53 protein-coding genes, 1 other RNA gene and 1 other annotated feature (2 of these 55 cut by a window edge) are annotated in these 57336 nt (G+C 56.3%); of the genes, 21 read left to right on the top strand and 33 right to left on the bottom strand.

The window, feature by feature from the left end; translation table 11 throughout:
* The 3 genes from copA to ybaK form a co-directional block, all read left to right on the top strand.
* Positions 1–1640, top strand: the 3' portion of a protein-coding gene (gene copA / locus RY075_RS05780) for a copper-exporting P-type ATPase CopA (protein ID WP_109948436.1). The gene continues 859 nt to the left of window position 1, outside the view; only the last 1640 of its 2499 coding nucleotides appear in the window; its start codon lies off the left edge, out of view; its stop codon occupies positions 1638–1640.
* A gap of 50 nt (positions 1641–1690) precedes the next feature.
* Positions 1691–2485, top strand: coding sequence for a TraB/GumN family protein (locus RY075_RS05775; RefSeq protein ID WP_003858948.1), 795 nt, complete (start codon positions 1691–1693; stop codon positions 2483–2485).
* 198 nt (positions 2486–2683) lie between these two features.
* Positions 2684–3163 (top strand): Cys-tRNA(Pro)/Cys-tRNA(Cys) deacylase YbaK, encoded by a 480-nt coding sequence (gene ybaK, locus RY075_RS05770; RefSeq protein ID WP_003858950.1) that lies wholly within the window; start codon positions 2684–2686, stop codon positions 3161–3163.
* 120 nt (positions 3164–3283) lie between these two features.
* On the opposite strand, the gene ushA is transcribed toward ybaK, so the two are convergent.
* Positions 3284–4936 (bottom strand): bifunctional UDP-sugar hydrolase/5'-nucleotidase UshA, encoded by a 1653-nt coding sequence (gene ushA / locus RY075_RS05765; RefSeq protein WP_022650509.1) that lies wholly within the window; start codon positions 4934–4936, stop codon positions 3284–3286.
* 164 nt (positions 4937–5100) lie between these two features.
* On the opposite strand from ushA, the gene RY075_RS05760 reads away from it, so the two are divergent.
* Both RY075_RS05760 and ybaL read left to right on the top strand, forming a co-directional pair.
* Positions 5101–6321: an MFS transporter gene (locus RY075_RS05760; RefSeq protein WP_015571242.1), complete on the top strand. Its 1221-nt coding sequence runs from the start codon at positions 5101–5103 to the stop codon at positions 6319–6321.
* A gap of 232 nt (positions 6322–6553) precedes the next feature.
* The gene (gene ybaL / locus RY075_RS05755) at positions 6554–8230 is read left to right on the top strand and encodes a YbaL family putative K(+) efflux transporter (RefSeq protein WP_338628285.1); all 1677 of its coding nucleotides are present in this window, start codon (positions 6554–6556) and stop codon (positions 8228–8230) included.
* A gap of 93 nt (positions 8231–8323) precedes the next feature.
* Here ybaL and RY075_RS05750 read toward each other — a convergent pair whose 3' ends face one another.
* The 9 genes from RY075_RS05750 to RY075_RS05710 form a co-directional block, all read right to left on the bottom strand.
* Positions 8324–9628 carry an inosine/guanosine kinase gene (locus tag RY075_RS05750; protein WP_338628283.1) on the bottom strand — a complete coding sequence of 435 codons (1305 nt, stop codon included), beginning with the start codon at positions 9626–9628 and terminating at the stop codon, positions 8324–8326.
* Between the two features lie 62 nt (positions 9629–9690).
* Positions 9691–10653 carry a ferrochelatase gene (gene hemH, locus RY075_RS05745; RefSeq protein ID WP_003858963.1) on the bottom strand — a complete coding sequence of 321 codons (963 nt, stop codon included), beginning with the start codon at positions 10651–10653 and terminating at the stop codon, positions 9691–9693.
* A 124-nt stretch (positions 10654–10777) separates the two neighbouring features.
* Positions 10778–11422, bottom strand: a complete 645-nt coding sequence (gene adk / locus RY075_RS05740) for an adenylate kinase (RefSeq protein WP_006809841.1) — start codon at positions 11420–11422, stop codon at positions 10778–10780.
* 195 nt (positions 11423–11617) lie between these two features.
* Positions 11618–13492, bottom strand: a complete 1875-nt coding sequence (htpG, locus tag RY075_RS05735; protein WP_045343199.1) for a molecular chaperone HtpG — start codon at positions 13490–13492, stop codon at positions 11618–11620.
* Positions 13493–13602: 110 nt separating this feature from the next.
* On the bottom strand, positions 13603–14208 hold the full coding sequence (gene recR / locus RY075_RS05730; RefSeq protein WP_006809843.1) for a recombination mediator RecR: 606 nt from the start codon (positions 14206–14208) through the stop codon (positions 13603–13605).
* Positions 14208–14540: a YbaB/EbfC family nucleoid-associated protein gene (locus RY075_RS05725; protein WP_003858972.1), complete on the bottom strand. Its 333-nt coding sequence runs from the start codon at positions 14538–14540 to the stop codon at positions 14208–14210. Before RY075_RS05725 ends, recR begins: the two co-directional genes overlap by 1 nt.
* Positions 14541–14593: 53 nt before the next feature.
* Complete coding sequence (dnaX, locus tag RY075_RS05720; protein WP_109948435.1) at positions 14594–16519, bottom strand: DNA polymerase III subunit gamma/tau; 1926 nt, start codon at positions 16517–16519, stop codon at positions 14594–14596.
* Positions 15200–15264, bottom strand: a sequence feature (DnaX frameshifting element). It overlaps the preceding gene by 65 nt.
* A gap of 88 nt (positions 16520–16607) precedes the next feature.
* Positions 16608–17159, bottom strand: a complete 552-nt coding sequence (apt, locus tag RY075_RS05715; RefSeq protein ID WP_000127359.1) for an adenine phosphoribosyltransferase — start codon at positions 17157–17159, stop codon at positions 16608–16610.
* A 151-nt stretch (positions 17160–17310) separates the two neighbouring features.
* Positions 17311–17688: a DUF454 family protein gene (locus RY075_RS05710; protein ID WP_045346375.1), complete on the bottom strand. Its 378-nt coding sequence runs from the start codon at positions 17686–17688 to the stop codon at positions 17311–17313.
* A 50-nt stretch (positions 17689–17738) separates the two neighbouring features.
* Between RY075_RS05710 and priC the strand changes: the two genes are divergently transcribed.
* Both priC and rsmS read left to right on the top strand, forming a co-directional pair.
* The gene (gene priC, locus RY075_RS05705; RefSeq protein WP_109948434.1) at positions 17739–18266 is read left to right on the top strand and encodes a primosomal replication protein N''; all 528 of its coding nucleotides are present in this window, start codon (positions 17739–17741) and stop codon (positions 18264–18266) included.
* 12 nt (positions 18267–18278) lie between these two features.
* Positions 18279–18455 (top strand): pleiotropic regulatory protein RsmS, encoded by a 177-nt coding sequence (gene rsmS, locus RY075_RS05700; protein WP_045896222.1) that lies wholly within the window; start codon positions 18279–18281, stop codon positions 18453–18455.
* Position 18456: 1 nt separating this feature from the next.
* Here the strand turns inward: rsmS and mscK are convergent, their stop codons facing one another.
* Positions 18457–21804, bottom strand: coding sequence for a mechanosensitive channel MscK (mscK, locus tag RY075_RS05695; protein WP_023324246.1), 3348 nt, complete (start codon positions 21802–21804; stop codon positions 18457–18459).
* Positions 21805–21917: 113 nt separating this feature from the next.
* Positions 21918–22571 (bottom strand): multidrug efflux transporter transcriptional repressor AcrR, encoded by a 654-nt coding sequence (gene acrR, locus RY075_RS05690; protein WP_338628282.1) that lies wholly within the window; start codon positions 22569–22571, stop codon positions 21918–21920.
* Between the two features lie 141 nt (positions 22572–22712).
* On the opposite strand from acrR, the gene acrA reads away from it, so the two are divergent.
* From acrA to RY075_RS05660, 6 genes are all read left to right on the top strand, one after another.
* Positions 22713–23906 (top strand): multidrug efflux RND transporter periplasmic adaptor subunit AcrA, encoded by a 1194-nt coding sequence (acrA, locus tag RY075_RS05685; RefSeq protein ID WP_022650498.1) that lies wholly within the window; start codon positions 22713–22715, stop codon positions 23904–23906.
* Between the two features lie 22 nt (positions 23907–23928).
* Positions 23929–27075 (top strand): multidrug efflux RND transporter permease subunit AcrB, encoded by a 3147-nt coding sequence (acrB, locus tag RY075_RS05680; RefSeq protein ID WP_022650497.1) that lies wholly within the window; start codon positions 23929–23931, stop codon positions 27073–27075.
* Between the two features lie 510 nt (positions 27076–27585).
* Positions 27586–27960, top strand: a complete 375-nt coding sequence (gene tomB, locus RY075_RS05675) for an Hha toxicity modulator TomB (protein WP_006809850.1) — start codon at positions 27586–27588, stop codon at positions 27958–27960.
* 27 nt (positions 27961–27987) lie between these two features.
* Positions 27988–28206, top strand: coding sequence for an HHA domain-containing protein (locus tag RY075_RS05670; protein WP_015571250.1), 219 nt, complete (start codon positions 27988–27990; stop codon positions 28204–28206).
* Between the two features lie 208 nt (positions 28207–28414).
* A complete protein-coding gene (maa, locus tag RY075_RS05665) occupies positions 28415–28966 on the top strand; it encodes a maltose O-acetyltransferase (RefSeq protein WP_022650496.1) in 552 nt (183 codons plus the stop codon).
* A 116-nt stretch (positions 28967–29082) separates the two neighbouring features.
* Entirely contained in the window at positions 29083–29550 is a 468-nt protein-coding gene (locus RY075_RS05660) for a YlaC family protein (protein ID WP_022650495.1), read from the top strand.
* Here RY075_RS05660 and RY075_RS05655 read toward each other — a convergent pair.
* Positions 29522–30982: a PLP-dependent aminotransferase family protein gene (locus RY075_RS05655; protein WP_032608667.1), complete on the bottom strand. Its 1461-nt coding sequence runs from the start codon at positions 30980–30982 to the stop codon at positions 29522–29524. The genes RY075_RS05660 and RY075_RS05655 overlap by 29 nt on opposite strands.
* A 101-nt stretch (positions 30983–31083) precedes the next feature.
* Here RY075_RS05655 and RY075_RS05650 point away from each other — a divergent pair, with 101 nt between their 5' ends.
* On the top strand, positions 31084–31794 hold the full coding sequence (locus RY075_RS05650) for a GNAT family protein (RefSeq protein WP_045337215.1): 711 nt from the start codon (positions 31084–31086) through the stop codon (positions 31792–31794).
* On the opposite strand, the gene ykgO is transcribed toward RY075_RS05650, so the two are convergent.
* Together ykgO and RY075_RS05640 are read right to left on the bottom strand one after the other, a co-directional pair.
* Complete coding sequence (gene ykgO, locus RY075_RS05645) at positions 31791–31931, bottom strand: type B 50S ribosomal protein L36 (RefSeq protein ID WP_003859006.1); 141 nt, start codon at positions 31929–31931, stop codon at positions 31791–31793. The genes RY075_RS05650 and ykgO overlap by 4 nt on opposite strands.
* A gap of 2 nt (positions 31932–31933) precedes the next feature.
* Entirely contained in the window at positions 31934–32194 is a 261-nt protein-coding gene (locus RY075_RS05640) for a type B 50S ribosomal protein L31 (protein WP_015571255.1), read from the bottom strand.
* Between the two features lie 216 nt (positions 32195–32410).
* Between RY075_RS05640 and RY075_RS05635 the strand changes: the two genes are divergently transcribed.
* Entirely contained in the window at positions 32411–33970 is a 1560-nt protein-coding gene (locus RY075_RS05635; RefSeq protein ID WP_109948433.1) for an EAL domain-containing protein, read from the top strand.
* Positions 33971–34021: 51 nt separating this feature from the next.
* Here the strand turns inward: RY075_RS05635 and RY075_RS05630 are convergent, their stop codons facing one another.
* The 3 genes from RY075_RS05630 to RY075_RS05620 all read right to left on the bottom strand — a co-directional run bounded on the left by RY075_RS05630 (position 34022) and on the right by RY075_RS05620 (position 38974).
* Complete coding sequence (locus RY075_RS05630; RefSeq protein ID WP_109948432.1) at positions 34022–37111, bottom strand: beta-galactosidase; 3090 nt, start codon at positions 37109–37111, stop codon at positions 34022–34024.
* 103 nt (positions 37112–37214) lie between these two features.
* Positions 37215–38285, bottom strand: a complete 1071-nt coding sequence (locus RY075_RS05625; protein WP_109948431.1) for a LacI family DNA-binding transcriptional regulator — start codon at positions 38283–38285, stop codon at positions 37215–37217.
* A 77-nt stretch (positions 38286–38362) separates the two neighbouring features.
* Positions 38363–38974, bottom strand: coding sequence for a membrane protein (locus RY075_RS05620; RefSeq protein WP_022650489.1), 612 nt, complete (start codon positions 38972–38974; stop codon positions 38363–38365).
* An 84-nt stretch (positions 38975–39058) separates the two neighbouring features.
* On the opposite strand from RY075_RS05620, the gene RY075_RS05615 reads away from it, so the two are divergent.
* Positions 39059–40480, top strand: coding sequence for a PLP-dependent aminotransferase family protein (locus RY075_RS05615; protein ID WP_338628279.1), 1422 nt, complete (start codon positions 39059–39061; stop codon positions 40478–40480).
* 70 nt (positions 40481–40550) lie between these two features.
* Here RY075_RS05615 and RY075_RS05610 read toward each other — a convergent pair whose 3' ends face one another.
* From RY075_RS05610 to ffs, 3 genes are all read right to left on the bottom strand, one after another.
* Positions 40551–40766 carry a hypothetical protein gene (locus RY075_RS05610; RefSeq protein ID WP_015571263.1) on the bottom strand — a complete coding sequence of 72 codons (216 nt, stop codon included), beginning with the start codon at positions 40764–40766 and terminating at the stop codon, positions 40551–40553.
* The gene (locus RY075_RS05605; RefSeq protein WP_006809862.1) at positions 40763–41014 is read right to left on the bottom strand and encodes a hypothetical protein; all 252 of its coding nucleotides are present in this window, start codon (positions 41012–41014) and stop codon (positions 40763–40765) included. Before RY075_RS05605 ends, RY075_RS05610 begins: the two co-directional genes overlap by 4 nt.
* Before the next feature lie 246 nt (positions 41015–41260).
* Positions 41261–41357, bottom strand: an RNA gene (gene ffs / locus RY075_RS05600) — signal recognition particle sRNA small type.
* Positions 41358–41527: 170 nt separating this feature from the next.
* On the opposite strand from ffs, the gene RY075_RS05595 reads away from it, so the two are divergent.
* Positions 41528–41839, top strand: a complete 312-nt coding sequence (locus tag RY075_RS05595; RefSeq protein WP_003859016.1) for an MGMT family protein — start codon at positions 41528–41530, stop codon at positions 41837–41839.
* Positions 41840–41876: 37 nt separating this feature from the next.
* Here RY075_RS05595 and RY075_RS05590 read toward each other — a convergent pair whose 3' ends face one another.
* Positions 41877–42404: a YbaY family lipoprotein gene (locus tag RY075_RS05590; RefSeq protein ID WP_003859018.1), complete on the bottom strand. Its 528-nt coding sequence runs from the start codon at positions 42402–42404 to the stop codon at positions 41877–41879.
* 203 nt (positions 42405–42607) lie between these two features.
* On the opposite strand from RY075_RS05590, the gene tesB reads away from it, so the two are divergent.
* Positions 42608–43468 carry an acyl-CoA thioesterase II gene (gene tesB / locus RY075_RS05585; RefSeq protein ID WP_032657403.1) on the top strand — a complete coding sequence of 287 codons (861 nt, stop codon included), beginning with the start codon at positions 42608–42610 and terminating at the stop codon, positions 43466–43468.
* 93 nt (positions 43469–43561) lie between these two features.
* Here the strand turns inward: tesB and amtB are convergent, their stop codons facing one another.
* The 5 genes from amtB to RY075_RS05560 all read right to left on the bottom strand — a co-directional run bounded on the left by amtB (position 43562) and on the right by RY075_RS05560 (position 49452).
* On the bottom strand, positions 43562–44848 hold the full coding sequence (gene amtB / locus RY075_RS05580) for an ammonium transporter AmtB (RefSeq protein WP_022650485.1): 1287 nt from the start codon (positions 44846–44848) through the stop codon (positions 43562–43564).
* 35 nt (positions 44849–44883) lie between these two features.
* On the bottom strand, positions 44884–45222 hold the full coding sequence (glnK, locus tag RY075_RS05575; protein ID WP_006809867.1) for a P-II family nitrogen regulator: 339 nt from the start codon (positions 45220–45222) through the stop codon (positions 44884–44886).
* A gap of 212 nt (positions 45223–45434) precedes the next feature.
* Positions 45435–47216 (bottom strand): SmdB family multidrug efflux ABC transporter permease/ATP-binding protein, encoded by a 1782-nt coding sequence (locus tag RY075_RS05570; protein WP_022650484.1) that lies wholly within the window; start codon positions 47214–47216, stop codon positions 45435–45437.
* Positions 47209–48963, bottom strand: coding sequence for a SmdA family multidrug ABC transporter permease/ATP-binding protein (locus tag RY075_RS05565; protein ID WP_023315528.1), 1755 nt, complete (start codon positions 48961–48963; stop codon positions 47209–47211). Before RY075_RS05565 ends, RY075_RS05570 begins: the two co-directional genes overlap by 8 nt.
* A 30-nt stretch (positions 48964–48993) precedes the next feature.
* Entirely contained in the window at positions 48994–49452 is a 459-nt protein-coding gene (locus tag RY075_RS05560) for an Lrp/AsnC family transcriptional regulator (RefSeq protein WP_015571267.1), read from the bottom strand.
* Between the two features lie 115 nt (positions 49453–49567).
* Here RY075_RS05560 and RY075_RS05555 point away from each other — a divergent pair, with 115 nt between their 5' ends.
* A complete protein-coding gene (locus RY075_RS05555; RefSeq protein ID WP_003859036.1) occupies positions 49568–50614 on the top strand; it encodes a PLP-dependent cysteine synthase family protein in 1047 nt (348 codons plus the stop codon).
* Between the two features lie 39 nt (positions 50615–50653).
* Here RY075_RS05555 and cof read toward each other — a convergent pair whose 3' ends face one another.
* A complete protein-coding gene (gene cof, locus RY075_RS05550; RefSeq protein ID WP_003859037.1) occupies positions 50654–51472 on the bottom strand; it encodes an HMP-PP phosphatase in 819 nt (272 codons plus the stop codon).
* Positions 51473–51573: 101 nt separating this feature from the next.
* On the opposite strand from cof, the gene RY075_RS05545 reads away from it, so the two are divergent.
* Both RY075_RS05545 and queC read left to right on the top strand, forming a co-directional pair.
* Complete coding sequence (locus RY075_RS05545) at positions 51574–53274, top strand: SgrR family transcriptional regulator (protein WP_109948427.1); 1701 nt, start codon at positions 51574–51576, stop codon at positions 53272–53274.
* Between the two features lie 66 nt (positions 53275–53340).
* Positions 53341–54036, top strand: a complete 696-nt coding sequence (gene queC, locus RY075_RS05540) for a 7-cyano-7-deazaguanine synthase QueC (RefSeq protein ID WP_032657394.1) — start codon at positions 53341–53343, stop codon at positions 54034–54036.
* A 3-nt stretch (positions 54037–54039) separates the two neighbouring features.
* Here the strand turns inward: queC and RY075_RS05535 are convergent, their stop codons facing one another.
* The 5 genes from RY075_RS05535 to ppiD all read right to left on the bottom strand — a co-directional run.
* Positions 54040–54369, bottom strand: a complete 330-nt coding sequence (locus RY075_RS05535) for an addiction module antidote protein (RefSeq protein WP_022650480.1) — start codon at positions 54367–54369, stop codon at positions 54040–54042.
* On the bottom strand, positions 54356–54706 hold the full coding sequence (locus RY075_RS05530) for a type II toxin-antitoxin system RelE/ParE family toxin (RefSeq protein ID WP_022650479.1): 351 nt from the start codon (positions 54704–54706) through the stop codon (positions 54356–54358). The genes RY075_RS05535 and RY075_RS05530 overlap by 14 nt, the downstream gene beginning before the upstream one ends.
* Positions 54707–54753: 47 nt before the next feature.
* Positions 54754–55152 carry a YbgC/FadM family acyl-CoA thioesterase gene (locus RY075_RS05525; protein WP_023315524.1) on the bottom strand — a complete coding sequence of 133 codons (399 nt, stop codon included), beginning with the start codon at positions 55150–55152 and terminating at the stop codon, positions 54754–54756.
* A gap of 97 nt (positions 55153–55249) precedes the next feature.
* Positions 55250–55630, bottom strand: a complete 381-nt coding sequence (locus RY075_RS05520; RefSeq protein ID WP_003859045.1) for a helix-hairpin-helix domain-containing protein — start codon at positions 55628–55630, stop codon at positions 55250–55252.
* Between the two features lie 148 nt (positions 55631–55778).
* On the bottom strand, positions 55779–57336 hold the 3' portion of the coding sequence (gene ppiD, locus RY075_RS05515) for a peptidylprolyl isomerase (RefSeq protein ID WP_338628274.1). The gene runs 314 nt beyond the window's last position; only the last 1558 of its 1872 coding nucleotides appear in the window; the start codon falls outside the window, past its right edge; its stop codon occupies positions 55779–55781.

The raw sequence follows: 57336 nt of genomic DNA, 5'->3' as shown, positions 1-57336 counted from the left end.
CGAGTGCGATGATTATCGGTCTGATTAACTTAGGCCATATGCTCGAAGCCCGCGCGCGTCAGCGCTCGTCGAAAGCGCTGGAAAGATTACTCGATTTAACCCCGCCGACGGCCCGCGTGGTCACGGACGAGGGGGAAAAAAGCGTACCATTGGCCGAGGTTCAGCCCGGCATGACGCTGCGTCTGACCACGGGAGACCGTGTTCCCGTTGACGGTAAGATAAGCCAGGGCGAAGCCTGGCTGGATGAAGCGATGCTGACCGGGGAGCCTATTCCCCAGCACAAATCCGATGGCGACGCCGTGCATGCCGGTACGGTCGTGCAGGACGGCAGCGTGCTGTTCCGCGCCAGCGCGGTCGGGAGCCATACCACGCTGTCACGCATCATTCGCATGGTCCGCCAGGCGCAGAGCAGTAAGCCGGAGATTGGTCAGCTTGCCGATAAAATCTCCGCCATTTTTGTGCCGGTAGTCGTCGGTATTGCCCTGTTGAGCGCGGCAATCTGGTATTTCTTCGGCCCGGCGCCGCAGATTGTCTACACCCTGGTGATCGCCACCACGGTACTGATCATCGCCTGCCCTTGTGCCCTTGGCCTGGCCACGCCGATGTCGATTATCTCTGGCGTCGGACGCGCCGCCGAATTTGGCGTACTGGTCCGTGATGCTGACGCCCTGCAACGGGCAAGCACGCTGGACACCCTTGTCTTTGATAAAACCGGCACGCTCACCGAGGGCAAACCGCAGGTGGTGGCCGTCAGTACCGTTGGCTGTACGGAGACGGATGCCCTGCGCCTGGCCGCCGCGCTGGAACAAGGCTCCAGCCACCCGCTGGCGCGCGCCATCCTGGAGAAAGCCGGTGATGCCCGTCTGCCGCAGGTAAGTAACTTCCGCACCCTGCGCGGTTTAGGGGTCAGCGGTGAAGCCGAAGGCCATACGCTGCTGCTGGGAAACCAGGCACTGCTGACTGAACACGGCGTTGATACGTCCGCGCTGGACGCAGAGCTGAACGCGCAGGCCTCTCAGGGCGCGACGCCGGTTCTGCTGGCGAGGGATGGTCAGGTGGCGGCGCTGCTGGCCGTGCGCGATCCGTTACGCCAGGACAGCGTAGATGCCTTACAGCGCCTGCACCGCGCGGGCTATCGTCTGGTGATGCTGACCGGGGACAATCCGACCACCGCCAACGCCATCGCCAAAGAAGCCGGTATTGATGAGGTGATCGCGGGCGTGCTGCCGGACGGCAAAGCGGACGCCATCAAGAACCTGCAAAGTCAGGGTCGCCAGGTGGCGATGGTGGGCGACGGCATCAACGACGCCCCGGCGCTGGCGCAGGCTGACGTAGGTATTGCGATGGGCGGCGGGAGCGATGTCGCCATTGAAACCGCGGCGATCACCCTGATGCGCCACAGCCTGATGGGCGTGGCGGACGCGCTGGCGATTTCGAAAGCCACGTTGCGCAACATGAAGCAGAACCTGCTGGGGGCGTTCGTCTATAACTCGCTCGGCATTCCGATTGCCGCCGGGATTTTGTGGCCGCTGACCGGTACCCTGCTGAACCCGGTTGTTGCGGGTGCGGCGATGGCGCTCTCGTCAATTACCGTGGTGAGCAACGCTAACCGTCTGCTGCGGTTTAAACCGAAAGATTGAACCTTGTACCCGTACGCGCTAGCATGAACCTTTCCGTTTATGGAGCGCGTATGGGTCTGTTTAATCGTATAAAAACATCGTTTCGCGCCCTTTTTCCCCGCCGTTATGCCTGGCCCGGTATGGATATTTCGCTTCCGGGCGGGCAGCATCTGCACCTGGTGGGAAGCATTCATATGGGCACGCAGGATATGTCCCCCCTGCCCTCCGGCCTGATTAAACTACTGAAGCGCGCCGACGCGCTGATCGTCGAAGCCGACATCTCCGGCCATGAATCGCCGTTTGCCGGGCTGGAAAGCGGCCGCCCCCTGGCGGAACGTCTTAACGAGACGCAGTTGGCTGAGCTTACTCGTCTTGCGGATGAGACCGGCGTCTCGCTCTCAATGCTCGACACCCTGCCCCTGTGGCAAATTGCCATGGTGCTACAGGCAACCCAGGCGCAGCGCCTGGGGCTGCGCGGCGATTACGGTATCGATTATCAACTGCTGAATGCGGCAAGGGCGCGCAACCTGTCCGTTATTGAACTGGAAGGCACGGACAGCCAGATTGCGCTCCTTCGCCAGCTTCCCGATGACGGCAAGATGCTACTGGATGATACCCTGACCCACTGGCACACCAACGCGCGTCTGCTGCAAACGATGATTGGCTGGTGGCTGGATGCGCCGCCCGCAGACGGTAAGCTGGCGTTACCGTCGACGTTCAGTGAATCGTTGTATGATGTGCTGATGAACGCGCGCAACCAGGCGTGGCGGGAGACGCTATATGCCCTGCCTGCCGGTCGTTATGTTGTCGCGGTTGGCGCGTTGCATTTGTACGGAGAAGGGAATTTGCCGTCGCTGCTGAAATAAAAAAATGGCCAATATTTCTATTGGCCCGTCAAAGAGGAATTTCATCGTTTTTATTATACCGAAGTGACCTTCGGCTACGCCGATTGTCGCTCAAAGTAACCATCACTGCCAATACTATTGCGCAAGATGGTGCTATTTTTTAGACAAACGTCAGGCGTATGCTGCTGGCATGAATCGTCTGTCGTAAGAAGGATAGCCATGACTCCCGCCGTTAAATTACTCGAAAAAAACAAAATTTCTTTCCGGATCCACACCTACGATCACGATCCGAACGAAACCAACTTTGGTGATGAAGTGGTGCGCAAGCTGGGGCTGAACGCGGACCAGGTCTACAAAACGCTGCTGGTCGCGGTGAACGGCGATATGAAGCACCTCGCCGTAGCAGTAACGCCCGTCGCCGGACAGCTTGATCTGAAGAAAGTGGCCAAAGCGCTGGGAGCGAAAAAGGTCGATATGGCAGACCCGATGGTTGCGCAACGCACAACGGGTTATCTGGTCGGCGGGATCAGCCCGCTCGGTCAGAAAAAGCGTCTGCCCACGCTGATCGATGCGCCTTCGCAAGAATTTGAAACGATCTATATTTCTGGCGGCAAACGCGGGCTGGATATCGAACTGTCCGCAGGCGATCTGGCGAAAATGCTGGACGCGAAATTTGCGGATATTGCGCGCCGGGATTGAGAAAATTGCCCGGTGGCGCTGCGAGGTAAAAGCAAAACGGTAACAGGCGTTACCGTTTTTTGTGTTCGCGCCCTCTCCCGGTGGGAGAGGGTTGGGGTGAGGGCATCAGGCAGCACAACACTACTGCCAGCTCACCTCACCTTTCGGCTCATACGCGTTCACGTCAATCGGTGAATTTTGCTGGATAAACTGCTTCAACACTTCCGCATCAATAAACCCGGTATTTACATAGCCCGGTTTGTTATCGATATGCGGATAGCCGTCGCCGCCGGTGGCGTTAAAGCTTAACGTTGCCAGGCGGTAGGTTTTCGCCGTATCAACCGGTTCGCCTTTGATTTTGAGATCGTTGAGCTTACCGTCCTTCGCGACGAAGCTGACGTTAGCAAACTGCGGATACGCCCCGGAATCTGGCTTCATCTGCGCCACGGCGGTCAGGTAGTCAATCACCTCCTTCCCGCTCATGTCCGCATAGACCACCACGTTGCCAAACGGCTGCACTTTGAGCACGTCTTTATAGGTGATGTCTCCGCCTTCGATGGAGTCACGAATACCGCCGCCGCTCATCACGGCGAAATCCGCATTCGTGCGCGCCATCTGCGCGGCCAGCACCAGACGCCCCATGTTGGTCTGCACGAAGCGGACTTTGCTGCGGTCCCCTTCCAGTCGTCCGTTAAGCGTGCCAATCTTCACGTCCAGCTGCGCTTTCCCTTTGCTCTGGAACGGCGTCAGCAGAGAGAGCATCTGCTGGTTTTCAGCGATCTCTGGCGTGTAGAGTACCCGCTCGCTTTTGCCGTCCGGGTAGGTCACTTTCTTCTTCAGGTTGACCGGGATGAGCTGATAGTGCACCAGCTTCATCTCGCCGTTACGGAATTCGAAATCCGCGCGGCCAACGTATTTACCCCACTCGTGGGCCTGTACAATCCAGATCCCGTTCTGACGATCCGGCGCGCACGGCGTGCCGGGCACATAATCTACCTGCTTTTTATTCTCAGAAGCCATGCAGACCGGATCCTGCGAATGACCGCCCACAATCATCGCCAGCGAGCCCGCTGGAAGGCTGCGCGCCATCTCCACGTCGCCCGGCGCGTTAGAGCCGTGCTGACCGTTATCGTAATGCCCCATGTGGGTGGTCGCGATAATCACATCCGGTTTTTCATTCTGCTGCAACTCCTGGATCACCAGCTTCGCTTCGTCCGCCGGTTTACGGAATTCGATGTCGGTGAAAAATTCAGGGTTGCCAATTTTGGCCGTATCGTCGGTGGTTAAGCCGATGACCGCGATCTTCAGATCCTGACGCTTGAACAGCGCCCACGGTTTAAACAAGCGCTCGCCGGTGCTTTTCTGATAAATATTGGCGGAAAGGAACGGGAATTTGGACCACTTCTCCTGCTGGCGCAACACGCTCAGCGGATTATCAAACTCGTGGTTTCCGACCGCCATCGCGTCGTAACCAATTAAATTCATGCCGCGGAAATCAGGCTCGGCATCCTGCAAATCAGATTCCGGTACGCCGGTATTAATATCCCCGCCCGACAGCAACAGCACGCTGCCGCCCTGGGCCGCGACCTCTTTACGAATGCCGTCCACCAGCGTTTTTTGCGCCGCCAGGCCATATTCACCGTATTCGCTGCGCCAGAAATGGCCGTGATGATCGTTAGTATGCAGAATGGTAATTTTATAGGTTTTATCTTTTTCATACGCCTGCGCGGGCAGGCTTGTTAGCCCCCATGCGGCGATGAGCGCCAGCGCGACGCCACGCTTCATTAACTTCATCTTCTCTCTCCCTGACCCATAGACAAACGCAAAAATTACAGTGACTCACAAGAATAGACAAATAAGTTTTCAGAATTGCGACTTTCTTCAAATGTCACGGACGGGTATGTTAGTCGGATAATAATTACTCCCTGCATCTCTAATAACAAATCGACGTGGTATTTATGGCAATCAGTGAATCAACCCAGCCCGTCCAGGGCGCTCCGGCGTCGCCGCCGAAATCGCGCACTTCCTTTAAAGTATTAGGCGCAATCAGTCTCTCTCATCTGCTCAACGACATGATCCAGTCGCTGATTCTGGCGATCTACCCGCTGTTGCAGTCTGAGTTCTCATTAACCTTCGTGCAGATCGGGATGATCACCCTGACCTTCCAGCTGGCCTCTTCGCTGCTACAGCCGGTGGTGGGCTATTGGACGGACAAATACCCGATGCCATGGTCGCTGCCCATTGGGATGTGCTTCACCCTGAGCGGGCTGGTGCTGCTGGCCATGGCGGGCAGCTTTGAGGCGGTACTGGTTGCCGCGGCGCTGGTGGGAACCGGTTCATCGGTGTTCCATCCGGAATCGTCCCGCGTGGCGCGTATGGCCTCCGGCGGACGCCACGGGCTGGCGCAGTCTCTGTTCCAGGTGGGGGGGAACTTTGGTAGCTCCCTCGGTCCTCTGCTGGCGGCGGTGATTATCGCGCCCTACGGTAAAGGCAACGTGGCGTGGTTTGTGCTGGCCGCGCTGCTGGCGATTGTCGTCCTGGCGCAAATCAGCCGCTGGTATGCCGCGCAGCATCGCGTAAATAAGGGAAAACCTGCCGCGAAGATAACCAACCCCCTTCCGCGCAATAAGGTGATCCTTGCCGTCAGCGTGCTGCTGGTGCTGATTTTCTCGAAATATTTTTATATGGCGAGCATCAGCAGCTATTACACCTTCTATCTGATGCAAAAATTCGGATTATCGGTACAAAACGCCCAGTTCCACCTCTTTGCCTTCCTGTTTGCGGTGGCGGCAGGTACGGTGATTGGCGGCCCTGTGGGGGATAAAATCGGACGTAAGTATGTGATTTGGGGCTCTATCCTCGGCGTTGCACCGTTTACGCTTGTTTTACCCTACGCAACGCTGGAATGGACCGGAATATTGACGGTGATTATTGGTTTTATTCTCGCGTCGGCGTTTTCAGCCATTCTGGTCTATGCGCAGGAACTGCTGCCGGGACGTATCGGTATGGTTTCCGGCCTCTTTTTCGGTTTTGCCTTTGGCATGGGCGGCCTTGGCGCAGCCGTGTTAGGGATGGTTGCAGACCACACCAGCATCTTCCTGGTCTATAAAATCTGCGCTTTCCTGCCACTTCTGGGGATGTTGACCATATTCCTGCCTGACAACCGTCATAAAGCGTAACTTCACGGCTGCCAAAGTTAAACTTTGGCAGCCGGATAACCTGATGTCATAAGGCTTTCCTCTCCCTCCCCTCAGCAAATTTATCAAAATCTGCCTTTTTTCATGCTTATTGCCTTTTTATTGTGTTTTCAATAATTATTCATAAACATAAGCGTAAAAATTGTCATAAACTATTAATCGGCTTTTTGGTATTTGCACCAAAAATGGATCACCCACCGCAAAAGGAGACGGAATGCACCACGCCACACCGCTTATCACCACCATTGTTGGTGGACTTGTGCTCGCTTTTATTCTCGGCATGATTGCCAATAAACTGCGTATTTCGCCCCTGGTAGGCTATTTGCTGGCGGGCGTGCTGGCAGGGCCCTTTACGCCGGGTTTTGTCGCAGATACCAAACTGGCGCCTGAGCTGGCGGAATTAGGCGTGATCCTGCTGATGTTTGGCGTCGGGCTGCATTTTTCCCTGAAGGATCTGATGGCGGTAAAGTCGATCGCCATACCGGGAGCGATCGCCCAGATAGGGGTGGCGACGCTGCTGGGCATGGCGCTTTCGGCGGTGCTGGGCTGGTCAATCATGACCGGTATCGTATTTGGGCTGTGTCTTTCAACCGCCAGTACCGTGGTGCTGCTGCGCGCGCTTGAAGAGAGGCAGCTGATAGACAGCCAGCGCGGGCAAATCGCGATAGGCTGGCTGATTGTTGAAGATCTGGTAATGGTGTTGACGCTGGTTCTGCTGCCCGCCGTCGCCGGGATGATGGAAAAAGAGAATATCGGCTTCGCCTCGCTGGCACTAGATATGAGCATTACCATCGGTAAGGTTGTGGCGTTTATCGCCATCATGATGCTGGTGGGCCGCCGTCTGGTGCCGTGGATCATGTCCCGCAGCGCCGCCACGGGCTCGCGTGAACTGTTCACGCTTTCAGTCCTTGCGCTGGCGCTGGGCATTGCCTTTGGCGCCGTCGAGCTGTTTGACGTCTCCTTTGCGCTGGGCGCGTTCTTCGCCGGGATGGTGCTGAACGAGTCCGAGCTGAGCCACCGCGCCGCGCACGATACCCTGCCGCTACGTGATGCATTCGCGGTGCTGTTCTTCGTCTCCGTCGGGATGCTGTTCGACCCGTTGATCCTCATCCAGCAGCCGCTGGCCGTGCTGGGTACGCTGGCAATCATCATCTTTGGTAAGTCCGTTGCCGCCTTCTTCCTGGTGCGGATGTTCGGTCACTCGCCGCGCACGGCGCTGACCATCGCCGCCAGCCTGGCGCAGATTGGCGAGTTCGCCTTTATTCTTGCCGGTCTGGGGATGGCCCTGAACCTGCTGCCACAGGCTGGGCAAAATCTGGTGCTGGCGGGGGCGATCCTCTCCATCATGTTGAACCCGGTATTGTTTGCCCTGCTGGAGAAATATCTCGAGAAGACCGAAACCCTCGACGAGCTGACGCTGGAAGAGGCGACAGAAGAAGAGAAACAGATCCCGGTGGATATCTGCAACCACGCGCTGCTGGTCGGTTTTGGCCGCGTCGGCAGCCTGCTGGGTGAAAAACTGATGGCTCAGGGCATTCCACTTGTAGTGATTGAAACGTCACGCACCCGCGTCGACGAACTTCGCGAGCGCGGCATCCGCGCGGTGCTGGGCAACGCGGCTAACGAAGAGATTATGAATCTGGCGCATCTGGACTGCGCTCGCTGGCTGCTGCTCACTATCCCGAACGGTTACGAGGCTGGCGAGATTGTCGCCACAGCCCGTGAAAAATGCCCGCATATCGAAATCATTGCCCGCGCCCATTATGATGACGAAGTGGAGTACATCACCGAGCGCGGCGCGAATCAGGTGGTGATGGGTGAGCGTGAGATTGCGAATACGATGCTGACAATGCTGACGAAACCGCCGGTTGAAGAGGCAGTAACGGGGTAAGTTTTGTGCTGCCTGATGCCCTCACCCTGACCCTCTCCCGCAGGGAGAGGGAACAAACACTAAAAACGGCAACCACAGGTTGCCGTTTTACTTTTACCTGTCCCAATAAGCCTCTTCGAGGCTGTCTTCCCGTTCCGGCAGCCCCCGCGTTAAGCGCGGAGAATGCTGGTTCAGCACCTGATAACTCACGCGGTTCGCGTACTTACACACCTGCGCCAGCGAGGAATAGGTCAGCCAGTCGAAGGTATGTTTGCTGGAATTCGGCACGTTGGTTTTGTGGTAGGCGTTGGCGGTAATGTCGTGCAGCAGCGCGGCCAGCGCGCCGTCGCCCGCGCCGTTAGTGTTCATGATCTTCTCAGGGCCACCCATATACGGTGCGATGTGAGAGAAGATACGCAGCGGGTTGATGCAGTCTTTATGACGCATAGCGCGGCTGAACTCATACTGGTTAAATTCGGCGATTGCACCCGGCAGCAGCGGGTGCTGGGTTTTACGCTTGCTCTCTTCTTCCGTGAAGCCCGCCATGTACAGCCCGACCGGCCCGGCGGTGCAGAGCACCAGGTCCACCCAGTCCAGCGCCTTATCAGACGCTAGCAGCGGATCGCTTTCGCCGGTCAGCGCTTCGGCTTCTTCTTCATTCATCGCCAGAATCGAGACGTGTTCTTTCAGGAAGGCCTGCCACCACTCCGGGTTGTCGGCAATGACGAATTTGGTGCCCAGCGTCAGAACCACAGGCACGTTGTATTTCTTCGCGTACTCAATTGCCTTCATGGTTGCGTCCGGCATTGGTTCGCCCGGCTTGCAGCGCACCAGATAGGAGGTCAGTGCCAGCGCAGACGCGCCCGCGATCACCTCTTCCGGGATACTTTCAGCGCGCAGCTTATTCATATGGCCGGGGCTGATGGCAAAGGTACGCTCGCCGGAATCGCTTATCAGCGTAAAGCAGCGGCCAATCGGCCCGTCAACGCCCTGTAAATAGTTCAGATCGGTGCGGCTGGAGGTATTGCACAGGTAGCGGTAGGCGTAGCCACCGATTTCGATATTGCTGCACATCACGCCAAGCAGCACCGAGCGGTCGTCTGCCAGTACGGAGTAGTTGTGCATGGTGTTGCCGATAGTGCCGCCGGCAAACTGGTGGGTGATAAGATTTTCGCGCACCAGCTCCTGATACAGCGCTTCAGCAACGTCATCCTCAATCACCAGCGAGTGCCCGGCGCTCAGACCGTAACGTGCGACAAACGCATCATCCACTTTGGCTTCAATGTCCACCAGCGTCTGATCGATACCGACCACCCAGGCAGCGCTGGTTTCGCTTTCCTGCTGAATTTGCTGTAACAGCGGATCGCGGGCATCGACAGGGAAATAGTGTTTGGACTTACGTTTACCGGGAAATTTCATGGTCTGAACTGTGCAAAGAATACGGGCCGGGAATGGTAGCACAAACCCGGCCCGTAACGCGATCAGCGGCGGGTGGTGACCAGTGACACCATCATGTCGATGTGTTCAGGGGAGTCGTTAAGCGCAGGAATATATTCGTATTTCGTTCCGCCCGCCTCCATAAAGAACTCTTTGTTCTGGACGGCAATTTCTTCCAGCGTCTCCAGACAGTCTGCCGAGAAGCCCGGCGACATCACCTGAATGTGCTTCACGCCCTTCTCGCCCAGCATTTTTAGCGTTTCATCAGTATACGGGGTCAGCCAAGGTTCACGGCCGAAGCGCGACTGGAAGGTCATCATCACCTTCTCAGGCGGCAGGCCGAGGGCGGAGACCAGCTCGCGGGTGGTATCGCGGCAACGCTGGGGGTAATCGTCCCCTTCGTTCGCGAAACGCTGCGGAATACCGTGATAGGAGAGCAGCAGCAGATCCGGCTCGCCGTGTTTTTCAAACGACGCGCGCACGCTGCTGGCAAGCGCCTGAATGTACAGCTCGTTATCGGCGTAGTCGCGGATAAAGGTGATACCCGGTATACGGCGGCGGGTCGCCAGAATGCGCCCCAGTTCGTCCCAGACGGCAGCTACCGTGGAGCACGAATACTGCGGATATAGAGCCAGCACCACAATGTGTTCAACGCCCTGCGCCAGCAGAGAGTCAACGGCGCTTTCCAGGGACGGCTTACCGTAGCTCATGCCGAGCGCAACGGGCATGTCCGGCAGGCGGGCGGCCAGCGCCTTCTCCTGACGACGGCTGTACACCATCAGCGGCGAGCCCTCTTCCATCCACACGGACTGATAGAGCTTTGCCACACGCGGGGAACGAATCGGCAGAATGACGCCACGCAGCAGTGGCCACCACAGCAGTCTTGGGGTATCCACGACGCGCGTGTCGCTTAAAAATTGTCGCAGGTAGCGTTTTACCGCCGCTGGAGTAGGTGCTTCTGGGGTGCCCAGATTGGCAAGCAGGATGCCGGTTTTCGCCTGACTCATTCACGCCTCTTAACCATTTGATAGGCTGTCAATTGTAGCGGAAATGCGTTTAAACGAAACCCATTGCTGCAATAGGTGAGATGAGAATTTTTCTCACCCGGGGCTCCGGGTGAGAGAGGTGCGCTTAGCCGAGAATTTTTTCCAGCTCTGCACGTACGTCAGCCACGGCTTTGGTGCCGTCCACTTTCGCGTATTTGGTGTTACCCGCCTGCGCTTCTTTGGTGTAGTAGCCGATCAGCGGTGCGGTCATCTGATGGTATTCCACCAGGCGTTTACGCACGGTTTCTTCCTGATCGTCTTTACGGGTGGTCAGCTCTTCGCCGGTCACGTCGTCTTTGCCTTCAACCTTAGGTGGGTTGAATTTAATGTGGTAAACGCGGCCAGAAGCAGCGTGTACGCGACGGCCAACGATACGGTCAACGATCAGCTCGTCCGGTACGTCGAACTCCAGCACGTAATCCACGTTGATGCCCGCTTCTTTCATGGCGTCAGCCTGAGGAATGGTGCGCGGGAAGCCGTCCAGCAGGAAACCATTGCGGCAGTCTTCCTGAGCAATGCGCTCTTTTACCAGCGCGATAACCAGTTCGTCGGTCACCAGCTTGCCTGCGTCCATGATGTCTTTAGCTTGTTTGCCCAGCTCGGAGCCAGATTTAACAGCGGCACGCAGCATGTCACCAGTAGAGATTTGCGGAATACCGTATTTCTCCATGATGAACTGAGCCTGAGTTCCCTTACCCGCGCCCGGAGCGCCAAGCAGAATAATACGCATTGCGAAAATCCCCTCAAATGTCGATTCAATTTTTCAAAAGCGCTAAACAATACCACCAGAACGGGTATCGCTCAAGGAAGGCGGGGAGGCTGAAACGGTTAATGAGGGGAGATAATTTGGGAGAGTGCGGTCTGGTGCCCTCATCCCGGCCCTCTCCCACGGGGAGAGGGAGAAGACCAGGGGAGACGTGGTCAGTTACGCCAGTAGCAGCGCATTCACACGTTTAATGAACAGGTTAGGATCTTCCAGCGTACCGCGCTCGGCCAGCAGGGACTGATCCAGCAGCAGTTCAACCCACTCCGCAAAGCGGGCGTCGTCCTGGGTATCCGCCGCGCGTTTCACCAGCGGATGATCAGGATTAAGCTCAAAGATATATTTCACTTCCGGCACGGCCTGGCCCGCCGCAGCGAACAGTTTCGCCATCTGGGTGCTCATTTCGTCCGCATCGGTGGTGACAATGGCTGGCGTATCGGTCAGACGGTGCGTGAAGCGCACCTCTTTCACGCGGTCACCCAGCAGGGTTTTCACGCGCTCAATGAACGGCTCCAGCGCCTTCTCGGCTTCTTTCGCGCTTTCGTCCACTTCATCCGCCAGCTTATCGATAGACTCGTCAGCTTTGGCAACGGACTGGAACGCCTTACCGTCGAACTCGGTCAGGTAGTTCATCATCCATTCGTCGATGCGGTCTGACAGCAGCAGCACTTCGATGCCTTTCTTACGCAGCAGCTCCAGGTGCGGGCTGCTGTTCGCTGCCGCATAGCTGTCGGCGGTGATGTAGTAGATCTTCTCCTGCCCTTCTTTCATGCGGGAGACGTACTCTTCCAGCGACACGGTCTGGGCGGAGGAGTCGTTGTGCGTAGAGGCGAAGCGCAGCAGTTTAGCGATAGCTTCCACGTTCGCGGTGTCTTCCGCCGGACCTTCTTTCAGCACCAGGCCAAACTGTTTCCAGAAGGTCTGGTATTTTTCCGCATCGTCCTTCGCCAGTTTTTCCAGCATCTGCAACGCACGTTTGGTCAGGGCGTTACGCAGGTTACGGGTGACGGTGCTGTCCTGAAGGATTTCACGCGAGACGTTCAGCGGCAGGTCGTTGGAATCAATCAGGCCGCGCACAAAGCGCAGATAGTTCGGCATGAACTGCTCGGCGTCGTCCATGATGAACACGCGCTGCACGTACAGCTTCAGGCCATGCTTGTGATCGCGGTTCCACATGTCCCAGGGCGCCTGTGCCGGGATGTACAGCAGGCTGGTGTACTCCTGCTTACCTTCCACACGGTTGTGGCTCCAGGTCAGCGGGTCGGTAAAGTCGTGGGCGATGTGCTTGTAGAATTCGTTGTACTCGTCGTCTTTAATTTCAGCTTTGTTACGCGTCCACAGCGCCTGCGCCTTGTTGATTTTCTCCCAGGAAACCACGGTTTCGCCGTCTTTCTCTTCCTGTTTTTCAATCTCAACCGGCAGCGCGATGTGGTCGGAATACTTGCTGATGATGGAGCGTACGCGCCAGTCGTTCAGGAAATCGTCTTCGCCTTCACGCAGGTGCAGGGTGATTTCGGTGCCGCGATCCGCTTTGGTGATGTCATCAACGGTGTACTCGCCTTCCCCTTTGGATTCCCACAGCACGCCGTTCTCGGCGCTGTCGCCCGCGGCGCGGGTGCGCACGGTGACTTTGTCCGCCACGATGAACGCCGAGTAGAAGCCTACGCCGAACTGACCAATCAGCTGGCTGTCTTTCGCCTGGTCAGAGCCCATGGACTCAAGGAACGCTTTGGTACCGGATTTGGCGATGGTCCCGAGGTGGTCGATCACCTCGTCGCGGTTCATCCCGATGCCGTTATCGGCAATCGTCAGGGTGCGGTTCTCTTTATTGAACGAGACGCGCACGCGCAGTTCGCCGTCGCCTTCATACAGATCCGGGTTAGACAGCGCGCGGAAGCGCAGCTTGTCCGCCGCATCGGAGGCGTTGGAAATCAGCTCACGCAGGAAAATTTCTTTGTTGGAATACAGGGAATGGATCATCAGGTGCAGAAGCTGTTTTACTTCTGACTGGAAACCACGGGTTTCTTGTCCTTTCATCTAAGTCGACCTCAACAATGCCATTTAATGGGGTTGTAAAACGTTGAGTGAGAGATGGGGATAAGGGGGGAAATTTTCAAGCGGAGGCCGCGCGCGCAGCCTCCGTTTGGTCAGAAAATAATCTTGTGACGTCCGGCCAGCGAGTGCGACAGCGTGGTGCCGTCGACCATCTCCAGCTCACCGCCGACCGGCACGCCGTGGGCGATGCGGCTGGCGTCAACGCCGTACTGCGCGCACAGTTCGGCGATGTAGTTGGCGGTTGCCTCCCCTTCCACCGTGGGGTTGGTGGCGAGGATCACCTCTTTGATGGTTTCCGACTCCAGGCGCTGCTCCAGACGATCGAGACCGATATCGTCCGGGCCGATGCCGTCCAGCGGGGAGAGATGCCCCATCAGCACAAAATAGCGGCCGGAAAACTGCCCGGTTTGTTCGATGGCGTAGATGTCCGCCGGACTCTCCACCACGCAAATCTGACCGTTTTCCTGACGACGCGGGTTCGTGCAGATGTTGCATACGTCCTGCTCGGTAAAGGTACGGCAATCCGCACAGTGACCAATTTCTGACATGGCGCGGGTCAGAGCCTGCGCCAGGCGCATCCCGCCGCTGCGGTCGCGCTGCAATAGCGTAAACGCCATACGCTGCGCCGACTTCGGGCCAACGCCCGGCAGGCAGCGCAGTGCTTCCATTAACTGCGTGAGCAGCGGACTGGTTTGCATCAGAATGGCATCTTAAAGCCCGGCGGCAGTTGCATACCGCTGGAAACAGAGGCCATTTTCTCTTTCTGGGTTTCGTCGATACGGCGAGCGGCATCGTTAAACGCGGCTGCAACCAGATCTTCCAGCATCTCTTTGTCGTCTTCGAGCAGGCTCGGGTCGATTTCCACGCGACGGCAGTTATGCGCACCGTTGATGGTCACCTTGACCAGACCGGCACCGGATTCACCCGTGACTTCCAGTTGAGCGATCTCTTCCTGCATCTTCTGCATTTTTTCCTGCATCTGCTGAGCCTGCTTCATCAGGCCACCCAGACCGCCTTTTCCACCAAACATAGGCTTCTCTCTTCTTTCACGTTAAGGATTACAACCGTAAGTCAGACTCACGATCAAATGGGGCGAATACTCTCTTCATCCAGATCGGCGTCGAAGAACCGGCGCAGGGTCTGGATGTTGTTATCCGCGATAATCGACTCGCGCGCCTGCGCGAGCTTCTCTTCATAAATCGCCTGTCGCCACTCGAGCGGCGTTTTCACCGCCGGATTATCATCTTCAATGATAGTCAATTCAACCGGCACACCCTGTAATGCGGTAAGCGCCTCGGCCAGCGCCTTTTGCGCGCCTGGGGAGTTGAGGTGCCGCTGGCCAGGGCGCAGGTGCAGACGCACCTGATTACCGTCCTGCTCTTTCCAGGCGTTCAGCGCGACCTGCTCAACCAGCTTCGGCAGCTGAAGTTTGCTGACCTCAGCGGCCCAGGCGTCGCGCTCGATGGACTCTTCCGCGAGCTTCGCGGACAGCTCCGGCGTTTTTTCATGCTCCAGCGCCTTTTTCAGCGCTTTTGGCGTGGCGACCACTTCCTTGACCGTTTCAACAACGGTAGTCGCCTTCCAGCGGTATGCCTCTTCTTTCGCCGGGGCTTTTTGCTCGAGCGCGGACGGTGCCGGACGCGACTGCACGCGCTCCGTTACCGAGGCCAGTCGTTCAAGCGCGGCGTTGTTCACCGGCCGCGCTCTTGCAGGCGCTGCCGGTTCACTCTTTTTTGGTTTGGTTGCTCCCTGCGCACGTTGCAACTGGCTTCGTGCGGCAAGCACCGAACTGGTGGCATCCGACAGCGGCACGTTTTGCGGCGGCGATGCCGGTTGCGGTGGCACCTGCTGCGGTGACATTACCGCGGTCGGCGCAACCGGCGCAAAGGACTGCCGGGGCGTTTCCGGCTCCGGCAATGGCTTGCGCGGATGGAAGGCCAGTGCGCGCAGCATCGTCATTTCAACGCCCATCCGGCGATCCGGTGCAAACGGCAGCTCTTTGCGGCCGATCAGCAGCGTCTGATAATAAAGCTGAACGTCAGCCGGCGGCACGGTGCGCGCAAGTTCACGCATCCGCTGTTCAATGGTCGCCATGTCCGCGCCAATGGCCGACGGAGACAGTTGCAGCATCGCCACGCGGTGCAGCAGGCTGAGCATCTCGACCAGCAGCGCTTCCCACTCAATGCCACGGGCGGCGGCATCGTTGACGAGGGTCATTACCCGCTCACCGTTGGCGGCAATCATCGCTTCAATAAGCGACAGCGCCTGATCGTCATCCAGCGTGCCGAGCATGGTGCTGACCGCGTCGGTGGAGAGTTTACCGTCACCGCTGGCAATCGCCTGGTCGGTCAGGCTCAGCGCATCGCGCAGGCTGCCGTCCGCGGCACGGGCCAGCAGTTGCAGCGCGCGCGGTTCATGGACAATGTTCTCTTCATCGAGGATATGCTCAAGCTGAGCGCGGATCTGCTCAACGTCGAGCGCCTTCAGATGGAATTGCAGGCAGCGTGAGAGGATCGTGACCGGCAGCTTTTGCGGATCGGTGGTCGCCAGCAGGAATTTGACATGCGCAGGCGGCTCTTCCAGCGTTTTCAGCAGGGCGTTGAAGCTGTGGCGCGACAGCATGTGCACTTCATCGATCAGATAGACCTTGAAGCGGCCGCGCGCCGGGGCGTACTGCACGTTGTCGAGCAGATCGCGGGTGTCTTCCACTTTGGTGCGCGAGGCGGCGTCGATCTCAATCAGATCGACAAAACGCCCCTGCTCGATCTCACGACAGTTGTCGCACACGCCGCACGGGGTGGCGGTGATCCCGGTTTCGCAGTTCAGACCTTTTGCCAGCAGACGGGCAATAGAGGTTTTACCGACGCCGCGGGTGCCGGAAAAAAGATAGGCGTGATGGATGCGACCTAGCGACAAGCCGTTCGCCAGGGCCGTCAGCACATGTTCCTGACCGACAACGTCAGCAAAGGTTTGTGGTCGCCATTTACGGGCTAACACCTGATAACTCATGGGCAGGCTCTGCAACGCTGGAAGGTGAATTAATGGAGGGGAATGCTATCACAACCTCACCCATTGAGCGAGGTTGTGAGATATGGGATTAATGTCCCGGGAATGGCACCAAGCTGTAGCTGGTAATACCCTGTTTTTCCAGACGCTGCTCGCCGCCGAGATCGAACAGGTTGATGATGAATGCCGCGTCGGTCACTTCCCCGCCCAGACGACGGATCAGCTTCACAGTCGCTTCGATGGTGCCGCCGGTTGCCAGCAGATCGTCCACCACCAGCACTTTGTCGCCTGGCTTGATGGCATCAACGTGAATTTCCAGCTGATCGGTGCCGTATTCCAGCTCATAGCTCTCAGCAATGGTTTCACGCGGCAGTTTGCGCGGCTTACGCACCGGCACAAAACCCACGCCCATCGCCAGCGCAACCGGTGCGCCAAACAGGAAGCCACGGGCTTCAGTACCTACTACTTTGGTGATCCCGGCGTTTTTATAACGCTCAACCAGCAGTTCAATGCTGAGGGCGTACGCTTTCGGGTCTTCCAGCAAGCTGGTGACATCGCGGAAAAGAATGCCAGGTTTTGGATAGTCCTGGATACTTTTGATGCTATTTTTCAGATATTCAAGCTGCTGTGCAGTTGCGGTCATCGGTTTGTGCCTAAATGAAACAGTGTTACTCACGGCGCGCGACGAGTCGGTCAAAGTAACAGTTGTTTAACCTTTGACCAGGCGCACCTGTGCTCGAAAACGGTCGAATTTACTGGCTGTGCGCCATAATTGCAACCGCCATGATGAGGCTTCAGTGCTTTTGTTGCTTTTCATCAACCACGGGGATCCGCCACATAAAGAGCAGCAGGCTAACCAGGATCGCCAGCAGCAGAATGCGCACCCACATCATTTTCACCAGCCATAACGAGACGGCGAAGGTGATCAGGATGAAGGCAATGGCGCGCGGCTTGGCCCCGGGCGGCATAGCCCGGTGTTTTTGCCAGTGCCGCAGGTAGCCGCCGAACCACGAGCGGTACAGAAGCCAGTGGTGAAAACGCGGCGACGAGCGGGCGAAGCACCAGGCGGCCAACAGGATAAACGGGGTGGTCGGCAGCAAGGGCAAAACCACACCCAGCGTACCCAGCACTACCGCGAGCCAGCCAATGATGATTAAAATAGTACGCTGCATAATGCGAATCGTTATCAAACTGAACGGCTACTTTACCACTGGAGAGCGCCTTGAAAACAGCACTGCTTCTTGAGAGGCTGCAAAATCAGCTGATCGCGCTGCGGGCGCAGGCCACACCGCTGATGGGCCACGCCACGCTGAAACCGCGCTTTGACTGGCAGCTCTTCCGCACCCGCAGCACCGTCATTCAGGATTACCTTGCTGAAGCGCAGACCAACCTCGACGAGCTTCGCCACGCGGTTGAGAGTGAACAGCAGGAACAGGTCGCGTGGCTTGCGGAGCATCTTACCGAGCAGATCACCGCCCTGCACCGGGAAATTGCCGCCTGGCCGCTACGGGCGTGGGACAGCGCCTCGCCGGGACTGGGAAAATGGCAGCGCAAGCGGCTGGAGAACCAGGAGTTTGAGCGCCGTCTGTTTGAGATGAAGCGTGAGCGCGAAGCCCGCCTGAACACCAGCGAAACGCTGGAAGAGCAGCAGTTATTAATGCGTGAAATCAGCGCGCTGGAAGGCCGCATCGTCCGCTGCCGTCAGGCGCTGGATGAGATTGAACGCGTCATTGAACGCCTGACCCGTTAACAGGAGCCGCGGATGTCACTGGAAAAAGCCCCCGATGAGGTCAAACTGGCCGTCGATTTAATTATGCTGCTGGAGAATCATGCGATCCCGGCTGAGACGGTGCTGAAAGCGCTGGAGATTGTGCGGCGGGATTTTGAGGGGAAACTTCCCCCTCACCCTGCCCTCTCCCCAGAGGGGAGAAGGAAATAATTCAGGCAGGAGTCGGGTCGTCCCCCTTAATTTCGCGCTTCACTTCCGTATGCTCGTCACCTTTCTCGTTACGCAGGTGCACTTCAAGCTGGTTGAAGGCGATATTAATGTTGTTTTCACGACACAGACGGTCAATGGTGCGGTTCAGCTCATCGACGGTGTAGCTGCGATCGCGCAGTTCACGTACGTACAGGCGCAGCTCATGATCCAGCGTGCTTGGCCCGAAGGTGGTGAAGAACACGTCAGGCGCAGGATCGTGCATCACTTTAGGATGTGATTTCGCGGCTTCCAGCAGGACCTCTTTCACTTTATCCAGATCTGAACCGTAGGCCACCCCGAGTCGGATCACCACGCGGGTGGTGGTATCCGAGAGCGACCAGTTGATCAGGCGCTCGGTCACAAAGGCTTTGTTCGGGATGATCACCTCTTTACGATCGAAGTCGGTAATGGTGGTCGCACGGATGCGGATCTTGCTGACGGTCCCGGAGAAGGTGCCGATGGTGACGGTATCGCCGATACGCACCGGACGTTCGAACAGGATAATCAGGCCAGAGACAAAGTTACCAAAGATCTCCTGCAAGCCGAAGCCGAGACCCACCGACAACGCTGCCGCCAGCCACTGGAGTTTATCCCACGAGACGCCCAGCGAACCGAATACCGTCATCGCCCCAACAATAATAATGACGTAGTTCAGGATGGTAGTAATGGCGTACGACGCCCCCTGACGCAGGTTCAGTCTTGAGAGCACCAGCACTTCCAGCAGACCCGGCAGGTTGCGGATCAACGCCCAGGCAACCACTGACGACACCAGCGCAAAGAGCAGGCTGCCCATGGTGACGCTTTTCATTACCGCAGCGCCCGCTTCGGTACCGTTGTATTGCCAGAGCGTGATACTGTCGAGGTAGGCGAAGACGGTAATTAAATCAGACCAGATGGCCCAGAACATCACCGCAAACAGGGCGATCATCACCAGCATGGTAATACGCATCGTTTGCTGGTTGACCTGCTCCAGGGCGATAGTCGGCTCTTCCTGCGGCTCTGCCCCTTCAGCCCCCTCTTTCACCTGATGCTGCCGACGGGCAACAGCACGACGATACGCGATGCGGCGCGCCGCTACGCTCAAACCACGCAGCACGGTCTGGAACAGCAGGTTCCACAAAATCACCAGATAAACCGTTTCGATCCAGCGGCCTGACAGACGCAGCGTGGTATAGAAGTAACCCGTCGCCGTCAGCACCATCAGCGCCAGCGGAATGATCGCCAGCACCGTTACGGTAACCAGACGAAGATTATGGGACTCTTTATCCCGCCAGCTGTCGCGGCACATCGGCCACATAAGGACGGCAATCAGCAGCAGGTTCAGCATAATCACCAGTTGCCCCAGTACGTCATCCATCAGATGCAGCGGCGAAAGCTCGGCCACAACTGACCAGAAGTGCAGCGGCAGCAGCGCGAGGCTGATGCGTACAATCTGGCGACGCCAGTGGCTGGTGAGTTTTTCCGGCATGTTGAAGTGGCGGACGGCGACGCCATCTTTTTCCAGCACTTTCCAGCACAGGCCAAACACCAGCCAGAACAGCGCCAGCTTCTTGCTGAACGCCCACAGCAGATCGCTGATATTCAACTGCATGGTCAGCAGGATCAGGCCCACGGCGAGTATCAACAGGCAGACCGGCAGAGCACGGATCAGATCGATCAGGATCGCTTTCGGGGTGTGCAGCTGGCTGTCGTTACGCAGTTGCCCCACTTCCGAGGCCAGCTTCGCCTGGTACTGTTTCAGCCATTTCAAACGCCAGCGTATTACGCCAGCGATGAGCAGCAAAGGCAGTCCCGCCAGGAAGGCAATCATTACCGCAGGCCAGGCTTTCTCCCAGTTCACGGTAATTTTCATGCTTTTTATCTGGGATTTCAGCGTTTCCGGGAAAGATTTAAACCAGTCCCAGTCCATGGGTTTATTGCTGTTCACCCAGAAAATCTGCTGGGTCAGGATCTCCTGGAGGCTTTTAGAAACGCTCACCAGCTGCTGCTGGTTGATTTGCAGGTTAATCGCCATCATCAACTGGTTGCCCAGCTGCTTGTTGAGCTGATCGAGCAGTTCGCGGCGCATGTCCACCACCTGCAACAGCGCGTCGTGAACTTCAGCGTTCACTTCACCTGAATGGCCCTCTTCCACTTTGGCAACGAAGGTATCGCTCTGGAATAGCGCATCGCGCTGCTGGTTGACGTCAAACTGTTCAAGACGCAAATCCGCAATGCGATTGGTCATGTCTTCCAGCTCGTCGGCGGACGGCAGCGTCTGCTGTTGCTGGTAGAGAATGCGCGACAGCAGCAGGCTGCCCTTCAGGACGGCAATCTGCTCCTTGACGTTACGCTCGGCCTGCAACGCGCGATCCAGCCAGTTTTTGACCTTGATATTCTGCTGTACCAGCGCGCTGCCGTTTTCAGTCGCCTGGATCAGACGTTCGCTCAGCTGGTGGTTAATCTCCAGCTCCTGCTTCACCAGCGGGTTGGCCTGAATACGCGCCGTCTCGTCTGGCGAGACCGCTTCCTGGGCCGTTTTTTCAGTCAGGGTCAGGCGCTTGCTGTTTACCGCTTCCTGCAACAGCTGAAGTTGATGCTCAAGCCGGTTGATATTCGCGGTCACGTAGTCACGCTGTTTTTGCAGCGCATCCTGTAGCACCGTGTTGCCTTCCAGGCTCTTACGCTGCTGTTCAATCTCCGCGTTTAGCAGCGTCTGCTGGATATTCAGCAGCGTTTGCTGGGTGGGGCGAAGCGCCCCTTCCCCAACGGTGACGCCATTCAGACGGTTACGTATCTGCTGTAGCTGTTGCGATGCGGAGTACATGGCGTTCTGCACGCGCTCAGGCTGGGTTTGCAGCGAAACCAGCTGGCTGTTATAGGTTGAGAGATCGGACTGCGCCGTTTGCAGATCGTCCAGCAGCTGCGCCACGCGCGACTCAAGCTGGCGCAACGACAGCGTGGCAAGCGTTTTTCGGGTTTCATCGTCGTTGTCGACGTCGCTGAGCGCATTCAGCGCCTCCGTAGCCTTACGCATGTTTTCCGGCGCCTGAGCGACCTTCTGCCTCAGCTGGGCCGTTTCGGCTTTGATGCGCTCTATCTTGTCCAGCGTTTCCAGGGTTTCCGTCAGGTCCTGCTGAACAAGTTTTTCCAGGGCGGACAGATCTTTCTGCTTATTCAGGGTGTCGAGTTGCGCCTGAACATCAGCACGCGTGGGAATGTCACTGCCGTTGTCTGCACGGGCCCAGGAAAGCGGCGCGGCTGCAAAGTAAAACAGCAGGATCAAAAACAGGGCCAGAACAGGATGTTGCGAGCGATTGGTGTGCAGCATAGTTGTGAATGTGATGTGAGAAATGACCGGAAATAGTCGGGCATGAAGAATATCACGCCCGGCTGAAGCAGAATAGTACGACGGAAAGGGTCTACGATTTTTCCCGTACCCGATCAGGCAGAACGGGGGTGATGCTTACTTTGAAGGGTCGGACAGAGCAGGCACATCTCAAGAAAAATGTCGACATAGCTGCGCGCCTCTGATCTGAGATCGAACGACTCCGGAGCAAAAAGCCAGTTTTCCATCAGGCCGGAAATATAGCTGCGCATCAGGATCGCCGCCCGGCGGGTGAGTAAGGTGGCAGGAAGCATTTTGGCCTGCATGCACTCCGTGAGGACCTGTTCGATGCGATCGTAGCTTTCCAGACACAGGTCGCGTTGCGCCTGCTGAACCACCGCCATTTCGCCAACGAACTCACATTTATGGAAGATGATTTCCATCATCAGACGGCGGCGCTCTTCAACAACTGTCGCTTCAAGGATATATACTAGAATTTCTCTTAACACAGAGAGTGGATCGTGAGGGAATTTTGCCCGATACTCACTCTCAAGATCGCTAATGCTGGACTCTGAAAGCTCCCAGATTTCACCAAACAGATCGGACTTGTCTTTGAAATGCCAGTAAATCGCTCCCCGCGTGACGCCCGCGGCCTGAGCAATCTGTGCCAGCGAGGTTGCCGAAACACCCTGCTGTGAGAACAAACGCATTGCCACATCCAGAATGTGTTGTCGGGTTTCCAGCGCTTGTTGTTTGGTTTTTCGTGCCATACGTTGATGAATTTACAGGAGTCAGATTTACATACATTTATGAATGTATGTACCATAGCATGACGATAATATAAACGCAGCAATGGGTTTTTAGACTCAGGCCCCTTGATCAATTTGAAATCGGACACTCGAGGTTTACATATGAACAAAAACAGAGGGTTAACGCCTCTGGCGGTCGTTCTGATGCTCTCAGGCAGCTTAGCGCTTACAGGATGTGACGACAAAGAGGCTCAACAAGGAGCTCAGCAGGTGCCAGAAGTTGGCGTCGTGACGCTCAAATCCGAACCTCTCCAGATGACAACAGAACTACCGGGCCGCACCAGCGCCTATCGCATTGCGGAAGTGCGTCCGCAGGTAAGCGGTATCATCCTGAAACGTAACTTCACCGAAGGCGGTGATGTCAAGGCAGGTGAGTCTCTGTATCAGATTGATCCAGCAACCTACCAGGCGTCTTATGAGAGCGCTAAAGGCGATCTGGCGAAAGCAGAAGCGGCAGCCAAAATTTCGCAGCTGACGTTGAATCGTTACAAGAAGCTGCTCGGCACGCAGTACATCAGCCAACAGGATTATGATTCAGCCCTGGCCGATGCGCAGCAAGCCAACGCGGCCGTTGTGGCGGCGAAAGCGGCGGTAGAAACCGCGCGTATTAACCTGGCCTACACCAAAGTGACCTCCCCTATCAGCGGTCGCATTGGTAAATCTGCCGTCACCGAAGGTGCACTGGTGCAAAACGGTCAGACCAACGCACTGGCCACCGTGCAGCAGCTTGACCCGATCTATGTTGACGTTACCCAGTCCAGCAACGATTTCCTGCGTCTCAAACAGGAGCTGGCAAGCGGTCAACTGAAACAGGAAAACGGTAAAGCCAAGGTTGAACTGGTTACCAACGACGGTATCGAGTTCTCGCAGACCGGTACACTCGAATTTTCTGATGTGACCGTCGATCAGACCACCGGCTCAATCACCATCCGGGCCATTTTCCCTAATCCGGATAAAACCCTGCTGCCGGGTATGTTCGTACGCGCCCGTCTTGAGGAAGGGACTAACCCAAGCGCCATTCTGGTTCCTCAGCAGGGTGTGACCCGTACGCCACGCGGCGATGCGAGCGCGCTGGTTGTGGGTGCCGATAACAAAGTCGAAATGCGCAATATCACTGCAACGCAGGCGATTGGCGATAAGTGGCTGGTGACGGAAGGTCTTAAAGATGGCGATCGCGTGATTATTACTGGTTTGCAAAAAGTTCGTCCTGGCGCACAGGTCAAAGCGCAGGAAGTGAAATCTGACGACAAACAACAAGCGTCGGCCGCTGGCCAGTCAGAACAAACCAAGTCTTAACTTAAACAGGAGCCGTTAAGACATGCCTAATTTCTTTATCGATCGCCCCATATTTGCGTGGGTGATCGCCATTATCATCATGCTGGCCGGGGGACTTGCGATCCTGAAGCTGCCTGTTGCGCAATATCCAACGATTGCGCCACCGGCAGTAACGATCTCCGCAACCTACCCGGGCGCTGATGCGAAAACGGTGCAGGATACCGTTACGCAGGTTATCGAACAGAACATGAACGGTATCGATAACCTGATGTACATGTCCTCAAACAGTGACTCAACCGGTACGGTTCAGATCACCCTGACCTTTGAATCCGGTACGGATGCGGACATTGCGCAGGTTCAGGTGCAGAACAAATTGCAGCTGGCGATGCCTCTGCTGCCGCAGGAAGTACAACAGCAGGGCGTGAGCGTCGAGAAATCGTCCAGTAGCTTCCTGATGGTTGTCGGCGTGATCAACACCAACGGCACCATGACGCAGGAGGATATTTCCGACTACGTGGGCGCCAACATGAAGGACGCCATCAGCCGTACGTCAGGTGTGGGTGACGTTCAGCTGTTTGGTTCCCAGTACGCCATGCGTATCTGGATGGATCCGAATAAACTGAACAACTTCCAGCTGACGCCGGTTGACGTGATTAACGCCATTAAAGCGCAGAACGCCCAGGTGGCAGCCGGTCAGTTAGGCGGTACGCCGCCGGTCAAGGGCCAGCAGCTTAACGCCTCGATCATCGCGCAAACCCGTCTGACCTCCGCGGATGAGTTCAGCAAAATTCTGCTGAAAGTGAATCAGGACGGTTCGCAGGTTCGCCTGCGTGACGTAGCGAAAGTGGAGCTGGGCGGCGAGAACTACGACGTTATCGCGAAGTTCAACGGCAAGCCGGCATCTGGTCTGGGTATCAAACTGGCGACCGGCGCTAACGCCCTGGACACCGCGACGGCTATTCGTGCAGAGCTGAAGAAGATGGAACCGTTCTTCCCGTCAGGTCTGAAAATCGTTTATCCGTATGACACTACGCCGTTCGTAAAAATTTCGATTCACGAAGTGGTAAAAACCCTGGTTGAGGCGATCATCCTCGTCTTCCTGGTAATGTACCTGTTCCTGCAAAACTTCCGCGCGACGCTGATCCCAACCATCGCCGTACCGGTTGTATTGCTTGGGACCTTCGCGGTTCTGGCGATATTTGGCTACTCGATAAACACCCTGACGATGTTCGGGATGGTGCTCGCCATCGGCCTGCTGGTGGATGACGCCATCGTGGTGGTCGAAAACGTCGAGCGTGTGATGGCGGAAGAAGGCCTGCCGCCGAAGGAAGCAACCCGTAAATCTATGGGCCAGATCCAGGGCGCGCTGGTCGGTATCGCGATGGTACTGTCCGCGGTGTTTATCCCGATGGCCTTCTTTGGCGGCTCTACCGGTGCGATTTACCGTCAGTTCTCCATCACCATCGTTTCGGCGATGGCGCTGTCGGTACTGGTTGCGCTGATCCTGACGCCAGCCCTGTGCGCGACGATGCTGAAGCCGATTCAGAAAGGCGGACACGGCGAGCATAAAGGGTTCTTCGGCTGGTTCAACCGCATGTTTGATAAGAGCACGCACCACTACACCGACAGCGTGGGTAACATCCTGCGCAGCACCGGTCGTTACCTGCTGCTCTATATCATCATCGTGGTGGGGATGGCTTTCCTGTTTGTTCGTCTGCCAAGCTCGTTCCTGCCAGATGAAGACCAGGGCGTGTTCCTGAGTATGGCGCAGCTTCCGGCCGGTGCGACGCAAGAGCGTACGCAGAAAGTGCTGGATGAGATGACCGACTACTTCCTGACCAAAGAGAAAGACAACGTCGAATCCGTGTTTGCGGTTAACGGCTTTGGCTTCGCGGGTCGTGGTCAGAACACCGGTATCGCCTTCGTTTCTCTGAAAGACTGGTCTGAACGTCCAGGTGCAGAGAACAAGGTAGAAGCCATTACCGGCCGCGCGATGGGCACCTTCTCACAGATTAAAGATGCGATGGTCTTTGCCTTTAACCTGCCAGCGATTGTTGAACTGGGTACGGCGACCGGCTTCGACTTCCAGCTGATTGACCAGGGCGGTCTGGGCCACGAAAAACTGACGCAGGCGCGTAACCAGCTGTTTGGCGAGGTGGCAAAACACCCTGACCTGCTGGTGGGCGTACGTCCTAACGGTCTGGAAGATACGCCGCAGTACAAGATCGATATCGACCAGGAAAAAGCGCAGGCGCTGGGTGTTTCCATCAGTGACATTAATACCACGCTGGGCGCCGCCTGGGGCGGTAGCTACGTTAACGACTTCATCGACCGTGGTCGCGTGAAGAAAGTGTACGTCATGTCCGAAGCGCAGTACCGCATGCTGCCGAACGATATCAACAACTGGTACGTTCGCGGTAGCGATGGCCAGATGGTGCCGTTCTCCGCCTTCTCAACCTCGCGCTGGGAATACGGTTCGCCGCGTCTGGAGCGTTATAACGGCTTGCCATCGATGGAAATCCTCGGTCAGGCAGCGCCAGGCCGAAGCACCGGTGAAGCCATGAACCTGATGGAAGAACTGGCCAGCAAACTACCTGCGGGTATCGGCTACGACTGGACCGGCATGTCCTATCAGGAACGTCTGTCCGGTAACCAGGCCCCTGCCCTGTACGCCATTTCACTGATTGTGGTGTTCCTGTGTCTGGCGGCATTGTATGAGAGCTGGTCGATTCCGTTCTCCGTTATGCTGGTGGTTCCGCTGGGGGTTATCGGTGCACTGCTTGCCGCAACCTTCCGTGGGCTGACCAACGACGTTTACTTCCAGGTGGGCCTGCTGACAACCATTGGCTTGTCGGCGAAGAACGCGATACTCATCGTCGAATTCGCCAAAGATCTGATGGAGAAAGAAGGAAAAGGCCTGATTGAAGCCACGCTGGAAGCCGTTCGTATGCGTTTGCGTCCAATCCTGATGACGTCCCTGGCGTTTATCCTCGGCGTTATGCCGCTGGTTATCAGCTCCGGCGCGGGCTCCGGCGCACAGAACGCGGTAGGTACGGGTGTAATGGGTGGTATGGTCACGGCGACCGTTCTCGCCATCTTCTTCGTACCGGTGTTCTTCGTGGTGGTTCGTCGCCGCTTCAGCCGCAAAAATGAAGATGTTGAGCACAATCATTCGGTAGAACATCACTGATACCGGTTTCACATGATAAAAAGGCCGCATTTGCGGCCTTTTTCATTTTCAGAAAAAATCATAAAATAGACCTATTGCTTTTCTATTTATTTTCTTCTTTTTAAATGAGGCCTGGCATAATAGGCCGATAACTTACACCAGGGACTCAGCCTTCTTTTGTTATCATTTTGCGGCGTAAATTATTCGGACTATTCCTAAGTAACGGAAATTATCTGAAGATATCTGGTTTCGGACTTCACATGAAACTTTGCGCTAACTCAATGAATTTTAAGGAACCGATAAAAAACGGTTTTTTATTTGATTAACGTGGTTGCTGCAAAAGGTACATTTGCGTAAAGGCTCGCACAGTAACGATTTAATTGTAATTTTTCGTAATAGCGCGGTGAAATCTTGATCAGAGTGGCTTATAGTTAGAGTTATCAGGAACACAGCTCCCATGTGGCTAAGCAAGTTGTATCCATCCCGACATGATGTTCGGTGAGTAAAAAATCACTCAGAAGGGGATGCGCTATGGACGAGTACTCGCCAAAAAGGCATGATATCGCGCAGTTGAAATTTCTCTGCGAATCCTTGTACCATGACTGCCTTGCCAATCTTGAAGAAAGTAACCATGGCTGGGTGAACGATCCAACGTCTGCTATCAATTTACAGCTTAACGAGCTGATCGAGCATATCGCCACCTTCGCACTTAATTATAAAATTAAGTACAATGAAGATAATAAGTTGATAGAGCAAATTGATGAATACCTGGACGACACCTTTATGTTGTTCAGCAGCTACGGCATTAACGCACAGGATTTGCAGAAATGGCGTAAATCAGGAAACCGTCTATTTCGCTGCTTCACTAATGTCAGCAGAGCTAATCCGGTTAGTCTTTCCTGTTAAAATTATTACAATTACTAAGGTGAATTTATGTCTGATAAACCATTAACAAAAGTCGATTATTTGATGCGCCTGCGACGCTGCCAGTCAATTGACACCCTCGAACGTGTTATTGAGAAAAATAAATACGAGCTGTCTGATAATGAACTGGCGGTATTTTATTCAGCTGCCGACCATCGTCTGGCTGAACTAACCATGAATAAACTGTATGACAAGATCCCCTCTTCGGTATGGAAATTTGTTCGTTAATCGTTGAAGAGAGACTGTAAAGGCATTACGCCCGTTGTTAAGCTGAATTTACCTTTCGAATTACGCTTCAAGTGCAAACGCCAGGTTCCCGTATAAAACGTATTTATGCGCATAAATGTTGTGACTCCCGTCACAGCCGCTTTTAGGGAACGTTCCCTTTCTGGTTAATCCTCTTTACGCTGCGTAAAACGATTCCAGAGAGGTTCCCATGAGTGAAGAAAAACAGAAGATGATTGCAGGTGAATATTACCGCCCTGGCGATGACACGCTGAGGGCTGACCGTTTACGCGCGCGTCATCTTGTTCACCGCTATAACCATACCGCACCCGATGAGAAGGCCGAACGTCGCGCCTTATTAGCTGACCTGCTGGGTCAAAGCGAAGGCGCCTATATAGAACCGAGCTTCCGCTGCGACTACGGGTATAACATCTATCTGGGCAAAAATTTTTATGCCAACTTTGACTGCGTCATGCTGGATGTCTGCCCTGTCCGCATTGGCGATAACTGTATGCTTGCGCCGGGGGTGCACATTTATACGGCCACGCATCCTCTGGATGCGACCGAACGTAACAGTGGGCTGGAGTACGGTAAACCGGTCACCATTGGTGATAACGTCTGGATCGGCGGACGTGCGATCATTAACCCGGGCGTAACCATTGGCGATAATGCGGTTATCGCTTCCGGCGCGGTAGTGACCAAAGACGTGCCGGCCAATGCTGTCGTGGGCGGCAATCCGGCGAAAATCATTAAAATGCTCTAAGCGCATCCTGAGTAACTGTTATGCTTTTTCCTGGCATAACTGTTACTTTCATCGCGTAAACCCCTCTCATAAAATAAGCAGATCACCTGTATTTTCAACAATCATAAAGGCAAAAAATGACAGAGATACAGCGCCTGCTTACCGCTACCATCGACGATCTCAATACTCGTGAAAAGCGCGACAATCGCCCGCGCTTTAGCATCAGCTTTATTCGCAAACACCCCGGGTTGTTCGTCGCCATGTACGCCGCCTGGCTGGCAACGCTTATCGTCATGCTGAAATCTGAAACGCTGGTCGATTCCGTCTGGCTGCTGGTAGTGCTGTTCGTGGTGTTTAACGCGTTTTTCTTTTTCGACGTCAATCCGCGTTACCGGTATGAAGATATCGACGTACTCGATTTCCGCGTGTGCTACAACGGGGAGTGGTACAACACGCGTTACGTGCCGAAGGAGCTGATCGACAGCATCCTGCACTCGCCGGCTGTCGAAGCCGGGCAAAAAGAGAAGTTGCAGAAAATGGTCACCACCAAGGGCCAGCTCTCTTTTTATGATGTCTTTACCCTTTCCCGCCCCACTGCTGCGTAATTAACGCCTGAAGACGTCGGATACCCGGCGCAAACTGCGAAGCAGAGGTATTGCCGTAACCTAAAACCAGACCGGTTTGCCCCTGCTTCGTCTCAAGGTAATATCCGCTCAGCGCAGCGGGTGCCAGCTGAAACGCTCTTGCCTGCTCCACCAGCCGCTGGTCGTCGATACCGTCAATCGCCAGCGCCAGGTGCATCCCTCCTTCTCCGGCAAGAACACGGTGCGGCGTATGAAGCTCTGCGCTTAGCACCTCTCGCAGTTGGCGGTATCGCTTACGATAAAGTCGGCGCATGGCGGCAAGATGTCGCGCATAGTGGCCTTCCTCAATAAACAGCGCCAGGGTGCGCTGTTCAGCGCGATGCCCGCCGCGCAGCAGCGAGCCGATGGCGGGACGTGCCGCCTTCGCCAGCGCTGGCGGTAACACCATGAACCCCATTCGGAGCGACGGAAACAGCGTTTTGCTGAACGTCCCCAGATACACAACGGGCGCGTTGTTGACCATACCCAGCATCGCCGGGACGGGCTCACCGGTATAACGGAATTCGCTGTCGTAATCGTCCTCAATGATCCACGCGTTGTGCTGCCGGGCCAGTTCCAGCAGCGCCAGACGCCGCCGCGCGCTGAGTACGCTTCCGTAAGGGAACTGATGCGATGGCGAGGTAAAAATCAGCGTGGGTGAAGGCGCACACAGCCCTTCCCAGCACATCCCCTCGTCATCCACCGGTATGCCGGTCATCGCCAGGCCGGTTTTGACAAAAGCGCTTTTGGCGCCGCTATAGCCGGGATTTTCCACCCAGGCGACATCCCCCGGCTCGCTTAACAGCATTGTGCACAGATTGACGCCCTCCAGCGCCCCTTCGGTTATCACTATCTGGCTGGCGTCACAGTCAATGCCGCGGGAGAGCGCAAGATGGCGGGCAATGGCGGCCCGTAGCGACGGCTCGCCGGCAGGGTCGCCATACCCTAACAGGGCGCTTCCCTCCTCGCGCAGGACGCGATCGTACAACCGCCGCCACAGCGGCAAGGGGAAATAGTTGATGGCAGGCGTTCCCGGCGTAAACGCCATCACCGGAGTGTCACGCGGCACAGGCGCGGGCAGCCGGGCGACACGTTTTGTCAGCCTGACGTCCGGGTCCGGTAATGTCCGGGCAATCGTACGAGGAGCGAATTGCCCCACCCGCGTGCCCTGGCGGCTACGCAGCAAATAACCTTCGAGCGTGAGCTGGTCCAGCGCCGCGTTGACGGTATTTCGGGACACCGAGATCTGATGCGCCAGCGTTCGTGAGCCGGGCAAATGGCTGCCGGAACGAAGCCTTCCGCACAGTATGGCCTCCCGCAAAGCAAGATAGAGCGCGCGCTGGAGCGTCTCTGTCCCACGTTTTTTCAGCGCAGCATGGAGCAAGGTGTATAGCTCATCACCCGGTATATTCATCATTCCTCCTTGTGGTACCAGAAAAACATAACCTGGTGGTTCTTTTTAAGGAACCAGCAATTCATTAATCTGGAGATCTTCTTAACATCATGGAAATAAAGATGAATACATTCAATGAGTTTGGTCAACCTGTAGGGGAAAGTCTTATCGACTGGCAGCCTCGGCCGCGCCCGTCCCGGGTGGTACTTCAGGGTCGCTATTGTCGGCTTGAGCCGCTGCGCATGGAGCATGCCCACGCGTTGTTCTCTGCGTATTCCGTGGCCGGAGATACCCGAAGCTGGACGTGGCTGCTGCGTGAGCCCGATGCCACCGCAGAGGAGTTTGCCGAATGGGTGGCGAGCGTAAGCGAATTAGCCGATCCCATCCACTTTACCGTTATCGATAACCAGACCCAGTCTCCTGTCGGGACGCTGTCCCTGATGCGGATCGATCCTAAAAACGGCGTCGTGGAAGTGGGACATGTTCACTTCTCGTCACTGTTAAGCCGCACGCCCATGTCGACAGAAGCGCAGTATCTGCTGATGCGGTACGTGTTCGATACCCTGGGCTACCGGCGTTATGAATGGAAGTGCAATAGCCTGAACGAACCCTCCCGCAAAGCGGCCCTGCGTCTTGGCTTTCAGTTTGAAGGGCGTTTTCGCCAGGCGCTGGTCATTAAAGGCCGAAACCGGGACACCGACTGGTTTTCAATTCTCGACAAAGAGTGGCCAGCGCTGGCGAGCGCCTTTGAAAGCTGGCTTGCCACCGACAATTTTACTGCCGATGGCAAACAGAAAAGATCCCTGGAAAGCTGGCGAGAAACGCGCGTCTAGCGCCTTTTTTTACGCCCCTGCACCGCCTTAAAGCGCGGGTTAGATTTGCAAATCACGTATAAGCGTCCCTTGCGTTTGACTATCTGGCAATCCGGGTGACGCTGTTTTGCACTGCGCAATGAGTTAAGCACCTGCATGATTAGCCTCGCTTCGCATCAAGAAAGCCGCCAAAACGCTTGCGGAAGCGTGCCGCGCTGCCATCTGTCGAGAAGGTCTTCTGCTTCCCGGTATAAAACGGATGTGATTTAGAGGAGACATCAAGAGTAACGTAAGGATACGTTTTCCCCTCAAGCTCAATTTCACGATCTGTCTTAATCGTTGAGCCAACTTTAAAATATTCATTAGCCGTGGTGTCGTGAAACACAACGGTGCGATAGGTTGGATGGATATTCGGTTTCATCTCTGGCCTTCATGTATTGTTATAACATAACAAAATACTATCTGAGCTTTGCTGCAAAAACAACCCCTGTGACGCGCAGCCTGTTTTTGAAAGGTTTATTCAGATACCTGCCTGAGACGGTTGCATGCTATAACTATATCATTTACCGATAAAAACTTTTTCCTCTGGCGCGCAAACTCCAGGCCCGGGGCGGGCATATGGGAAGGATAAAACAGCATGCGAACCCGACATCTGGTCAGCCTGGTGACAGGCGTACTGATCTTCTCTGTGCTGGTCCCTGTGTGCCTCAGTATCTGGCTGGCGCATCGTCAGGCTGAGGAGAAATTTGTGGACGCGCTGGACAGCTATGCCTCGCGTGTCCTGATCCGTACCGACAGAGTCGTTGCGCAGGCAAAACAGGCGCTCACGCACCTACAGACATTCCACGCTTCGCCCTGCACTCCCCCGCATTTACGCGAAATGCGCCGGGTCGCGTTCTCATGGCGCTATATCCAGGAAGTGATGTATATCGATAACCTGAAACCGCTCTGCTCATCGCTTGAACAATCCAGTGATACGGCGATCTTACCGCCCCCAATGCGGATCACCGAAGATGGTTATAGCGCGTGGCTCACCTCGCAAAACGACCTCGGCATTCAGCGTTATATGGCCGTTCTGGGGAAAGGACATTATCTGGTAATGGTCGATCCGGCGTCGCTTGTGGATGTTGTTCCGTTTGGTGAAATCTCAATGGATGCCGCCCTGGTGGGCAGCTCAACCCATCATATATTTGCCAGAAGCAATGTTCTAGACCCGTATATTCTCTCTGTCGTTAAGGAGCAGCAGGACGTTACGCGCGTGCAATACAACGGCTCAATGTACGTGATGAAACCTGTACCCGAACTGGGGTTTACGGTGATCGCTTGGGTGTCGTTAAAACCGCTGGCGGCTTCCTGGCACCAGCAACTGATCATCTGGCTACCGGCTGGCATACTGCTAAGCCTGGTTGCTGCCCTTATTGTCCTGCGCATTCTCCGCCGTTTGCTGTCCCCGCGTCACCGCCTGATCGACGCGATCAACAACCGGGAGATCGAGGTTCACTACCAGCCCATCGTGGCGCTGTGTAGTGGAAAACTGGTGGGTGCTGAAGCGCTGATGCGCTGGCCGCAGCCAGATGGCAGTAACCTGTCGCCTCATCTCTTTGTTCCGCTGGCTGAGCAGACAGGGCTTATTTCAACGCTGACGCGGCTAGTGGTAAATGAGGTATTTGAGGATCTAGGCGCCTGGCTACACCATCACCCGGAACTGCATATTTCTGTCAACCTTGCGCCATCGGATTTAACGTCCCCCGAGCTGCCTCGCCAGCTGAGTCAGTTGCTCAACAAATGGGGCGTCCACCCGCGCCAGATCGCCCTTGAATTAACCGAGCGCGGGTTTGCCGATCCTGCCGTCAGCGTACCTGCTATCGCTGCATTTCGCCGCGCCGGGCACGCTATCTACATTGATGATTTTGGCACGGGTTACTCCAGCCTGAGCTATTTGCAGGATCTGGATGTCGATACTCTGAAGATTGATAAATCCTTTGTGGATGCGCTGGAGTACAAGCACGTGACTCCCCACATCATCGAAATGGCCAAATCGCTTAAACTGGCGATGGTCGCAGAAGGCATTGAAACTGAAGGGCAGATCGAATGGTTGCATCGCCACGGCGTGCAGTACGGCCAGGGCTGGTATTTCAGCAAGGCGCTGCCTAAAGAGGATTTCATTCTCTGGGCCGCGCACAACCTCAGGAAATAAACCGATTGTGCGGTGTTACGTGCGGCCACGGCAGTGGCCGCACGTTTCGGCTCAGCCGTTCTGCTGCCAGCTAAACGTGTAGCGCAGCCGGCGGTTTTGCAGAATGAAGGCCGGGGCTACGCTCGGGCTCCATGAGTCGTCCCCCCCTACGCCCATGTGAAACGCATCAAGATTCAACCAGCAGCCAGCCTCTTCCCGCAGCAAGTGCTGATGCGTTGTCTCATGCAGCTGCCGCTGGCTATAACGGCTCAGGGAGAAATGGAACTGTCCCTGCAACTGATGGGAGCCAAACGTCAGCTCGCGGGTGTCGCAGCGCAAACCGTTCTCCGTCGGGAAGATATACGGCGTCAGCATCTCTTCCAGCGGTAACGCCCAGCGCCCCTGCTGCGCCGCCAGTTTTCTGTCCGGATAGTTTTCCAGCGGGCCTAGTCCCAGCCAGCGCACCGTTTCCGGGATATCCGCCAGCATAACGCTCAGGCCCACGCGAGCGGGCTCAGGAATGTCAGACGCCACCGTCACCTGCACATCACCGTGCAGCACCCCGTGGTCATCAATCCGCCAGACCTTGCAGCTGATAAACAGCGCTTTACCCTGATGCTCCCAGACGTGCTGCGTGGTCACTATCACCTCACGGTTATGCTGCTCCGCTTCACACTGGAGGAGGCGCGCGGACATCTCATACATCCCTGCCGCTTTCCAGCGTTCCACCCACGCGTTCGGATCGATGCGGGTCGCCTCGCTGACGCCAATGTCATTGTCCAGCGGCGCGCGGGTGAAGTTATCCGTTAGCGGAGAACGGAGCGTTTCAGCGCCCTCGTTCCACCACTGGGTCAAGTTTCCGGTGAGACGGCTAAACTGCCAGCGCTGCTGCTGATGAGTAATGTCCAGCGCCTCGTCCTGCACCGTTAGCTGCGGAGGGGTTCCGCCTGCTTTCGGTGGCGCAAGGTACAGCGGCGCCGGAAGCGGCCACTGATCCCAGGCACAACGGTGGCCGGGCGGCGACCACGGCGTGGCCTGCGGCTGAACGATCTCCACGTTGAGCCAGACCTCGCCCGGCTCAGCGACAAGTTCAGGCAGCGGGATCTCAACGTGCTGCGTCCCCTCGGGCGCAACAGAAAGGGGTGTTTCGCCGGAAGCCAGTACCGCACCGTCACGCGCCACCGACCATCGCAGATACTCGTTGTCAGTATGACGGAACAGATAATCGCTCTGGATCTCGACGACCAGCGGAGCGGTGCTCACCAGCGTAAAGGTAAAGAACTGCTGGGCACGCTGCGCCTCGTAAAGGGCGGGATGCGGAGTGCGATCGGGAAACACCAGCCCGTTGAGGCAGAACTGTCGGTCGTTGGGCTTATCGCCAAAATCGCCGCCGTAGGCCCAGAATACCGTGCCGTCTTCCGCTTTTTTCGTCAGCGCCTGATCGACCCAGTCCCAGACAAAGCCGCCCTGCAACCGGGGATGGCTGCGGAATGCCTGCCAGTAGCTGGCAAAGCCGCCAAAGCTGTTGCCCATCGCGTGGGCATACTCGCACAGGATCAGCGGACGGGTTTCGTCCGGCATACCAATCCACTTTTTAATCGACCACTTTGGCACCGCCGGGAACGGCTGATCCTGATCGACGCGAGCGTACATCGGGCAGACAATATCGGTTGCCGCCGTACTGGCGCCGCCGCCTTCATACTGCACCGGCCGCGTGGGATCGGTGGTTTTCAGCCAGCGGTACAGCGCATCGTGATTCGCCCCATGCCCGGACTCATTCCCCAGGGACCAGATGATGATGGACGGATGATTCCGGTCCCGCTGCACCATACGCGTTACGCGTTCGCTCATGGCAGGCAGCCAGCGCGGATCATCCGCCAGGCGGCTCATTGGCACCATGCCATGGGTTTCAATATTCGCCTCATCAACCACGTACAGGCCGTAGCGATCGCAAAGCGTGTACCACAGAGGATGGTTCGGATAATGCGAGCAGCGCACGGCGTTGAAGTTATGCTGCTTCATCAGTTCGATGTCGCGGCGCATGGTCGCCTCATCCATCACCTGCCCCTTCTCAGGATGATGTTCGTGACGGTTCACGCCGCGGATCAGCAGCGGTTTGCCGTTAAGCTTCAGCTGGCCGTTGCTGATTTCGACGCGTCTGAAACCGACATCGCAGGCTTCAGTCTCCAGCACGTTACCCTGCGCATCCCGAAGCGATATTGTCAGCCGATAGCATTCCGGTGTTTCAGCGCTCCATAGCGCAGGAGCGTTCACGGGTATCGCCACCCTAAGCCGTTCTGCCCAACTGCCGCGTTCGTCCACGATGGCCGATCCGGGCTGCTGCGTGGTTTGCGCGCAGGCTTCGCCGTTACGCCACAGGGTAAACGCCACCTCGCATTCGGCGTAGCGTGTGCCTTCCAGCGCAACGTCAACCCGGAGTATCGCCCGATCGCATTCGGCATTCAGATCGGTCACGATCTGATAATCGGCAATTCGCGTTTCCGGTTTGTGCAGCAGCGAGACGTCACGGAAAATGCCACTCATCCGCCACATGTCCTGATCTTCCAGATAGCTTCCGTCGCACCAGCGTAACACCATCACCGCCAGGCGGTTCTGCCCCGGTCGCAGCACCGCGCTGAGATCGAACTCCGCAGGCAGACGGCTGTCCTGCGAATAGCCCATCCACTGGCCGTTACACCACAGATGAAAAGCTGAATTCACCCCGTCAAAAATAATGCGGGTTTGCCCGCTGCACATCCAGGCGTCATCCATCTCAAATGTGAGCGAGTAACAACCGGTTGGGTTTTCAACCGGAACATAGGGCGGGTTCACATTTATCGGATAGGTGACGTTGGTATAGATGGGAGTATCAAATCCCTGCATCTGCCAGTTCGACGGCACGGGCATCTCAACGGCATCAGCCAGATCGTCCGTTATCCATGCCTCCGGAACCTGCTCTGGCGCCGGGAAAAAGCTGAATCGCCAGATGCCGTTAAGCAGACGCTTGCTCCGCGAAGGCTTATCCTCGCGGGCGAAGGTTTCATCGCGCCAGCTATGAAAAGGCGCGTGTGCGGCCAGACGATTCCACTGCGTCACACCCGGGTTTTCCCAGTCACGACGCGCCAGAAGTGCGCTGAGAGTCAGCGGCAATGTAGAAGACATATCAACCTCTTTGCGAAGCGCTCACAATTTTAGCCAACATGCCCTGGTAAACGGTGGCGGTAAAGACTTTGATCGTCACCAGGCGAGCACGATCACAAAAGTGCTAACTGCGCGCCAGTTTCTCCGCCAGCAGCGCCAGCGTTCTGAGCTGTTGCGCAAGATCTTCACGATCGGCCTGCTGTGCGGCGCGCGGCGCGGTGGAATGACGCACGATCAACGTAACGGGAAGTTGTTCCTGCCAGCATTCGTCGTGATGGGCAGGTGCCATCAGCCACTCCACGCTGCGCTCACCGGCCTCGCGGAACGCCTGCCGAACGGTGGTGAGCGGAGGTGAAAACCACGCGCTGTCAGCCGTATCATCAAACCCGACAACCGAGATCTGCCCCGGTACCGCAACGCCTTTTTCCGCACAGGCGCATAAAACGCCAAGCGCCATCTGATCGTTAGCGACGAGGATCGCCTCCGGCAGCTGCGCGCCCGCCAGGAGCTGATGCCCTTTCTCATAGCCCGAAGCCGCGCTCCAGTCGCCCTGCGCCACCGCAAACGCCTCCACGTCGGCCTGAGCCAGCGTGGTTTTCCATCCCGCCAGACGAGCCCGGGCAGAGACAGAACTTTCCGGCCCGGCGAGCAGCGCAATTCGCTGGTGCCCCAGCGAAAGCAGATGCTCTGCCCCCAGGGCAGCGCCCTGTTCGGCATTGAAAACGAGACTGTTAACCCGAGCTGTGGGGGACACATCGAGAAAAAGAACCGGGGTCGGCGAGGCCATTTCCTGAAGCATTTCTGCCAGGGCATCTTCCAGCGGAACGTTCACCAGCAGCGCCTCTACGCGCTGCGCCAGTAATTCCTGCAAAGCAGCCTGACACTGCGCGGGTTGCTCCACCATGGAGATGAGTACGCTAGCCCCCTGCTCCACTGCCCGGGATTTTACAGCTGAGGCGATTTGCGACGGCGCATGTAGCGCCAGATCGCTGGTCATCAGCCCCAGCGTGCGGGTGCGTTTCCCGGCCAGCTGCTGCGCGCCACGGTTGGGCACATAGTGTAGCGCCGCCATGGCCTGCCGGACCTTTTCCCGCGTACGGGCAGAAACGTGTTCCGCGTCGTTAATCACCCGGGAAACGGTCTGATAAGAAACGCCTGCCACGCGGGCAACGTCATAAAGAGTGATCGCTTTCATACATTCTGGCGTCGTGAAAAGAGAAGTCTCTATTCTGACACAGTTACGCCATCATAGCCTGTGAGCGCTTCGCAAAATTAAACAATCCGCTCCGGCTGTGCAGCTTTCTGAATGCGCGGTCTCGGGCGAAACCACGGCAAACAGAGCTGGATCAGCGGGCCGATGGTTAATGCATACAGCACGGTTCCAACGCCAAACGCTCCCCCGAGGAGGTAGCCGACGATCAACACAGTCACCTCGATCGCGGTACGCACGCTGCGGATCGACCAGCCCAGCCGGGCGTGTATGCCGGTCATCAGGCCGTCGCGCGGGCCTGCGCCAAAACCCGCGCCGATATACATCCCGGTGGCAAGGGCGTTAACCACAATGCCGGAAACCAGCAGGGTGATGCGCACGGGCAGCGAGGTGAGCTCAGGGATCAGCGCCATTGACGCATCTGCCGCCAGACCAATACAAATCACATTACTGATAGTGCCCAGCCCCGGCAGCTGACGCAGCGGGATCCACAGCAGCAGCACCGCTGCCCCGGTTAAAATAATCACCGTGCCGATGCTCATCCCTGTCTGGATGGCGACGCCAAGGTGAAAGACATCCCAAGGGTCGACACCCAGATCCGAACGAATAAACATCGCGGTTGAAAGCCCGTACAGGCCTAAACCGACATAAAGTTGTACCAGACGACGTACCATTTTCTCTTCTCCGAAGTACCAGGTTCCATCTTCGGTGAAAATGGCACTATGATTAATGTCCAGTTTTCAAATAGTGGACTGCACATGTCATCACGTCGTTTTGGAAGCCAGTCTCTGGTACGCCTGTTAGGGCACTGGCAGCAAGCCTCTTCCCGTACCCCGCTGTGGCGCCAGCTGGCTGACGCGTTACGCCTGTTGATTCTGGATGGCAGGCTGGCGCTAAACACGCGCCTGCCCGGAGAGCGGGAGCTGGCCACCGCACTGAGCGTAAGCCGCACCACCATCAGCAGCGCGCTGGCGCATCTGCGGGAAGAAGGTTATGTGGAGAGCCGTCACGGCAGCGGTTCGCGGGCGATCCTGCCAGACAGCCGCGCCGTGCCCACGCTTTCCACAGCCAGTGCGGCGCTGGATCTCTCAACCGCCGCGCTCAACGCGGGGCCAGAGATCCACCAGGCCTACGCCCACGCGCTGACGGCCATCACGCCGAATCTGGCGCTGACCGGGTACGATCAGCTTGGGCTTCCGGCGCTGCGTGAAGCTATCGCCGCCCGCTACACCGCACGCGGTCTGCCCACCCGGGCAGACGAAGTGATGGTGGTGAACGGCGCCGTCAGCGGCTTTGCCCTGATCTTAAGAATGATGACCGGTCCCGGGGATCGCGTGGTGGTGGATCATCCCACTTACCCGCTGGCAATAGCCGCCATTCAGGGAGCGCTATGCCGGCCCGTGGGCGTCTCGCTGCCTGAAACGGGTTGGGATACCGACGGTTTTGCCGCAACGCTCGCCCAGACCGCCCCGCGTCTGGCCTATCTGATGCCGGATTTTCATAATCCGACCGGGCGTTGCATGGATGCCGCGACGCGCCAGACCATAACCGACATCGCCGCGCAAACCCGCACCACGCTGGTGGTGGATGAAACCATGGTCGATCTCTGGTTCGATGCTCCCCCGCCGCCGCCGCTGGCCGCCTTTAACCCGGAGGCCGCGGTGATGACGCTGGGTTCCGCAGGCAAAAGTTTCTGGGGTGGGCTGCGTCTCGGCTGGATCCGCGCCTCGTCCCGCACTATCGCCACGCTCGCGCAGACGCGCGACACGCTGGATCTGGGTTCTCCGGTGCTGGAACAACTGGCCACGCTGTGGCTTATCGAAAACAGTGAAACCTTCCTGCCTGCCCGGCGGGAAATGCTGGCAGAACGTGGCGACCGCTGCGGCCAGATGCTGCGGGAACATTTCCCCGAATGGCGGTTTCAGGAAGCGGAGGGAGGGCTCTCATACTGGATTGAATTACCCGGCATGCTGGCGACGCAGCTGGCGGCACGCGCCGAGACGACAGGCATCATTATGGGCACCGGCACGCGCTTTGGGCTTTCAGGCGCGTTTGACCGCTATCTGCGAATGCCCTTCTCACTCAGTCCGCCGGAACTTGAAGAGGCATTATTGCGGATCAAACCGCTGTGGCGTGCGTTAAATAAAAGTGTAGCGCCAGTAAAACGGAGCCTGGTGTAAATTATTCGCCAGAAACAATAAAAACTGCTGACTGTAACGCATGCAGTCAGCAGTTTTCATGAAGAACAGCTTAATGTTGAGGAGGAATCGGGAAGCCTTTTAGCGAAATAATGAAATTATCCCCTTCTTTCTTTATTTTTGCACCGGTATCACACCAGTCAGACGCAATTCGAAAGAACTCATCACTTCCTACATTCCAGCCAAGACGAACATGTTTCACGTAGCCGGAACGTAACAGATTGCAGGCCTCGTTGTAGTCACTGGCAGTCGATAGTTGTTGTTTCATTTTCTCTTCTTCAGAAGTTTACGTAGTGCTTTGATTTCTTTAGGAGTAAATGGAGTTACGCTCTCTTCTTCCGTATGCTGATTATCAACATCCTCTTCCGATACTCCCGCCTCTTCTACTGCTTCAAATGCCAGCAGCAGCAGTTTCTCTGTGGTCACGCTTAAATTCTCATTATTGTCTTCCGCATAGTGGCGAAGTCTTTCTTTTAGCGCTTCATCAATTTTAACGTTTAAAACCGCAGTAACCATGATTGTCACATCCTTTCGGAACACGTGTTTAATTTAATACACGAAGATAAGTTTGTTATCCAGATATATATTTTTTAGCTTATGACAGAATAAAGGCATCCGAAAATAAAATGACAGTCTATTATTACAGGTTTATGACATTATTATTTCAGTTAAATGAAGGCTGTATTACAGAAAATACAATAGTCACATAATTTAGAAGGTTTATTCAGGGGAACAACTGAGAGGATCACAAATGGGTGGGGGCCCTGCCAGCTACATCCCGGCACCCACGTCGTCTGCCCTGGCTGCTTCCTTCCGGACCTGACCTGGTGAACAGAGTAGCGTTGCGGGAGAACCAACAGAGCCCCCATTGAGAGCGTTGATATCCAACGCGCTGGCGCATTATCCCTGTGGAGCACCTCAATTGCAAGCCGCTGGCAACCGGATGCTGGATTATTGCGCAAACTGCCCCGACAATCTTCTTTATCTTCGTATAACATTACCCTTCGCTGATTTCCCTCAGGAGAAACAATGGACGAACATGACACTTTCCCACAGCGAGTGTGGCAAATCGTGGCTTCGATTCCGGAAGGCTGTGTCACGACCTATGGGGAAGTCGCCCGGCTGGCGGGTTCTCCGCGCGCGGCGCGTCAGGTTGGAGGCGTGCTGAGAAGGCTACCGGAGGGAAGCACGTTACCGTGGCACCGGGTCGTCAATCGCCATGGCGCCATTTCCCTCACCGGGCCAGACTTGCAGCGCCAGCGTCAGGCATTACTCTCAGAAGGGGTGCAGGTGTCCGGGGCAGGACAGATTGATATGCAGAAGTATCGCTGGGAGTACTGACGCCCTCTCCCGTCAACATGGAGAGGGCGAAGGAAAATTACATCTGTGTTGGGGGTGTAGGCAGAGTCGGCTGATTGGTTTGCGTTGCAACAGGCACTTCAGTTTGCTGCACCGGTACCAGGGTCAGGTCGATTTTGGTGCCGCCTTTGTTGACCGCTTCCTGTACGGTATCGGTGATAAAGACCAGCTTATCGTTGATCGTTACCGCCGCGCTCAGGAGGATACGCGCGTTAGGCTGGACGTCAGACGGGTTGTACGGCAGCACGAAGCTGAACGGCGCCTGTTTACCCTCTGTACGAACTGCACGCTGAGCAAGGACTTTAGACGGTGCATCCGCCAGAGACGCATCGGATAACGTGACCGTTAAAACCGCGTCCGGCGGCAGAGCGACTTTCTGTTTAATCCAGATGGTACCGGACACGTTAGGCTGTCGAATAGCTTGCTGTGAAAGGGTGTTAATCCCGTTTGGGGTCGCCGTTGGTACCGCTACATCGGCACTCTTATCCGCACAGGCGGACAACGCCACCGCCATTGCAACACCGCTTAACATAGGCACGAGTTTCATTGAAGTCTCCTTATCATCAATGCACCGGCGGGATCGATCCCATCCGATGTCGTTTTATTCACATAACGTAAACAAGTGTGGCACAAATCACGGATTTATGCCTAATTTTGCCCAGGTATTAAGATTATTCTACCCATCGGACCACTATCGTTTCTGCGTTATACTCAGCGTATCTTTCGCCACGGCGTTTATTGAGGACCACTATGAGTCAGGCACTGAACAATCTGCTGACATTGCTTAACCTGGAAAAAATAGAAGAAGGGCTATTTCGCGGACAGAGCGAAGATTTAGGCTTACGCCAGGTTTTTGGGGGCCAGGTCGTGGGGCAAGCGCTGTATGCCGCCAAGGAGACCGTCCCGGCAGACCGTCTGGTGCACTCGTTTCACAGCTACTTTTTACGCCCCGGTGACAGCGCTAAACCGATTGTGTACGACGTGGAAGTTCTGCGTGACGGCCAAAGCTTCAGCGCCCGTCGCGTGGCGGCCATCCAGCATGGGAAACCCATTTTCTACATGACCGCCTCCTTCCAGGCGCCAGAGCCGGGCTATGAGCATCAAAAACAGATGCCGTCTGCCCCGTCGCCGGACGATCTGAAATCGGAAACCGAAATAGCCCGCGCACTCGCGCATCTGTTGCCGCCGCAGGTAAAAGAGAAGTTTCTGTGCGATAAACCGCTGGAGATCCGCCCGGTCGAATTTCATAACCCAATGAAGGGGCATACCGCTGAGCCCGCCCGTCAGGTGTGGATCCGCGCCAACGGCAGCGTACCGGCAGACTTGCGCGTGCATCAGTATCTGCTGGGTTATGCGTCGGATTTCAACTTCCTGCCGGTTGCGCTACAGCCGCACGGTGTGGGCTTCCTCGAAAAAGGGATGCAGGTAGCCACAATTGACCATTCCATGTGGTTCCACCGTCCATTCGATATGAATGAATGGCTGCTTTACAGCGTGGAAAGTACCTCTGCGTCCAGCGCGCGCGGTTTTGTTCGCGGGGAATTTTACACCCAGGATGGTGTGCTGGTGGCTTCTACCGTGCAGGAAGGTGTGATGCGTAATCGCGGGTGATGTAAAAAGCCCGGTGGCTATGCTTACCGGGCCTGCAAATTACGCTTTTTCAGGCCGGGTAAGGCGAAGCCGCCGCCCGGCAAGGCACTCAAATTATGCGTTATAGGCATTCTCGCCGTGGCTGTTGACGTCCAGGCCTTCGCGCTCCTGCTCTTCCGGCACGCGCAGCCCTACGGTCATATCAGCCAGCTTGTAACCGATAAAGGCCACAACACCCGACCAGACAACGGTGATTGCGATACTTTCCAGCTGTACCAGCACCTGATGCCCCATGGTTACACCTTCTGCGTAACCCACACCGCCCAGAGATTGGGCAGCAAAGATACCGGTCATGATACAGCCGACAATGCCGCACACACCGTGCACGCCGAATACATCACACGGATCGTCAACGCGCAGAACACGTTTCAGTGCGGTAACGCCCCACAGCCCCGCCAGTCCTGCGACGATACCGATCAGCAGCGCACCGCCTACGCCCACGTAACCGCACGCTGGCGTAATACCTACCAGACCGGCAATCGCCCCGGAACAGGCACCCAGCAGCGATGGCTTGCCGCGAACGGCCCACTCGCCAAATACCCATGAGAGGATAGCGCCGGCGGTTGCCACAACGGTATTCACGAAGGCCAGTGCAGCGATTTCGTTAGCGGCGCTGGCTGAACCTGCGTTGAAGCCGAACCAGCCAAAGTAGAGGATGGCGGTGCCGGTAAAGACCATCGGCAGATTGTGCGGCTTGAATGCTTCCTTCCCGAAGCCCACGCGCTTGCCAATCAGGTAGGCGCCTACCAGGCCTGCTACCGCGGCGTTGATGTGCACAACGGTACCACCCGCAAAGTCCAGCGCGCCATGGGAAGCCAACAGACCACCGCCCCAGACCATATGCGCAATCGGGATATAGGAGAGCGTCAGCCAGACCACCACGAAAATCAGTACCGCAGAGAAGCGGATACGCTCAGCCAGCGCGCCCACAATCAGCCCCACGGTGATGCAGGCGAATGAGCCCTGAAACGCGACATGAATATACTGATAGAAGCTGCCCATTACCGCGGTCAGTTCGATATTTTTCAGCATCGCCCAGTTAACGTTGCCGAAGAAGGCGTTGCCCTCCCCGAAGGCCAGCGAGTAACCGTAAACTACCCACAGCACGCACACCAGCGCGAACGTGACGGCAACCTGCGTCAGCATGGAGAGTACGTTCTTGCCGCGAATCAGGCCGCCGTAAAACAGCGCGATCCCCGGAATCGTCATGAACAGCACCAGCGCGGTGCAAATCATCATAAAGGCGTTATCGGCTTTGTCTGCCACAGCAGGTGCAGCCATTGCCAGGCCCGGCAGCAGTGCCAGCGACCCCAGACCTGTTTTCATTGTTGCTTTCTTCATTTTCTCGATCCCTATCACTGTGTGCCAGGAGTTACTTACAACGCCGCTTCGTCAGATTCGCCGGTACGGATGCGAATAACGCGCTGTAGTTCGGCAACGAAAATTTTGCCGTCGCCAATTTTTCCGGTGTAGGCCGCTTTGCTGACGACATCAATCACCTCATCAAGCTGATCGTCGGCAATCGCCACATCAATTTTCACTTTTGGCAGGAAGTTAACGCTGTATTCCGCCCCGCGATAAAGCTCGGCATGACCTTTTTGACGCCCAAAGCCTTTCACTTCGGTGACAGTCAGTCCCTGAATACCCATGGAAGACAGCGCTTCACGCACGTCTTCGAGTTTGAATGGTTTGATTACCACCGTAACCAGCTTCATATATCCCCTCCAGTCAGAATTCGGTAATGGCCGCAGCTAACACGAGAGTGATATTGCAAAGGGTGTGCCAGAAGTGAAAGGTGAGGAGGAAAGCGCCGCGGCGCGCATGCGCCGGGAAAAAGTGAAAAAAAAACGCACCATGGCAGTGCAGGGTGCGTTTCAGTTTTGCACCAACGGTTAAGTCTGTTAGCGCATTGCCTTGTTATGGTGCATCAGGCGCTGAGTGACTCTTCCTCGCGCACGCTGGCGGCCAGTTCGTCGCCTGCCAGCTGCAGCTGATACATCTGCCAGTAGCGTCCTTTTGCCTCAAGCAGCGCTCTGTGCGTACCCCGTTCAACGGCCTGGCCACGGTGCAGAACCAGAATGGTATCGGCATCGACGATCGTTGACAGGCGGTGGGCGATCACCACCAGCGTAGTGTGATCCCGCACGGCAGCCAGCGCCTGCTGGATCGCCTGCTCGGTACCGGAGTCAATACTTGCGGTCGCTTCATCCAGAATTAACACCTGCGGCGTCTCAATCAGCACGCGCGCCAGCGCCAGAAGTTGCTTTTGCCCGACGGAGAGGTTGTTGCCCTGCTCACCCAGCCGGGTATTGATCCCCTCGCTTAACCCGCGCGCCAGATCCGCCAGCTGCACCGTTTCCAGCACCTCCCATACCTGCTCAGGGGTGAAAGGACGTCCCAGCGTCACGTTGGCATAAAAGGTATCCGCCAGCACCACCGGATCCTGCTGCACCATCGCGACGCCCTTACGCAACGCGTTGTGGCTAAGCGAGGCAAGCGGCCGTCCGTCCAGACGGATCTCCCCCTGCGTCAACGGATAGTAGCCCATCAGCAAACTGGCGAGCGTGCTTTTGCCGCTGCCGGTATGCCCAACCAGGGCGACAAAACCGCGCGACGGTACCTCGAGGTTGATATCCTGCAAGACAAGCTGGTCGTCGCGGTAGGCAAACGAGACATGATCAAACGCTATGGATCCACTTTCCAGCGGGCGTTCGTCATCGCCATAGGTCTGACGCGGCCTGTCCATGAGTTCGAATACACGTTCGCCCGCGACCACTGCCTGTTGCAGCATCGACTGCTGCGTGGTGAGTTCAATCAGCGGTTCGTTAAGGCGTCCGAGGTAACTGATAAACGCGTACAGTACCCCCACCTCGATGGTTCCGCGCGTCGTCAGGCCGAACAGCATCAGCAGTCCGCACAGCACCAGCGCCGAGAAGAGGCTCAGCAGCGGACGTAACAGGAAACCGTCCAGGCGTAACGTCTGCATCCGCGCCATATAATGCGAGCGGCTGGCTTCCCCCATTCGCTCACCAAAACGCGCCTGCTGGCGAAACTGCTGAATAACGCTCATGCCGTTGATCACTTCGTTGAAGCCATCATTGATATCTGCAAGGTAAGCGCGCACGCGGCGCACGATCGGCGTGCTGTAGCGCTGGTAAATCACCATCACGATCAGCACCGCCGGGAAAATGGTGATTGCCACCAGCGCCATCCGCCAGTCCAGGCTGAACATCGCCACCAGCATCGCGCCAATTAGCGCGGCACTGCGCAGAACCGTTGCAACAACGGTTACATAGAGGTCGCGGATCACCTCGGTGTCATTGGTGACGCGCGAAATAACCTGCCCGACCGGCTGGGTATCAAACTCGCTCAGCGGCTGGCGCAGCGCGGCATCCATCACGTCCGTGCGCAGCTGCTGCACCACGCCCACGGCGGCCCGGTTAAAGAGCAGTGACTGCGCGTAATGCAGCCCTGCCGCCGTCAGCTGTAGCCCGACGTACGCCACGCCCAGCCCGGCGACCAGGCCGAGAGGCAAATAGCTTTTCGCTACCATGTTATCGATGAAATAGCTGATAAGCAGCGGACCGGTCACCTCCGCAATCGCGGCGATCCACAGCAACAGCACGGCGATGGAAAGCGGTTTGCGCCACGGTGAGCCATAGGCCAGCAGCCGTTTTAACGTCGGCCACATCTGTCCAAACTTACGCATCGGCCACCTCCTCATCCAGCGCGGCTTCAAGCTGTTGATAGCGGTACATATCCCGATACCAGCCGGTCTGCCCGGCGAGCTGCTCATGCTGACCACGCTGGGCAATATGTCCGTGCTGAAGCACCAGAATTTCACTGGCTTCGGTAAGCGCCGACAGACGGTGCGCGCTGATGATGACCGTGCGCCCCTCTCCCCACTGGCGAAGGTTATGCAGAATTTGATGTTCAGTACGCCCGTCAACCGCGGACAGCGCATCATCCAGAATCAGGATCTCAGCGTCCAGCAGTAGCGCGCGGGCAATAGAGATACGCTGTTTTTGTCCGCCGGAGAGCATAACGCCCCGCTCACCCACTTCCGTGTCGTAGCCCTGCGGCAGGCGCAGAATATCCTCGTGGACGCTGGCCAGACGCGCCACGTGCTCGATCTGGTCCTGTGTCGCCGTCGGACACCCGAGCGCAATATTGTTGGCAATGGTGTCTGAAAACAAAAACGGCGTCTGGCTGACGACCGCCAGGCGGCTGCGCCAGTCATCCAGCAGCAGACGTGGCAGAGGGATGTCGTGGAAACGGATATCGCCTTCGCTCACGTCAAAATGGCGCTGAATCAGTGACAGAATGGTGCTTTTACCGGAACCCGTCGGGCCGCAGATGCCCAGCATCTGACCAGGACGCAGCGTGAAACTGACGTTCTCAAGCACCGGATGTTCCGTTTGCGGGTAGATAAAGGCGCGGATATCAGCCTTGAGAATACCCGGACCTTCCGGTACCGGCTCGCTGCCATCGTTCACGACCGGCACTTCCGCCAGCATGGCGCGGATGCGGCTGTAAGCGGCGCTCCCACGTTCAACGATATTAAACATCCAGGCCAGCGCCAGCATCGGCCAGATCATCAGCCCAAGGTACATCGCAAAGCTGGTTAACTGCCCGAGGGTCATGGTGCCTCGCACCACCATCCAGCTGCCGCCGCCCACCGCCAGCAGGTTCGCCATACCAATCGCAATATAAATTGTCGGATCGAAACGGGCATCAATACGCGCCACGCGCATGTTTTTCGCGCCGGTATCGGCGGCGTCGGCGGCAAACAGCGCGGACTGGCGGTCTTCCAGACCAAACGCTTTGATCATGCGGATGCTGGTCATGCTCTCCTGGGTGCGATCGTTCAGCGACGAGAACGCCGCCTGCGCCAGCTTAAAGCGTTCATGGAGCTGCTCGCCGTAGCGGTTAATTGCCAGCGCCATCAGCGGCATTGGCAGCAGCGCCAGCAGCGTGAGCTCCCAGCTAATTTGCGTAGACATCACAATTAATACCGCACAGCCCATCACCAGGGAATCCACCAGCGTTAACACCCCTTCACCGGCGGCAAACACCACGCGGTCTACATCGTTAGTGGCGCGGGCGATGAGATCCCCGGTACGGTGACGCAGATAAAACTCAGGGTGCTGGCGGCTCAGCTGACGGTAAAAGTCCTCGCGCAGCTCAACGGCAAGCTGATAGGACGCACCGAACAGTAGCACGCGCCAGACATAACGCAGCAGGTAAACCACCACGGCCGTCAGCACCAGCGTACCGACCCACATCATCACCCGTGCGGCGGTGTAATGTTGTTCGGTAACGCCATCCACGACGTAGCCCACCACTTTGGGGGGGATCAGTTGCAGAATGGCAATGATAATAAGCAGGGCCACTGCGCCGAGGTAGCGTTGCCACTCCCGACGAAAGTACCAGCTTAATTGGGCAAATAATCGCACGCGGTCTTTTCCTGAAGGTATTTTAAGAAGTTATTCAATGGGTAACGCTGTGGTGTATTTAATCTGTTCCATGGCGAAGCTGGAGGTGACATCGGACAAGCCCGGTACGCTATTGACCAGCCGCTTGTAAAAATCATCGTAGCGCTTCATGTCTGCCACCTGAACGCGCATCAGATAGTCGTATTCCCCCGCCATGCGCCAGAAGCCGAGCACCTCGGGCATGTCGGAAACCTGCGTGACGAAGCGGCAGTACCATTCGCTGCTGTGATGCTGCGTTTTTATCAGGACGAAGGCGGTCAGTCCAAGCCCCAGTTTTTCGGGATCCAGCAGCGCCACACGTCCCAGCAGAATGCCATCATCTTCCAGCTTTTTGAGGCGCTTCCAGCACGGTGTGGTGGTCAGATTAACGGCATCTGCCAGCGCCTGCAAAGAGAGGGTACAGTCGCTTTGCAGCAAAGAAAGCAGCTTACGGTCAATTTTATCTAACATAGCCACCTCGAAGAGAAAATTATTCTCCTTACATTCTATTTTAAAGGTCAGATAGCAACAATTTTTTCTGTGCTTTTCGCTATGCTGGGCACAAAATGACAAATGGATAACTACGATGAATAGCACCTGGGTTAAACATGCCATCAGCGAAATAAATGCCGACTATCAGCGCTCGGCAGACACCCACTTAATCCGCCTGCCTCTGCCGGGATTTCCCGGTATTCAGCTCTATCTGAAAGATGAAAGTACCCATCCTACCGGTAGCCTGAAGCATCGCCTGGCGCGTTCACTCTTTTTATACGGTTTATGTAACGGCTGGATTAAAGAAGGCACCACGATTATTGAATCGTCGTCCGGATCAACTGCCGTCTCCGAAGCCTACTTTGCCCGCCTGTTGGGTCTGCCGTTTATCGCCGTGATGCCCTCATGCACGGCGAAACGTAAAGTTGAACAGATCGAATTTTACGGCGGACGCTGCCACTTTGTGGACAGTGCCTGCGAAATCTATGCGGCCTCCGAAATGCTGGCCCGCGAGCTGAATGGTCACTATATGGACCAGTTCACCTTCGCCGAACGCGCCACCGACTGGCGCGGCAATAATAACATTGCGGACAGCATTTTCCGCCAGATGACCCATGAGCCGCATCCTGTCCCCTCTTACATTGTGATGAGCGCGGGCACGGGCGGAACCTCCGCCACCATCGGACGTTATATCCGCTGTCAGGGTTATGATACGCAGCTGATGGTGGTTGACCCGCAAAACTCGGTGTTCCTCGATTACTGGCAATCCCGCGATGCGAGCCTGCGCAGCCCCGTGGGGAGCAAGATCGAAGGGATTGGTCGCCCGCGCGTCGAACCCTCGTTCATTCCGGACGTTGTGGATGAGATGCTCCGCGTGCCGGATGCCGCCAGCGTCGCGACGGCGCACTGGCTGGAGACACAGCTTGGCCGTAAAGTCGGGGCTTCTACCGGCACCAATATGTGGGGCGCGCTACAGCTGGCCGCGAGGATGCGTGAAGAAGGCCGTACCGGCTCTGTCGTCACGCTGCTGTGCGACAGCGGGGAGCGATACCTGGACACCTATTACAACGCAGAATGGGTGCAGGCCAATATTGGCGATGTTGAGCCGTGGAAAGCGCAGATTTCGCAGCTGGTGAAATAAAAAAAGCCAGGCTTAGCCTGGCTTGCTGGAAGGGTCTCACTATTCGGGGGAATATGGGAGGTTATTTTTGTCCAGCCAATGCGTCAAAAAATGGGACACCGCTTCGTTACGACAGTGTCCGATAACCGGTAAATGCGGGAGCGCGGCGATAAGCTGCGGCATCGCGTTCCCCATAATCAGCCCACGACCTACGTTGCTCAGCATCTCGTGGTCGTTCATGGCGTCACCAAAGGCCATACAGTCCTGCATCGTCAGCCCAAGATGATCGCTCAGCACCGCCAGCGCGGATCCTTTGTTACAGCCCACCGGCAGCACTTCAAGACAGTCCACCGCCGAGAAGGTCAGGTGCGCCCGTTCGCCCAGCGCCTCGTTAAGCTGAATACGCAGACGGCAGAGATCGTCGTGATCGCCACAGAAGCAGATCTTGGTCACCTTGTGTGCCGGAATGCGGCGCAAATCGATAAGCTGATATTTAAAGCCGCTGTAAACGTGTGCGTGCAGCAAGGCCGGGATCTCACGCCCGGTAAACCAGCCTTCATCATTAAAAACATGCACGCTGGCCTGCGTATCCCAGGTGCTGTGCAGGACAATGTCCGCCACCTCCGGATTCAGATCCTGACGGTGCAGCACATCGCCGTCGACGGAGTGAATGCGCGTTCCGTTGCCGGTGATCAAGAACGCATCGAGGGCAAATGTCCCCAGCAGATGGCGCATCTCCAGCACATGACGACCAGTAGCAAACGTCAGGGTAACTTCACGCTCGCGCAGGCGCTTAAGAGTGTTCAGGGTTTTCTCCCCTAAACGGTGATCCGGCATTAACAGCGTGCCGTCCATATCAAATGCAGCGAGCCGAGCCATGATTACTCCCGAAATGTGATGCGGTTAACTTGTGCATCAGTATTACGTGGGATATACGGAAGTAATAGTGAATAGATGATAATTATTGTTCCGGGTTTTTCATGCGCCAGCTTAACCGTCTTAACCAGTATCAGCGTCTGTGGCACCCGTCTGTCGGTGCACCGCAGCAGGTGACCATCAGTGAACTTGCCAGCCGCTGCTTTTGCAGCGAGCGACATGTTCGCACCCTGCTGCGCCAGGCGCAGGAGGCGGGCTGGCTAAGCTGGCACGCCCGCTCCGGACGAGGTAAGCGTGGGGAATTACGCTTTCACGTCACCCCGGATTCGTTGCGTAATACGATGATGGAAGAGGCCCTGAAAAGTGGACAGCAGCACAACGCGCTGGAGCTGGCCCAGCTCGCGCCTGAAGATTTGCGATCGCTGCTGCATCCGTTTATGGGCGGACAGTGGCAGAACGACACGCCGACGCTGCGTATTCCCTACTATCGCTCGCTGGAGCCGCTTCAGCCGGGGTTTCTCCCTGGCCGGGCGGAGCAGCATCTGGCGGGACAGGTATTCTCTGGTTTGACGCGTTTTAATGGTAACAGCAGTGAACCCACGGGCGATCTGGCGCATCACTGGGAAGTCTCTGCTGACGGCCTGCGCTGGCATTTCTACATTCGCTCCACCCTGCACTGGCATAACGGCGATAAAATAGAGACGGCACAGCTCCGGCAAAGCCTGACGGCGCTGTTATTGCAGCCCGGCATGGGCACGCTGTTCCGCAGCGTCTTACGTATCGAAACCACGCACCCGCAGTGCCTGACGTTTATTCTCCATCAACCTGACTACTGGCTGGCGCACAGGCTGGCAACCTACTGTAGCCGTCTGGCGCATCCCGATTACCCTGTGGTAGGCAGCGGTCCCTTCCGGCTAAGCGTTTTTGAGCCTGAACTGGTGCGTCTGGAAAGCCACGAGCAGTATCATCTTGGCCATCCGTTGCTTAAGGCTATCGAGTACTGGATCACGCCCCAGCTTTTTGACTACAGTCTCGGCACCAGCTGTCGCCACCCGGTGCAAATCGCCATTGGCGAGGCCGACGAGCTGGCCAGCCTGCGGCTGGTGAGTAACAGCACCAGTCTGGGCTTCTGCTACCTCACGCTGAAACAGAGTCCACGTCTAAGCGAACTTCAGGCAAAGCGGCTGATTAATATCATTCATCTCTCAACGCTGCTGCACACGCTTCCCCTGAACGAAGGGCTCATCACTCCTACCGAGGAACTGCTTCCCGGCTGGGCGATCCCCCAGTGGCCTGATTTAACCGACGTTGCGCTGCCAGAGGCATTGACGCTGGTCTACCACCTGCCGGTTGAGCTTCACACCATGGCCAGCCAGTTAAAAGCATACCTTGCGCGGCAGGGTTGTGAACTGACCGTCATCTTTCATGACGCCAAAACGTGGGACGGGTGCCAGCAGCTTGCCGATGCAGACATCATGATGGGAGACAGACTGATTGGCGAAGCGCCGGCGTACACGCTTGAGCAGTGGCTCCGCTGCGATGCGCTCTGGCCGCATCTACTGAGCGCACCGGCATTCGCCCATTTGCAGGCCACGCTGGATGCGGTGCAGTCGCAGGCCGACGAGCGTGACCGACACGCAGGACTTCAGGCTATATTCAGCCGGTTAATGGAGACAGCCGTCCTGACGCCGCTCTTTAACTACCAGTATCAAATCAGCGCGCCTCCGGGCGTCAACGGCATATGCCTTAACACTCGCGGCTGGTTTGACTTCACCGAAGCCTGGCTTCCTCCACCAAACGCGTGAAGAAGCTGGTCGCCGCTTTAGCCAGGCGTTAACATGACGCTTTTACTGTAACTGTCGAGATGATCTATGAAACGTGCCGTCGTCGTGTTCAGCGGAGGACAAGATTCCACCACCTGCCTGATTCAGGCGCTTCACCAGTATGATGAAGTGCACTGCGTCACTTTTGATTATGGTCAGCGTCATCGCGCTGAAATCGATGTCGCTCGTGAACTGGCTCTCAAACTGGGCGCCCGCGCTCATAAAGTGCTGGACGTGGCGCTGTTAAATGAACTGGCCGTCAGCAGCCTCACCCGCGACAGCATTCCGGTGCCTGATTACGAACCGGATGCCAGCGGCATTCCGAACACCTTCGTACCGGGCCGCAACATTCTCTTCCTGACCCTGACGGCGATCTATGCCTACCAGGTGAAGGCCGAAGCGGTGATCACGGGCGTGTGTGAGACCGACTTCTCTGGCTACCCGGACTGCCGGGATGAATTCGTGAAAGCACTCAATCACGCCGTCGATCTGGGAATGGCAAAAGAGACCCGCTTCGAAACGCCGCTGATGTGGCTGGATAAGGCTGAAACCTGGGCGCTGGCCGACTACTGGGGCAAGCTGGATGTCGTTCGCAACGAGACCCTGACCTGCTACAACGGCATTAAAGGGGACGGCTGTGGGCAGTGTGCCGCCTGTAACCTGCGCGCGAACGGTCTGAATCATTATTTTGCGGATAAAGCGGGCGTTATGGCCGCAATGCAGAAAAAGACCGGGCTGAAATAAGGGCTACCTGACCGTGCTGTCGAACAGTTTTACACCGGCAGCACGGGTAATTTTCATCAGTGTAGTCAGCGTTGGGTTACCATTTTCGGACAGGGTACGGTATAGCTGCTGACGTGAAAGCCCCGCTTTGGCTGAAATCTCTCCAATACCGCCGCGCGCTTCGATAACGCGTCTGAGGGCAATCAAATAGGCTGGGATCCCCTGGTCCTCGTAAATTTCATCCAGTGCAATTTGCAGATAGAGTTGCGCGTAAGAAGGATTTTCGCGCAGCATTTTGACTACAGCTTCATCATGGCTGACGGTACTTGAGAATTTTCGCTCACTTTTGCTCATGGAGTTTATCCTTTTGATGATCTTTCCAGTAATCTATTGCCAGCATCACATCCGCTTTCTGGCTCTTTTTGTCACCGCCGATCAGCAACAATAAGATTTCCCGATGCTGGACCGCAAAATAGACTCGATAACCGGGACCACAATCAACCTTCAACTCCCAGACACCCTCTCTGAGATAACGGTAATCGCCAAAATTCCCCTTCTCAGCGCGGTCGATTCGCAGAAGGATCCGAAACGCCAGCTCCGGATCCTTTCGTCTCAACTTTGCTACCCAATCCTCAAACGGTATTTTTCCGTCGCGGGTTCGGTAACGTTTAACAACGTAGTCCCTGTTCATGATTTTATCCCTGAAAACCCTTCTTGTCTTTTATAAAAGACAAAAATTTACGCGATCATCAGCTCCAGCTTTTCGCGCAACTCCCCTTCCAGCGGCAACGCTTTCTGGGTTTTGAGATCGATACAGACAAAGGTGATCAGCGCATCGGCCACAATCTGCCCTTCTGGCTCCAGCGTAACGACCTGGCTCAATACACCACTTTTGCCATTCAGTTGTTGGACCTCACTGGTCACGGTGAGCACATCCCCCAGCACAGCCGGGCGGCGGTAGTTAATGTTGATATTGACGACCACAAACGCGATGTTGTGTGCGGTTAGCCACTGGAAGCTTTCGCTGTTCTCCAGGCCGTCCCAGCGCGCCTCTTCAAGAAATTCGAGGTAGCGGGCGTTATTGACGTGCTGGTAAACATCGAGGTGATAACCACGGACTTTGATTTGTGTCTGCATAGCGCAATAGCCTTTCGTTGTTATAGGTTCAGAGGTCATAACTGGTATGACCTCTTTATCCTGGCAAATTTTTGCCGCAGTGCAAGTGATTACGCGATTACAGCGTCAGGTGTGCGAGATTGCGCTCAACCAGCGCGCTGCCCATACCCGGCACCTGCTTGAGATCGTCAAGGGTTTTGAAAGGACCATACTCTTCACGATAGCTGACGATGGCCTGCGCTTTTTTGAGGCCCACGCCATTCATTACGCGGGCAAGATCGTCCGCAGAGGCAGTATTAATACTGACCCGCGTACCCTCGTCCTCAATGGCTTTCGTGCTGGCCGTCGCGTTGGCTTTAACCTGACCTTGTGACGTTGCATCGGCCTGAGTTTGTGCAGCCTGGGCTTTAGACGAGGGTGACGCCGCCAGCGCGCCCGCACTCATCCCGGAAGTGGCAATAGCCAGTGTAATTAACAGTGCTTTGATTCCACATTTCATGCTGTTTTCTCCTTGTTTGTTGACAGCCATGCCACGATAGCCGCACGGGAAAACAGGGACAAACAGCAGATTGCAGAAATGGAAAAGGCCGCGAAAGCGGCCTTTAGTTTTTGCAGAACGTTACGAAAATCTGCGAGCAGACACGTAATTATTGCTCCTGAGTGACCACATCACCCAGCTTGATTTTGGCTTCTTTACGCAGGTTGCTCATCAACGCTTCGAAAGCAATCTGGGCATTGTTCTGGGTAATTCCCTGAACCATGGCCTTCTTCTGCGCGTCTGGCAGCGTGCCGGCTTTCACTTCATCCAGTGCCAGAACCACCACGTTACCCTGCATATCGGTCGTGGTGCCAAAGACAGGTTTGTCTTTCGCCGGCAGGCTCAGACCAAACGCCGCCTGGCTGACAGGATCCTGACCGGTACGGCTCAGCGTTTTTGCTTCGCCAAAGCTCAGGCCAGCCGCTTTCAGCGCATCGTTCTTACCGGCTTTCAGGTCGGCCAGAATTTTCTCTGCATCCAGTTTTGCCTGCTGTGCCGCTTTGTTGTGTTTCACCAGCGCCACCACCTGATCTTTCACTTCCGCCAGGGGCTTCACTGCCTCGGCTTTGTGCTCGCTGACGCGCAGTACGAACGCACGATCACCGTCAACGGTAATGATATCTGAGTTACTGCCCGGCGTACCATTCTCACCGACCAGACCACCATTGAAAATGGCATCTGAAACCGGTTTGAAGTTCAGTTCTTCCGGCAGGTTTTCGTGGCTGAACCAGCCCGTCTCAACCGCTTTCACGCCAGCAGCCTGCTCAGCGCCCGCCAGTGATTCGTTGTCGTTGCTTGCGGCATCGCTCACTTTCTGTTGCAGAGCATAGAAGGCATCCAGCGCTTTCTCCTGCTTCACTTTCGCAGCGATATCATCACGAACGTCAGTCAGCGGCTTGGTTTTCGCCGCCACAACATCGTCCAGACGCGCCACCAGGAAGCCGACGGAGGATTTGATTACACCAGACAGTTGGCCTTTCTCTTTCAGGCCTGCATTTTTCAGCTCATCCGGGGTAGTTGACTCTTCCAGCCAGCCCATATCACCGCCGTTTTTGGCAGAAATAATGTCGGTAGATTTTGCTTTCGCTAAGGTGGCGAAATCAGCGCCTTTGTTCAGCTCGTCCAGCACGGCTTTCGCTTCTGCTTCCGTTTTGGTCTGGATCACGCTGTAACGGTTACGCTGCGGCTGAGTGAACTGATCCTGATGCTGGTCGTAATAAGACTGGATCTCGGCGTCAGTCGCATTTTCCTGCATCGCAGCTGCATCCAGCTTGATATAGCTTACGCGGAACTGTTCCGGAGAGATGAAGTTGTTCTTGTTTTGCTCGTAGTAAGCATTAACTTCAGCGTCGCTAACCTGCTGTTTCGCTGCCAGTGCGTTGACATCAATCGTCGCTTCACGCACCACGCGTTGCTGCGCCACCAGTGCCGCCAGCTCTTCAGTTTCACCTTTCAGCATGAAATCGGTGCCCACCACCGCGTTGATCAGCTGTTGCGTGGTCAACTGGTCACGCAGTGCCTGAGCGTACTGGTCAGCCGTCATACCCATCTGGTTAACAATGCTGTTGTAACGCGCGTTGTCGAACTTCCCATTAGACTGGAAAGCCTGCGTCGAGAAGATGGCTTTTTTAACCTGCTCATCGCTGATGCCCAGACCCAGGCTTTTC

The sequence above is a fragment of the Enterobacter sp. JJBC genome, from assembly GCF_036936505.1.
Taxonomy (GTDB): domain Bacteria; phylum Pseudomonadota; class Gammaproteobacteria; order Enterobacterales; family Enterobacteriaceae; genus Enterobacter; species Enterobacter hormaechei_C.
Note: the sequence above shows the minus strand (reverse complement) of the source record. Positions and strands in the feature narration are given on the sequence as shown.

Excerpts from the sequence above, each read along its gene's own strand:
- cof (WP_003859037.1), bottom strand. The coding sequence starts at position 51,472 with ATGGCTCGGCTCGCTGCATTTGATATGGACGGCACGCTGTTAATGCCG.
- RY075_RS05525 (WP_023315524.1), bottom strand. The coding sequence starts at position 55,152 with ATGCAGACACAAATCAAAGTCCGTGGTTATCACCTCGATGTTTACCAG.
- rsmS (WP_045896222.1), top strand. The coding sequence starts at position 18,279 with ATGTCACTGGAAAAAGCCCCCGATGAGGTCAAACTGGCCGTCGATTTA.
- RY075_RS05635 (WP_109948433.1), top strand. The coding sequence starts at position 32,411 with ATGCGAACCCGACATCTGGTCAGCCTGGTGACAGGCGTACTGATCTTC.
- recR (WP_006809843.1), bottom strand. The coding sequence starts at position 14,208 with ATGCAAACCAGTCCGCTGCTCACGCAGTTAATGGAAGCACTGCGCTGC.
- adk (WP_006809841.1), bottom strand. The coding sequence starts at position 11,422 with ATGCGTATTATTCTGCTTGGCGCTCCGGGCGCGGGTAAGGGAACTCAG.
- RY075_RS05630 (WP_109948432.1), bottom strand. The coding sequence starts at position 37,111 with ATGTCTTCTACATTGCCGCTGACTCTCAGCGCACTTCTGGCGCGTCGT.
- RY075_RS05640 (WP_015571255.1), bottom strand. The coding sequence starts at position 32,194 with ATGAAACCGAATATCCATCCAACCTATCGCACCGTTGTGTTTCACGAC.
- amtB (WP_022650485.1), bottom strand. The coding sequence starts at position 44,848 with ATGAAGAAAGCAACAATGAAAACAGGTCTGGGGTCGCTGGCACTGCTG.
- ykgO (WP_003859006.1), bottom strand. The coding sequence starts at position 31,931 with ATGCAGGTGCTTAACTCATTGCGCAGTGCAAAACAGCGTCACCCGGAT.
- RY075_RS05545 (WP_109948427.1), top strand. The coding sequence starts at position 51,574 with ATGCGCCAGCTTAACCGTCTTAACCAGTATCAGCGTCTGTGGCACCCG.
- ybaL (WP_338628285.1), top strand. The coding sequence starts at position 6,554 with ATGCACCACGCCACACCGCTTATCACCACCATTGTTGGTGGACTTGTG.
- dnaX (WP_109948435.1), bottom strand. The coding sequence starts at position 16,519 with ATGAGTTATCAGGTGTTAGCCCGTAAATGGCGACCACAAACCTTTGCT.
- apt (WP_000127359.1), bottom strand. The coding sequence starts at position 17,159 with ATGACCGCAACTGCACAGCAGCTTGAATATCTGAAAAATAGCATCAAA.
- acrA (WP_022650498.1), top strand. The coding sequence starts at position 22,713 with ATGAACAAAAACAGAGGGTTAACGCCTCTGGCGGTCGTTCTGATGCTC.
- RY075_RS05535 (WP_022650480.1), bottom strand. The coding sequence starts at position 54,369 with ATGAGCAAAAGTGAGCGAAAATTCTCAAGTACCGTCAGCCATGATGAA.
- hemH (WP_003858963.1), bottom strand. The coding sequence starts at position 10,653 with ATGAGTCAGGCGAAAACCGGCATCCTGCTTGCCAATCTGGGCACCCCA.
- RY075_RS05625 (WP_109948431.1), bottom strand. The coding sequence starts at position 38,285 with ATGAAAGCGATCACTCTTTATGACGTTGCCCGCGTGGCAGGCGTTTCT.
- RY075_RS05555 (WP_003859036.1), top strand. The coding sequence starts at position 49,568 with ATGAATAGCACCTGGGTTAAACATGCCATCAGCGAAATAAATGCCGAC.
- tomB (WP_006809850.1), top strand. The coding sequence starts at position 27,586 with ATGGACGAGTACTCGCCAAAAAGGCATGATATCGCGCAGTTGAAATTT.
- RY075_RS05595 (WP_003859016.1), top strand. The coding sequence starts at position 41,528 with ATGGACGAACATGACACTTTCCCACAGCGAGTGTGGCAAATCGTGGCT.
- RY075_RS05615 (WP_338628279.1), top strand. The coding sequence starts at position 39,059 with ATGTCATCACGTCGTTTTGGAAGCCAGTCTCTGGTACGCCTGTTAGGG.
- htpG (WP_045343199.1), bottom strand. The coding sequence starts at position 13,492 with ATGAAAGGACAAGAAACCCGTGGTTTCCAGTCAGAAGTAAAACAGCTT.
- RY075_RS05660 (WP_022650495.1), top strand. The coding sequence starts at position 29,083 with ATGACAGAGATACAGCGCCTGCTTACCGCTACCATCGACGATCTCAAT.
- RY075_RS05760 (WP_015571242.1), top strand. The coding sequence starts at position 5,101 with ATGGCAATCAGTGAATCAACCCAGCCCGTCCAGGGCGCTCCGGCGTCG.
- RY075_RS05710 (WP_045346375.1), bottom strand. The coding sequence starts at position 17,688 with ATGCAGCGTACTATTTTAATCATCATTGGCTGGCTCGCGGTAGTGCTG.
- RY075_RS05650 (WP_045337215.1), top strand. The coding sequence starts at position 31,084 with ATGAATACATTCAATGAGTTTGGTCAACCTGTAGGGGAAAGTCTTATC.
- RY075_RS05530 (WP_022650479.1), bottom strand. The coding sequence starts at position 54,706 with ATGAACAGGGACTACGTTGTTAAACGTTACCGAACCCGCGACGGAAAA.
- RY075_RS05670 (WP_015571250.1), top strand. The coding sequence starts at position 27,988 with ATGTCTGATAAACCATTAACAAAAGTCGATTATTTGATGCGCCTGCGA.
- RY075_RS05725 (WP_003858972.1), bottom strand. The coding sequence starts at position 14,540 with ATGTTTGGTGGAAAAGGCGGTCTGGGTGGCCTGATGAAGCAGGCTCAG.
- RY075_RS05655 (WP_032608667.1), bottom strand. The coding sequence starts at position 30,982 with ATGAATATACCGGGTGATGAGCTATACACCTTGCTCCATGCTGCGCTG.
- tesB (WP_032657403.1), top strand. The coding sequence starts at position 42,608 with ATGAGTCAGGCACTGAACAATCTGCTGACATTGCTTAACCTGGAAAAA.
- RY075_RS05775 (WP_003858948.1), top strand. The coding sequence starts at position 1,691 with ATGGGTCTGTTTAATCGTATAAAAACATCGTTTCGCGCCCTTTTTCCC.
- acrB (WP_022650497.1), top strand. The coding sequence starts at position 23,929 with ATGCCTAATTTCTTTATCGATCGCCCCATATTTGCGTGGGTGATCGCC.
- ushA (WP_022650509.1), bottom strand. The coding sequence starts at position 4,936 with ATGAAGTTAATGAAGCGTGGCGTCGCGCTGGCGCTCATCGCCGCATGG.
- RY075_RS05520 (WP_003859045.1), bottom strand. The coding sequence starts at position 55,630 with ATGAAATGTGGAATCAAAGCACTGTTAATTACACTGGCTATTGCCACT.
- queC (WP_032657394.1), top strand. The coding sequence starts at position 53,341 with ATGAAACGTGCCGTCGTCGTGTTCAGCGGAGGACAAGATTCCACCACC.
- maa (WP_022650496.1), top strand. The coding sequence starts at position 28,415 with ATGAGTGAAGAAAAACAGAAGATGATTGCAGGTGAATATTACCGCCCT.
- RY075_RS05560 (WP_015571267.1), bottom strand. The coding sequence starts at position 49,452 with ATGTTAGATAAAATTGACCGTAAGCTGCTTTCTTTGCTGCAAAGCGAC.
- ybaK (WP_003858950.1), top strand. The coding sequence starts at position 2,684 with ATGACTCCCGCCGTTAAATTACTCGAAAAAAACAAAATTTCTTTCCGG.
- mscK (WP_023324246.1), bottom strand. The coding sequence starts at position 21,804 with ATGCTGCACACCAATCGCTCGCAACATCCTGTTCTGGCCCTGTTTTTG.
- RY075_RS05570 (WP_022650484.1), bottom strand. The coding sequence starts at position 47,216 with ATGCGTAAGTTTGGACAGATGTGGCCGACGTTAAAACGGCTGCTGGCC.
- acrR (WP_338628282.1), bottom strand. The coding sequence starts at position 22,571 with ATGGCACGAAAAACCAAACAACAAGCGCTGGAAACCCGACAACACATT.
- glnK (WP_006809867.1), bottom strand. The coding sequence starts at position 45,222 with ATGAAGCTGGTTACGGTGGTAATCAAACCATTCAAACTCGAAGACGTG.
- RY075_RS05620 (WP_022650489.1), bottom strand. The coding sequence starts at position 38,974 with ATGGTACGTCGTCTGGTACAACTTTATGTCGGTTTAGGCCTGTACGGG.
- RY075_RS05590 (WP_003859018.1), bottom strand. The coding sequence starts at position 42,404 with ATGAAACTCGTGCCTATGTTAAGCGGTGTTGCAATGGCGGTGGCGTTG.
- RY075_RS05605 (WP_006809862.1), bottom strand. The coding sequence starts at position 41,014 with ATGGTTACTGCGGTTTTAAACGTTAAAATTGATGAAGCGCTAAAAGAA.
- RY075_RS05610 (WP_015571263.1), bottom strand. The coding sequence starts at position 40,766 with ATGAAACAACAACTATCGACTGCCAGTGACTACAACGAGGCCTGCAAT.
- RY075_RS05750 (WP_338628283.1), bottom strand. The coding sequence starts at position 9,628 with ATGAAATTTCCCGGTAAACGTAAGTCCAAACACTATTTCCCTGTCGAT.